General features: G+C 59.5%; 51 protein-coding genes, 1 other RNA gene and 3 pseudogenes (1 of these 55 cut by a window edge). 24 read left to right on the top strand and 31 right to left on the bottom strand.

Translation table 11 applies throughout. From position 1 onward, the window contains the following. Positions 1-61: 61 nt before the first annotated feature. The 4 genes from rho to I9H07_RS22365 all read left to right on the top strand — a co-directional run bounded on the left by rho (position 62) and on the right by I9H07_RS22365 (position 4,760). Positions 62-1,321 carry a transcription termination factor Rho gene (gene rho, locus I9H07_RS22380; RefSeq protein WP_007248148.1) on the top strand — a complete coding sequence of 420 codons (1,260 nt, stop codon included), beginning with the start codon at positions 62-64 and terminating at the stop codon, positions 1,319-1,321. A 128-nt stretch (positions 1,322-1,449) separates the two neighbouring features. Then, on the top strand, positions 1,450-2,916 hold the full coding sequence (ubiD, locus tag I9H07_RS22375) for a 4-hydroxy-3-polyprenylbenzoate decarboxylase (RefSeq protein ID WP_058391549.1): 1,467 nt from the start codon (positions 1,450-1,452) through the stop codon (positions 2,914-2,916). Further along, positions 2,916-3,884 (top strand): CDP-6-deoxy-delta-3,4-glucoseen reductase, encoded by a 969-nt coding sequence (locus I9H07_RS22370; RefSeq protein WP_024674573.1) that lies wholly within the window; start codon positions 2,916-2,918, stop codon positions 3,882-3,884. The genes ubiD and I9H07_RS22370 overlap by 1 nt, the downstream gene beginning before the upstream one ends. A gap of 207 nt (positions 3,885-4,091) precedes the next feature. After that, on the top strand, positions 4,092-4,760 hold the full coding sequence (locus I9H07_RS22365; protein WP_024674572.1) for a gamma-glutamylcyclotransferase: 669 nt from the start codon (positions 4,092-4,094) through the stop codon (positions 4,758-4,760). Between the two features lies 1 nt (position 4,761). On the opposite strand, the gene glpT is transcribed toward I9H07_RS22365, so the two are convergent. After that, a complete protein-coding gene (glpT, locus tag I9H07_RS22360) occupies positions 4,762-6,135 on the bottom strand; it encodes a glycerol-3-phosphate transporter (RefSeq protein ID WP_236425120.1) in 1,374 nt (457 codons plus the stop codon). 196 nt (positions 6,136-6,331) lie between these two features. On the opposite strand from glpT, the pseudogene I9H07_RS22355 reads away from it, so the two are divergent. After that, a pseudogene (locus tag I9H07_RS22355) lies at positions 6,332-6,551 on the top strand (energy transducer TonB); the annotation flags it as partial. A gap of 97 nt (positions 6,552-6,648) precedes the next feature. Here I9H07_RS22355 and I9H07_RS24955 read toward each other — a convergent pair. From I9H07_RS24955 to I9H07_RS22335, 4 genes and pseudogenes are all read right to left on the bottom strand, one after another. Further along, positions 6,649-7,441: pseudogene (locus I9H07_RS24955) on the bottom strand (hypothetical protein). Positions 7,442-7,478: 37 nt separating this feature from the next. Further along, positions 7,479-7,760, bottom strand: coding sequence for a bacteriocin immunity protein (locus I9H07_RS22345; protein WP_236426300.1), 282 nt, complete (start codon positions 7,758-7,760; stop codon positions 7,479-7,481). Beyond that, positions 7,757-9,691, bottom strand: coding sequence for an S-type pyocin domain-containing protein (locus tag I9H07_RS22340; protein ID WP_419204185.1), 1,935 nt, complete (start codon positions 9,689-9,691; stop codon positions 7,757-7,759). Before I9H07_RS22340 ends, I9H07_RS22345 begins: the two co-directional genes overlap by 4 nt. 112 nt (positions 9,692-9,803) lie before the next feature. Beyond that, entirely contained in the window at positions 9,804-10,787 is a 984-nt protein-coding gene (locus I9H07_RS22335) for an NADPH:quinone oxidoreductase family protein (protein WP_236423705.1), read from the bottom strand. A gap of 130 nt (positions 10,788-10,917) precedes the next feature. Between I9H07_RS22335 and I9H07_RS22330 the strand changes: the two genes are divergently transcribed. Further along, positions 10,918-11,328, top strand: a complete 411-nt coding sequence (locus I9H07_RS22330; protein ID WP_024674565.1) for a flagellar basal body-associated protein FliL — start codon at positions 10,918-10,920, stop codon at positions 11,326-11,328. 6 nt (positions 11,329-11,334) lie between these two features. On the opposite strand, the gene I9H07_RS22325 is transcribed toward I9H07_RS22330, so the two are convergent. After that, complete coding sequence (locus I9H07_RS22325) at positions 11,335-11,784, bottom strand: EVE domain-containing protein (RefSeq protein WP_024674564.1); 450 nt, start codon at positions 11,782-11,784, stop codon at positions 11,335-11,337. Positions 11,785-12,121: 337 nt separating this feature from the next. Between I9H07_RS22325 and I9H07_RS22320 the strand changes: the two genes are divergently transcribed. Continuing rightward, a complete protein-coding gene (locus tag I9H07_RS22320) occupies positions 12,122-12,274 on the top strand; it encodes a hypothetical protein (protein WP_032606463.1) in 153 nt (50 codons plus the stop codon). A 62-nt stretch (positions 12,275-12,336) separates the two neighbouring features. Here I9H07_RS22320 and I9H07_RS22315 read toward each other — a convergent pair whose 3' ends face one another. The 4 genes from I9H07_RS22315 to I9H07_RS22300 form a co-directional block, all read right to left on the bottom strand. Then, entirely contained in the window at positions 12,337-12,966 is a 630-nt protein-coding gene (locus tag I9H07_RS22315) for a 5-formyltetrahydrofolate cyclo-ligase (RefSeq protein ID WP_236423703.1), read from the bottom strand. 90 nt (positions 12,967-13,056) lie between these two features. Then, positions 13,057-13,235: non-coding RNA, 6S RNA (gene ssrS, locus I9H07_RS22310), on the bottom strand. A gap of 30 nt (positions 13,236-13,265) precedes the next feature. Continuing rightward, complete coding sequence (locus I9H07_RS22305; RefSeq protein ID WP_024674562.1) at positions 13,266-13,595, bottom strand: cell division protein ZapA; 330 nt, start codon at positions 13,593-13,595, stop codon at positions 13,266-13,268. Next, positions 13,592-13,801: a TIGR02449 family protein gene (locus tag I9H07_RS22300; protein WP_024645160.1), complete on the bottom strand. Its 210-nt coding sequence runs from the start codon at positions 13,799-13,801 to the stop codon at positions 13,592-13,594. Before I9H07_RS22300 ends, I9H07_RS22305 begins: the two co-directional genes overlap by 4 nt. Positions 13,802-13,948: 147 nt before the next feature. Here I9H07_RS22300 and I9H07_RS22295 point away from each other — a divergent pair, with 147 nt between their 5' ends. The 4 genes from I9H07_RS22295 (at position 13,949) to I9H07_RS22280 (ending at position 18,380) form a co-directional block, all read left to right on the top strand. Next, a complete protein-coding gene (locus I9H07_RS22295) occupies positions 13,949-14,503 on the top strand; it encodes a YecA family protein (RefSeq protein WP_058824893.1) in 555 nt (184 codons plus the stop codon). A gap of 77 nt (positions 14,504-14,580) precedes the next feature. Then, positions 14,581-15,915 (top strand): Xaa-Pro aminopeptidase, encoded by a 1,335-nt coding sequence (pepP, locus tag I9H07_RS22290; RefSeq protein WP_236423702.1) that lies wholly within the window; start codon positions 14,581-14,583, stop codon positions 15,913-15,915. After that, entirely contained in the window at positions 15,912-17,099 is a 1,188-nt protein-coding gene (gene ubiH, locus I9H07_RS22285) for a 2-octaprenyl-6-methoxyphenyl hydroxylase (RefSeq protein WP_236423700.1), read from the top strand. Before pepP ends, ubiH begins: the two co-directional genes overlap by 4 nt. A gap of 51 nt (positions 17,100-17,150) precedes the next feature. Next, positions 17,151-18,380, top strand: coding sequence for a 2-octaprenyl-3-methyl-6-methoxy-1,4-benzoquinol hydroxylase (locus I9H07_RS22280; RefSeq protein ID WP_058824896.1), 1,230 nt, complete (start codon positions 17,151-17,153; stop codon positions 18,378-18,380). A 214-nt stretch (positions 18,381-18,594) separates the two neighbouring features. On the opposite strand, the gene I9H07_RS22275 is transcribed toward I9H07_RS22280, so the two are convergent. Continuing rightward, the gene (locus tag I9H07_RS22275) at positions 18,595-19,587 is read right to left on the bottom strand and encodes an AraC family transcriptional regulator (protein WP_024673318.1); all 993 of its coding nucleotides are present in this window, start codon (positions 19,585-19,587) and stop codon (positions 18,595-18,597) included. Between the two features lie 654 nt (positions 19,588-20,241). Between I9H07_RS22275 and I9H07_RS22270 the strand changes: the two genes are divergently transcribed. From I9H07_RS22270 to I9H07_RS22255, 4 genes are all read left to right on the top strand, one after another. Beyond that, positions 20,242-21,525: an MFS transporter gene (locus I9H07_RS22270; protein ID WP_058391563.1), complete on the top strand. Its 1,284-nt coding sequence runs from the start codon at positions 20,242-20,244 to the stop codon at positions 21,523-21,525. Between the two features lie 213 nt (positions 21,526-21,738). Beyond that, the gene (locus tag I9H07_RS22265; protein ID WP_024673316.1) at positions 21,739-22,320 is read left to right on the top strand and encodes an alpha/beta hydrolase; all 582 of its coding nucleotides are present in this window, start codon (positions 21,739-21,741) and stop codon (positions 22,318-22,320) included. Between the two features lie 82 nt (positions 22,321-22,402). After that, positions 22,403-23,353 carry a sigma 54-interacting transcriptional regulator gene (locus tag I9H07_RS22260; protein ID WP_024673315.1) on the top strand — a complete coding sequence of 317 codons (951 nt, stop codon included), beginning with the start codon at positions 22,403-22,405 and terminating at the stop codon, positions 23,351-23,353. A gap of 170 nt (positions 23,354-23,523) precedes the next feature. After that, entirely contained in the window at positions 23,524-24,306 is a 783-nt protein-coding gene (locus I9H07_RS22255) for a MetQ/NlpA family ABC transporter substrate-binding protein (protein WP_236423699.1), read from the top strand. 265 nt (positions 24,307-24,571) lie between these two features. Here I9H07_RS22255 and I9H07_RS22250 read toward each other — a convergent pair whose 3' ends face one another. Further along, positions 24,572-27,670, bottom strand: a complete 3,099-nt coding sequence (locus tag I9H07_RS22250) for an autotransporter domain-containing protein (protein ID WP_236423697.1) — start codon at positions 27,668-27,670, stop codon at positions 24,572-24,574. 219 nt (positions 27,671-27,889) lie between these two features. On the opposite strand from I9H07_RS22250, the gene I9H07_RS22245 reads away from it, so the two are divergent. From I9H07_RS22245 to I9H07_RS22215, 7 genes are all read left to right on the top strand, one after another. Then, entirely contained in the window at positions 27,890-28,786 is an 897-nt protein-coding gene (locus I9H07_RS22245; protein WP_058391559.1) for a TauD/TfdA dioxygenase family protein, read from the top strand. Between the two features lie 16 nt (positions 28,787-28,802). Continuing rightward, entirely contained in the window at positions 28,803-29,681 is an 879-nt protein-coding gene (locus I9H07_RS22240; protein WP_058824331.1) for an ABC transporter ATP-binding protein, read from the top strand. 91 nt (positions 29,682-29,772) lie between these two features. After that, entirely contained in the window at positions 29,773-30,639 is an 867-nt protein-coding gene (locus tag I9H07_RS22235; protein ID WP_005737007.1) for an ABC transporter permease, read from the top strand. A gap of 37 nt (positions 30,640-30,676) precedes the next feature. Further along, positions 30,677-31,696, top strand: coding sequence for an ABC transporter substrate-binding protein (locus tag I9H07_RS22230; RefSeq protein ID WP_058824329.1), 1,020 nt, complete (start codon positions 30,677-30,679; stop codon positions 31,694-31,696). A gap of 597 nt (positions 31,697-32,293) precedes the next feature. After that, positions 32,294-33,406: an efflux RND transporter periplasmic adaptor subunit gene (locus I9H07_RS22225; protein ID WP_024672456.1), complete on the top strand. Its 1,113-nt coding sequence runs from the start codon at positions 32,294-32,296 to the stop codon at positions 33,404-33,406. Next, positions 33,403-34,488, top strand: coding sequence for an efflux RND transporter periplasmic adaptor subunit (locus tag I9H07_RS22220; protein ID WP_236423695.1), 1,086 nt, complete (start codon positions 33,403-33,405; stop codon positions 34,486-34,488). Before I9H07_RS22225 ends, I9H07_RS22220 begins: the two co-directional genes overlap by 4 nt. Next, complete coding sequence (locus I9H07_RS22215) at positions 34,485-37,586, top strand: efflux RND transporter permease subunit (RefSeq protein ID WP_236423693.1); 3,102 nt, start codon at positions 34,485-34,487, stop codon at positions 37,584-37,586. Before I9H07_RS22220 ends, I9H07_RS22215 begins: the two co-directional genes overlap by 4 nt. Positions 37,587-37,638: 52 nt before the next feature. On the opposite strand, the gene I9H07_RS22210 is transcribed toward I9H07_RS22215, so the two are convergent. From I9H07_RS22210 to I9H07_RS22150, 13 genes and pseudogenes are all read right to left on the bottom strand, one after another. Continuing rightward, positions 37,639-38,136, bottom strand: coding sequence for a hypothetical protein (locus tag I9H07_RS22210; protein WP_236423691.1), 498 nt, complete (start codon positions 38,134-38,136; stop codon positions 37,639-37,641). Positions 38,137-38,273: 137 nt separating this feature from the next. After that, positions 38,274-38,899 (bottom strand): annotated as a pseudogene (locus I9H07_RS22205) (class I SAM-dependent methyltransferase). 56 nt (positions 38,900-38,955) lie between these two features. Then, positions 38,956-39,600 (bottom strand): methionine ABC transporter permease, encoded by a 645-nt coding sequence (locus tag I9H07_RS22200; RefSeq protein ID WP_058390718.1) that lies wholly within the window; start codon positions 39,598-39,600, stop codon positions 38,956-38,958. Continuing rightward, a complete protein-coding gene (locus tag I9H07_RS22195; RefSeq protein WP_236423689.1) occupies positions 39,590-40,714 on the bottom strand; it encodes a methionine ABC transporter ATP-binding protein in 1,125 nt (374 codons plus the stop codon). Before I9H07_RS22195 ends, I9H07_RS22200 begins: the two co-directional genes overlap by 11 nt. After that, on the bottom strand, positions 40,711-41,499 hold the full coding sequence (locus I9H07_RS22190; protein ID WP_024672463.1) for a MetQ/NlpA family ABC transporter substrate-binding protein: 789 nt from the start codon (positions 41,497-41,499) through the stop codon (positions 40,711-40,713). Before I9H07_RS22190 ends, I9H07_RS22195 begins: the two co-directional genes overlap by 4 nt. A 92-nt stretch (positions 41,500-41,591) precedes the next feature. Beyond that, positions 41,592-42,947, bottom strand: a complete 1,356-nt coding sequence (locus I9H07_RS22185; protein WP_236423687.1) for an LLM class flavin-dependent oxidoreductase — start codon at positions 42,945-42,947, stop codon at positions 41,592-41,594. Continuing rightward, positions 42,947-44,152, bottom strand: a complete 1,206-nt coding sequence (locus tag I9H07_RS22180; RefSeq protein ID WP_236423686.1) for an SfnB family sulfur acquisition oxidoreductase — start codon at positions 44,150-44,152, stop codon at positions 42,947-42,949. Before I9H07_RS22180 ends, I9H07_RS22185 begins: the two co-directional genes overlap by 1 nt. A gap of 25 nt (positions 44,153-44,177) precedes the next feature. Further along, positions 44,178-45,500: an SfnB family sulfur acquisition oxidoreductase gene (locus I9H07_RS22175; RefSeq protein WP_268946421.1), complete on the bottom strand. Its 1,323-nt coding sequence runs from the start codon at positions 45,498-45,500 to the stop codon at positions 44,178-44,180. 176 nt (positions 45,501-45,676) lie between these two features. Beyond that, positions 45,677-46,405, bottom strand: coding sequence for a hypothetical protein (locus tag I9H07_RS22170; RefSeq protein WP_024675463.1), 729 nt, complete (start codon positions 46,403-46,405; stop codon positions 45,677-45,679). A gap of 557 nt (positions 46,406-46,962) precedes the next feature. Continuing rightward, entirely contained in the window at positions 46,963-47,706 is a 744-nt protein-coding gene (tcyN, locus tag I9H07_RS22165; protein ID WP_024675464.1) for an L-cystine ABC transporter ATP-binding protein TcyN, read from the bottom strand. A gap of 3 nt (positions 47,707-47,709) precedes the next feature. Then, the gene (tcyL, locus tag I9H07_RS22160; protein WP_024644992.1) at positions 47,710-48,378 is read right to left on the bottom strand and encodes a cystine ABC transporter permease; all 669 of its coding nucleotides are present in this window, start codon (positions 48,376-48,378) and stop codon (positions 47,710-47,712) included. Continuing rightward, the gene (gene tcyJ / locus I9H07_RS22155) at positions 48,375-49,172 is read right to left on the bottom strand and encodes a cystine ABC transporter substrate-binding protein (RefSeq protein ID WP_236423684.1); all 798 of its coding nucleotides are present in this window, start codon (positions 49,170-49,172) and stop codon (positions 48,375-48,377) included. Before tcyJ ends, tcyL begins: the two co-directional genes overlap by 4 nt. 195 nt (positions 49,173-49,367) lie before the next feature. Continuing rightward, positions 49,368-50,366, bottom strand: a complete 999-nt coding sequence (locus I9H07_RS22150) for a D-cysteine desulfhydrase (protein ID WP_024675466.1) — start codon at positions 50,364-50,366, stop codon at positions 49,368-49,370. A gap of 197 nt (positions 50,367-50,563) precedes the next feature. Between I9H07_RS22150 and epsC the strand changes: the two genes are divergently transcribed. Then, positions 50,564-51,517: a serine O-acetyltransferase EpsC gene (gene epsC, locus I9H07_RS22145; protein ID WP_024675467.1), complete on the top strand. Its 954-nt coding sequence runs from the start codon at positions 50,564-50,566 to the stop codon at positions 51,515-51,517. Between the two features lie 12 nt (positions 51,518-51,529). Here epsC and I9H07_RS22140 read toward each other — a convergent pair whose 3' ends face one another. From I9H07_RS22140 to hutC, 6 genes are all read right to left on the bottom strand, one after another. Then, complete coding sequence (locus I9H07_RS22140; protein ID WP_236423682.1) at positions 51,530-52,237, bottom strand: anti-sigma factor; 708 nt, start codon at positions 52,235-52,237, stop codon at positions 51,530-51,532. Next, positions 52,234-52,800, bottom strand: coding sequence for a sigma-70 family RNA polymerase sigma factor (locus tag I9H07_RS22135; RefSeq protein WP_058390725.1), 567 nt, complete (start codon positions 52,798-52,800; stop codon positions 52,234-52,236). Before I9H07_RS22135 ends, I9H07_RS22140 begins: the two co-directional genes overlap by 4 nt. Before the next feature lie 104 nt (positions 52,801-52,904). Then, a complete protein-coding gene (locus I9H07_RS22130) occupies positions 52,905-53,438 on the bottom strand; it encodes a DUF3455 domain-containing protein (RefSeq protein ID WP_024675470.1) in 534 nt (177 codons plus the stop codon). Between the two features lie 105 nt (positions 53,439-53,543). Next, entirely contained in the window at positions 53,544-54,719 is a 1,176-nt protein-coding gene (gene nhaA, locus I9H07_RS22125) for a Na+/H+ antiporter NhaA (RefSeq protein ID WP_236423680.1), read from the bottom strand. A gap of 50 nt (positions 54,720-54,769) precedes the next feature. Next, positions 54,770-55,366 (bottom strand): HutD/Ves family protein, encoded by a 597-nt coding sequence (locus tag I9H07_RS22120; RefSeq protein ID WP_236423679.1) that lies wholly within the window; start codon positions 55,364-55,366, stop codon positions 54,770-54,772. Continuing rightward, the gene (gene hutC, locus I9H07_RS22115) at positions 55,363-56,073 is read right to left on the bottom strand and encodes a histidine utilization repressor (RefSeq protein WP_162839085.1); all 711 of its coding nucleotides are present in this window, start codon (positions 56,071-56,073) and stop codon (positions 55,363-55,365) included. The genes I9H07_RS22120 and hutC overlap by 4 nt, the downstream gene beginning before the upstream one ends. A 187-nt stretch (positions 56,074-56,260) precedes the next feature. Between hutC and I9H07_RS22110 the strand changes: the two genes are divergently transcribed. Then, positions 56,261-56,351 carry the beginning of a formimidoylglutamate deiminase gene (locus I9H07_RS22110; RefSeq protein WP_058824318.1) on the top strand. The gene runs 1,274 nt beyond the window's last position, so the window shows 91 of its 1,365 coding nt (coding positions 1-91); the start codon lies at positions 56,261-56,263; its stop codon lies off the right edge, out of view.

Below are 56,351 nucleotides of genomic sequence, written 5' to 3'. Positions count from 1 at the left end.
GCGGCCTCATTAAGCCAAAAGCTTAATTTCCCCCTCCATACATGATTACGTCATTCCCCATATGAACCTGACTGAACTCAAGCAAAAGCCGATTACCGAATTGCTCGAAATGGCCGAACAGGCCGGCATAGAAAATATGGCCCGCTCGCGCAAGCAGGACGTCATTTTCTCCCTGCTGAAACGGCACTCGAAAAGTGGCGAGGAAATATCCGGTGATGGCGTGCTGGAGATTCTCCAGGACGGCTTCGGTTTCCTGCGCTCTGCAGATGCGTCCTACCTGGCCGGCCCTGATGACATCTACGTCTCCCCCAGCCAGATCCGCCGTTTCAACCTGCGTACCGGCGACACCATCGTTGGCAAGATCCGTCCACCGAAAGAAGGTGAGCGTTATTTCGCTCTGCTCAAGGTCGACACGATCAACTACGACCGTCCGGAAAACGCCAAGAACAAGATTCTGTTCGAAAACCTGACGCCGCTGTTCCCGACGATCCGCATGAAGATGGAAGCCGGTAACGGTTCCACCGAAGACCTGACCGGTCGTGTGATCGATCTGTGCGCACCGATCGGTAAAGGTCAGCGTGGTCTGATCGTTGCTCCGCCGAAGGCGGGCAAGACCATCATGCTGCAGAACATCGCGTCGAACATCACGCGTAACAATCCGGAAGTGCATCTGATCGTTCTGCTGATCGACGAGCGTCCGGAAGAAGTAACCGAAATGCAGCGCACCGTGCGCGGCGAAGTGGTTGCCTCGACGTTCGACGAACCGCCAACCCGTCACGTACAGGTTGCCGAAATGGTGATCGAGAAGGCCAAGCGCCTTGTCGAGCACAAGAAAGACGTCGTGATCCTGCTCGACTCCATCACCCGTCTGGCTCGCGCCTACAACACCGTCATCCCGAGCTCCGGCAAGGTACTGACCGGTGGTGTCGATGCTCACGCCCTCGAGAAGCCAAAGCGTTTCTTCGGTGCTGCGCGAAACATCGAAGAAGGCGGCTCGCTGACCATCATCGCCACCGCACTGGTTGAAACCGGTTCGAAGATGGATGAAGTCATCTACGAAGAGTTCAAGGGTACCGGCAACATGGAGCTGCCTCTGGATCGCAAGATCGCAGAAAAGCGTGTGTTCCCGGCCATCAACATCAACCGCTCCGGCACACGCCGTGAAGAGCTGTTGACCGCTGATGACGAGTTGCAGCGCATGTGGATCCTGCGCAAGCTGCTGCACCCGATGGACGAAGTCGCCGCTATCGAGTTCCTGATCGACAAGCTCAAGCAGACCAAGACCAACGACGAGTTCTTCCTGTCCATGAAACGCAAGTAACAGGCAGGCTGGCTCAAAAAATGGTGTCCTTCGGGGCACCATTTTTTTTGCCTGCGTGCCGCGGATTAGCTGCCTTGAAGGGCCGGAGCAGGTAGGATGTGCATCTATTTGGATAAATGGCCGGGTTAATGAAATTCAAAGATCTAAGGGATTTCGTGCAGCAGCTTGAGCAGCGCGGAGAGTTGAAACGCATCCAGATGCCGATCTCACCTGTGCTGGAAATGACTGAAATCTGTGACCGTACCTTGCGCGCCAAAGGCCCGGCCCTGCTGTTCGAAAAACCGGTCGGCTTTGATATTCCGGTGCTCGGCAACCTGTTTGGCACGCCCGAGCGCGTGGCCATGGGCATGGGCGCCGAAGCGGTCAGTGAGCTGCGCGAAATCGGCAAGTTGCTGGCGTTCCTCAAAGAGCCCGAGCCACCCAAGGGGCTGAAAGACGCGTGGTCCAAACTGCCGATCTTCCGCAAGGTCATCGCCATGGCGCCCAAGGTCGTCAAGGACGCGCCGTGTCAGGAGATCGTCATCGAAGGCGATGACGTAGACCTCGGCATGCTGCCCGTACAGACCTGCTGGCCGGGCGATGTCGCGCCGCTGATCACCTGGGGCCTGACGGTGACCAAAGGCCCGAACAAGGAGCGCCAGAACCTCGGCATCTATCGCCAGCAGGTGATCGGCCGCAACAAGATCATCATGCGCTGGCTCAGCCATCGAGGCGGCGCGCTGGACTTCCGTGACTGGTGCGCCAAACATCCCGGCGAGCCGTATCCGGTTGCTGTGGCGCTGGGTGCTGACCCGGCAACCATTCTGGGTGCAGTGACCCCGGTGCCGGACAGCCTCTCCGAATACGCGTTCGCCGGGCTGCTGCGCGGTTCGCGCACCGAGCTGATCAAATGCCGTGGCAGCAACCTGCAAGTGCCTGCCAGCGCCGAGATCGTGCTGGAGGGTGTGATCCATCCGGGCGAAATAGCCAATGAAGGGCCTTACGGCGACCACACCGGCTATTACAACGAAGTCGACAGCTTTCCGGTGCTGACCGTCGAGCGGATCACCCATCGCATCAAGCCCATCTACCACAGCACCTACACCGGCCGGCCGCCGGATGAGCCGGCGATTCTGGGCGTCGCGCTCAACGAAGTGTTTGTGCCGATCCTGCAAAAGCAGTTTCCGGAAATCGTCGATTTCTACTTGCCGCCCGAGGGATGTTCGTACCGCATGGCGGTGGTGACCATCAAGAAACAGTACCCCGGTCATGCCAAGCGCGTGATGCTGGGTGTCTGGTCGTTCCTGCGCCAGTTCATGTACACCAAGTTCGTGATCGTGACCGACGACGACATTAATGCGCGTGACTGGAACGACGTGATCTGGGCCATCACCACGCGCATGGACCCCAAGCGCGACACGGTGATGATCGACAACACGCCCATCGATTACCTGGACTTTGCTTCTCCGGTCTCGGGGCTGGGATCAAAAATGGGTCTGGATGCCACTAACAAATGGCCAGGCGAGACCACGCGTGAATGGGGCAGGGCGATCGTCAAGGACGAAGCCACTACCCGCCGGGTGGACGAGATCTGGACGCAGTTGGGAATAGATTGATGCGCGTAACCTTGCAGCCGTCAGGTGCGGTGCTGGAAACCCTGCCGGGCGAGCGGATTCTCGATGCCGCACAGCGCCTCGGCTACGATTGTCCGCAGAGCTGTCGCAACGGCAATTGCCATGTCTGCTCGGCGTTGCTGGTCGAGGGCCGGGTGATGCAGTCGGGGCAGGAGCTTGATCATGGCGAGATTCACACCTGCGTGGCCGAGCCGCTCGAAGAGTGCGTCGTGCTGTGGGACGGCGTGCTGGCCAAAGGCGAGTTGCCGGTACGCAGTTTTGCCTGCCAGGTGAGCGAGTGCGTCGAGGTGGGGGGCGATGTCTGGCGAGTTGGTCTGCGCGCGCCAGCCGGCAAGGCACCGCGCTATCACGCCGGACAGTACCTGATGATCGAGCGTGAGAATGGCGAGAAATCGGCATTTTCCATCGCTTCGGCTCCGCACACCGGCCGCGAGCTGGAACTGCATGTGCTGGTTCGCGAAGACAGTGCACGCAGCCTGATCGAACAGTTGCAGCGCAACAAAATGGCGCGGGTCGAGTTGCCGTTTGGCGATACCCATCTGGCCGACCTGCCGGACGGCCCGCTGGTGCTGATCGCCGCAGGCACCGGCATGGCGCAGATGAACAGCCTGATCGAGCATTGCCGCGCCAAGGGCTTCAAGTACCCGGTGCATCTGTATTGGGGCGTGCGCAAGCCTGACGATTTTTATCAGGTCAGGCATTGGGATGAATGGGCGAAACTGCCCAACCTGTTCCTGCACAAGGTGGTCAGCGATGTGTGCGGCTGGGAAGGGCGTTGCGGCCTGCTGCATGAAGCCGTCTGCGAAGACATCAAGGATTTGTCGGCGGTACACGTCTACGCCAGCGGCTCGCCGGCGATGATTTACGGAACGCTGGACGCCCTTGTCAGCGCCGGCATGGACGCTCATCAGATGCGTGCGGATGTGTTCGCCTACGCCCCGCGTCCATGACTCCGGACTGACGGCAAGGCAAATGGAGTGTAAATTGCTTCAACTGCTTAGAGTTTTCGGCGATGTCATTGGCTCGCCGGACGTTTTTTGGCAACACAGGCCTGTGGCCTGCAGAGAGAACCGAACCACGACACCCTGATGCCGCTCACCCACGAGCGAGTCAGCGGGGCTCGGTAAAGACTGACAGTCAACCTGTCAGGGAGGCAAATGGACAATCCAGTCAACGAGTTGGCCGCGGCGGTGCACGACGGCCTCGGCCTGACGTATCCGCCCGTTATCGATATGGGCCCGCAGCTTACCCGCGAGCAACTGCTCGCATCCATGGGCGCCACCATGCGTCGTCACAAGGGCGGCCCGGTCTGGCTGTTCGCCTACGGCTCACTGATCTGGCGGCCCGAGTGCACCGCCGTAGAGAGCCAGCGCGCGCGCGTGCACGGTTATCACCGCGGGCTTTACCTGTGGTCCCACGAACATCGCGGTACGCCGGAAGTCCCCGGTCTGGTATTTGGCCTGGATCGCGGCGGCTCCTGCACCGGTTTCGCCTACCGTCTGCCGGATGAATGCCTGGAAAAGTCGCTGCTGGCGCTGTGGGAGCGCGAAATGCCGTACCCCTCGTATCGCCCGCACTGGCTCAACTGCCGTCTTGAGGACGGCAGAAAAGTGCAGGCGTTGGGTTTTGTCCTGGAGCGGCATCTGCCCAGCTATGCGGGCAACCTGCCAGACAGCGTGCTCAGCCATGTGCTGGCCACCGCCAGCGGGCGTTATGGCACCACCCGCGAGTACGTGGAGCAAACCGCCAAGGCCCTGCGTAGCCACGCCATGCCAGACCTGAATCTGGAGGCGCGGCTCAAGCGCTGCAAGTCAGCAACCGCCTGACTCAGGCCTTGGGAGGGTGGGAGGCGTCACCAGTGGTGTCTCTGGAACTGCTGGCGACCTGTTTGTGCCGTAGCGTCGGCGCCAGAAACGCCATCGCCAGAATGCACGCGCCGATCAGCAGCACGAAGCCGCCATCCCAGCCGAAGTGGTCAACCGTGTAGCCCATCGCCGCACTGGCTGCGACCGAACCGCCCAGATAACCGAACAGACCGGTGAAACCTGCTGCCGTACCCGCAGCCTTCTTCGGCGCGAGTTCCAGCGCCTGCAAGCCGATCAGCATCACCGGGCCGTAGATCAGGAAGCCGATGGACACCAGTGCGATCATGTCGACGGTCGGGTTGCCTTCAGGGTTCAGCCAGTACACCAGCGTGGCGATGGTCACCAGAAACATGAACACCATGCCGGTCAGGCCGCGATTGCCCTTGAAGATCTTGTCCGACATCCAGCCGCACAGCAGCGTGCCCGGAATGCCCGCCCACTCGTACAGAAAGTAAGCCCACGAGGTTTTATCAACCGAAAAGTGCTTGGCCTCTTTCAGGTACGTCGGCGCCCAGTCCAGCACGCCATAGCGCAGCAGGTAGACGAACACGTTGGCCATGGCGATGTACCAGAGGAACTTGTTGCGCAGCACATACTTGACGAAGATTTCCCTGGCGCTGAATTCTTCTTCGTGACTTGCGTCGTAGCCTTCCGGGTAATCGTTCTTGTAGTGCTCGATAGGCGGCAGGCCCACGGATTGCGGCGTGTCGCGCATCATGACGAACGCAAATACCGCCACCAGCAGCGCTACTGCAGCCGGTACGTAGAACGCCGCATGCCAGTCGTTGGTCCAGCCCATGCCGAGCAGGAACAGCGGACCGATCAGGCCGCCGCCGACGTTGTGCGCCACGTTCCACACCGACACCACGCCGCCGCGCTCTTTCTGCGACCACCAGTGGACCATCGTCCGCCCGCTCGGCGGCCAGCCCATGCCCTGCGCCCAGCCGTTGATGAACAGCAGCACAAACATGATCGTGACGCTGGAGGTTGCCCAGTGCGCAAAACCGAAGACAAACATGATCCCCGCAGAGACCAGCAGGCCGAACGGCAGGAAGTAACGCGGGTTGGAGCGGTCCGAAACGATGCCCATGAGGAATTTCGACAGACCATAGGCAATCGCGATGGCCGACATCGCCACGCCCAGCTGGCCCCGCGTGTAGCCCTCGTCGATCAGGTAAGGCATTGCCAGCGAGAAATTCTTGCGCAGCAGGTAGTAACCGGCATAACCGATAAAGATACCGGCGAAGATCTGCCAGCGCAGGCGACGATAAGTGCTGTCGACTTTTTCTTCGGGAAGGGGTGTCTGGTGCCTGGCGGGACGGAAAAAACCAAACATGGAGATGCTCCTGATTATTATTTTTTTGCGAATGCGAATATTACATTTTCATTACAGAAAAAAGCAGTGCCTCTCGGCTGATTTTTCGTAGGAAAACGGGACGAATTGTTGTTCTTTTATGAACATTGAGCATTTTCATTTGAGGCAATCCCCCTGCTTTGAGCAAGCTTCAGTTTTCGCAAGCAAAACCACTGTGGGTGCCAGGTGGCGGAAGAACGCCAAGCCGGATGTGTTCACGCGAACAGAGCTGTACCTGTCGAGCGGCCCGCTCATAGAGCAGTTTCTCAGCCTGGACGAACGTCAGGCTCTGGTTATTGAACTGCTGGAGGCGGTGCCGGGCATCGTCGCCCAATGCCAAAAAAAACCATGCGCAGGACGTGGATTATTTGCCGGAGAATGTCAGGAAGGCGCTGTAGTGGTCTGGTCTGTTTATAACGCTCGCGTCAGCATCACTTGATGCACAGCGCCTGGACCAAAGCATCATTGCCTTGGTCCAGGCTTTGTCGGGAGAACTCAGTGAGTGGCGCTCATATGTTGAATTGCTTCAAGCTGACTCATGTCGAGCGCTCCGTGAGCGGTGATCGCATTCGAAAAGTCTGTGATCGCGATTTCGATGGAGTCTTTCAATACCTTGATCGCGCCTTCAACGTCGCGTAAGGCGTCCGGCCCAAATGTCACGTGTACTGCCTGGCGAGACTCCGCTTCGCGCACGCGGGCTTCTTCTGCCAAGCGCTGCGCCAAGGCACGCTCTGCTTCTTCTATCTGACGCTGAGCCAATTGCAGCGCGGCTTCCTGAGCTCGCTGCTGCGCAGCTTGTTCTTGCGCAATTCTTCTCGCTGTTTCTTCAGCTTCGGCTTTTGCGCGCGCTGCCTCTTCGGCTTGGCGTTGTGCGGCTTCCTGGGCAAGGCGCTCAGCGTGTTGACGCTCTTGTTCTTTTAATCGAGCATGCAGTGATTCGAGGCTGATCTTGAACTCACTCAAAAATCGAATGCTCTGCATATGAAAATCAGCATCGATAGTCATTGAGAAAAAATCAGTTTGAACGCTCCCCGGCATGCTGCGGAGCAACGCCCTGTTCTCCATGTCATGCTTTGACGATCTCGTGTCACCCCACATGAATGTTATATTGTCAATATGATCTTGGCGCAGGGGGGGCACGCTTACTAGCCATTAGATGGTTGGCAGCGTTTATATGGCGTTCTACTATATATGCCTGCGGTTGTCCGTCAGTATTTCCAACATGATGAGAAACTTCTGCATGTAGAAAATTAGGAAGTTGATTAAGCTGATGGTTTAGTTCGTCCATGGACAGTTTTCCTTCTTTTATTTAAGTTTATAGTCGACTATGAGGCAACAGATGTCTTGAAGCCGGGCTTGCCATTTTTAGCTCGCCATTCTTTAATCTCTTTCATGACCCCAGCGGCGCTATCTTCTCGGCCTTCGGGTGGATAATATAATAGGTCCGACTTCTCTGGATGTTCGGTGACATCTGTGATGTGATCGACAAGGCTATTAACGTATTCTTCAGCATTTTCTTTAGTCTCGCTTACGCCAGCAAAAAGCTCATTCAGGATTTCCATGAATTCAGCTTCGGTATAATCGCTTAATTTAGACTTTAGTGTCATTGGTCTTTCCTGTGAGTTTGAATATGTTCTTTAGGTGTCATGATTATAAGGTTGTCCAGATCATAAACTGATCCCCCGTCACTAACCCAATGTTTGTGATGGATTTCATATTTCACGCGTTTGCCTACGTGATCTGCTAACGGTGCGCGAGGTGCACGTTTGTTTGATAGCTCTTCAAGGTTCAGCTCTCCAATATGACGGCTGAGTTCCGGATCTTTGGATACTTCCAGCCAGATCGCTTCCCTTAACTTGTCAAAACTTGCGAATGGTCGCCCACTCAGCTTTTCCGCAATACTGGAAGGAATCGGTGCTGGTTGGCTTGCCGTCGATCCTCTCAACCAGGTCGCTGTTACCGCCTCACCATACCCACTCGCAACCCCCGGAATGGACCTTGGGTCCTTGAACAGCAGGTAGGTGTTCGGCAGCCCGGAATCAATCGGTGAGATGAGAATGTAGTCATCGGGATCATCTCGATCAATCGCTGGGTAAGCTTCAAGCTCCGGTACAAAAGGGGTTACCGCGTTGCCTGGATCTACCGGCAGCGCTGGCGGTCCCGCCGGTGAGCTGGTCGAACCGTCTGCCGGTCGAGCTATTGGCGTCCATATCAGTGCCGGTGTGGACTCACCGTCGCGGATAAATTCGTAGGAATTGTTCGCTGCGTTGTAGGTGAACGTTCTTACGCGCACCTTGGTGCCAACGTTCACACCATCCGCAGCCATCCAGCGCACAGCGCCGCTCGTTCCGGCTTCGTTCGACACCAGTCGATGAGGGACGTCGAGCGTGCCTTTGACACTGGCAACGTATTCCAGGTCGATATGCGGCGGCAGGTTGAGCTGCGACAGGGGAGTGGCGATGACGGCGGGAGGCAATTCTGCATCGCCCAGCGGTTGTGGATACATCGCTAACAGCGTGACCAGATTGCTGCCCAGCGTTCTGGTCGCCATCCTGATGAGCTGATCTTTCGCGATGTTGGTCGCAACGCTTCTGATGCCCGGCGCTGCGGTGGTCGTTGCTGCGGGGGCAATAATTGACCACAGCTTTTCGATGCCAGCGGCCTGCCGGGATGATGTCTGCTGTGCATCTTGACTCGCCGCCTTGCTGGCCAGCGACAGCTCGGCATGACGAATGGACAGCGCTGCTGATTTTTCATTTAGCAACGCAATAGATTCGGCGAGAAGCTTTGCATCGTATGCCTTGGATAACGAGTCTACCCACGCTTGATGGGCATGCTGTATGAGTGCGGGATCACCTTGAGTTTGGTGCTCAAGATAGTTCCGGTAATCCTGCTGTGTAGAGTCGGGGCTGTTTTGGGCCGACCGCTCAACAGAGACCTGCCTGTCCAATTGTTCTTTCTTACCTGAAATCAGATAATTGATGCGTGCTTTTTCATGAAGTACTAAATCCAGAAGCTGTTGTTCACTCGGATGCTCGAAGTTCAGGTCGAAACCAGATTCGACTTCTTTTTGAATAGTATTCTGTAGCGCTTCAGAGGCGCTTGAGTAGAGTGACGCTAATCCCGACTGTGCCAGCGGATAATTGTCAGACAGTGTTTCAATAGAACGACGATGCGCTTCACCTTTCTCAGCTTGAGCTTGAGCTTGAGCTTGAGCTTGAGCTTGTGCATGTGATGCTACACGGGCTCGCTCAGTTAATTCTGCCTGAGCTCTTGCTTGTGCCGCAGCCTGCTCGGCAGCCTGAAGTTCTGCAAGTGCCTGAGCCTCGGAACGTGCTCGTGCTCGTGCTCGTGCCTGTGCTGCTTGCTGTTGTGCGCGTGCCTGTAGACGCCTGCGTCTCCGTTTGCTACTGGACGCGCCGGTATTAGTAAAGCCACTTCCAAAGAAGCCAGTGTTTTGAGGTTTGGACGAGCTTCCGTGACTTATGTTTACAGTCCCGCTTGTCCGGTCATGTAATATGTTTGTTTGCCGCTTTATTCATGTGGCCATACAGTTCTCCTTGTCTGTATGGCTATGTTGTTTTAGTCCTCAAGCGCTAATGACATATATATGTATTGAGATGCTAGATTTTTTGGATCATTGGAATTTTTCAGGTCTGTCTCACTACGACCACCACTTTCCCCACAGCCCTGCGCCCACCCAACAAATCAATCGCCTCCCCAGCTCGCTCCAGCGGATAAACCGTCGACACCAGCGGCTTCAACTTCCCCTCTTCAAACCACGCAAACAACTGCTTGAAGTTCGCCGCATTGTCCTGTGGTTGTCTCTGGGCAAACGAGCCCCAGAATACGCCGACCACCGAGGCACCTTTGAGCAGGGCGAGGTTGACGGGCAGGTCGGGGATGCGGCCGCTGGCGAAGCCGACGACCAGCAGGCGGCCGTTCCAGGCGATGGCGCGAATGGCCTGGTCGAAGAGGTCGCCGCCGACCGGGTCGTAGATCACGTCGGCGCCGTTGCCGTTGGTGAGGCGCTTGATTTCGTCCTTGAGGCTGGTTTCGCTGTAGTTGATGAGTTCGTCTGCGCCAGCATTTTTGGCCACTTCAAGTTTTTCGGCGCTGCTGGCCGCAGCGATGACGCGGGCGCCCATGGCTTTGCCGATTTCGACGGCGGCCAGGCCGACGCCACCGGATGCGCCGAGCACCAGCAGGGTTTCGCCGGGTTGCAGGTTGGCGCGCTGTTTGAGCGCGTGCATGGAGGTGCCGTAGGTCATGCTGAAGGCAGCGGCGGTGGTGAAGTCCATGCGTTCCGGGATCGACAGCACGTTGTAGTGGGGGACGGCGACCTGTTCGGCGAAGCTGCCCCAGCCGGTGAGGGCCATGACCCGGTCGCCGGGTTTTAAGTGGCTGACTTTTTCGCCTACGGCCGCTATCACGCCTGCCGCCTCGCCGCCCGGTGAGAACGGGAAGGGCGGTTTGAACTGGTATTTGCCTTCGATGATGAGCGTGTCGGGAAAGTTGACCCCGGCTGCGCGGACGTCGAGCAGGATTTCGTTGTGTTTGATCTTCGGGCCGGGGACGTCTTCAAGCACTAACGTAGTGGCAGGACCAAAGGCTTTGCAGAGCAGGGCTTTCATCGGGCTATTCCTTTTCCGGTTATGGCCGATAAAGTCAGTTAAGTGGGTCATCGGGTCAACAAGCATGGCCCTGCCTGATAAGCACACATAAGCTGTAAGCTACGTGGCAAACCGTATTAAGGAGTGGACTGTGAAAGCGTGGATTCTGATGGTATTGCTGGCCTTGTCGTTGCCCGTCATGGCGCAGGAAGAAGCCAAGGAAGAAGGTGGCCCTCCGAAGGCGTCGTATGTTTCGCTGACGCCTCCGTTCGTGGGCAATTACGCACTGGATGGCGGCCCGAAACTCCGCGTCTACAAAGCGGATATTGCATTGCGCGTAACCGGTGCCGATGCCGAAGCTGCGGTCAAACGCCATGACGCACTGATTCGCAATCAACTGGTCGCGCTGTTTACCCAGCAGACGGTCGATTCGATGAGCAGTGCTGAAGCAAAAGAAAATATTCGTCAGGAAGCGCTCAAGCAGGTTCAGCGCGTCATGAACGACGAAGAAGGCAAGCCGATGGTCGAAGACTTGCTGTTCAACAACTTCATCGTCCAGTAAAGCGGATCAGCGCAGTGCCAGGATTGCCGACCACTGTTCGGCGGTCACTGGCATGACGGACAGCCGGCTGCCTTTCTGCACCAGCGGCAGTTGTTCCAGCGTGCTTTGCTGTTTCAGATAACCCAGCCCCAATACCTTCTTGAAGATAGCCACGAACTCCACGTCGATGGCACTCCACGGGTTTTTATCCGCACTGGCCTTGGCGTCGTGGTAGTGGCTTTCCGGGTCCAGGGCCGTCGGGTCCGGATAAGCCGCCCTGGCGATTTTGCCAATCCCGGCGATGCCCGGTTCAGGGCAACTGGAATGATAGAAAAAGAATTCATCCCCCACCGCCATGTCTCTCAGGAAGTTACGCGCCTGATAGTTGCGCACGCCGTCCCAGCGGGCTTTGCCCAGTCGTTGCAGGTCGCTGATCGAGAATTCGTCAGGCTCGGACTTCATCAGCCAGTAGGCCATTGCACTTGCTCCAAAGACGTAGGCTCTGTACGAAAAGTGGCTGCGCTCGGTGATGCTGCGTTAAAAACAGGCTCAGAATGCTCATTTACAACACGTAGACTCCGCTTCCTCGCCTGTTTTTGCCTTGCCTGACCTTCGCTCGCCGACTTTTCGTACAGAGCCTAAAGTTTGCCGTAGGGCGAAAAGTTGTATGACAAACCGACAGTCGGCCTGCGCCACTATTTGCGTACTGGTTCACGTTACCGCAAAATGCCGCCCTTTAAAGTTCCACGATACTGCTCGGTTTTTCAAATGGCCGCGGCGGGCATCGTATTGATTTGCCTAAGGAGGGCAGTCATTGAAGCGCAAGCCTGATTTACTCTGGATTCTGGTTATTCTGTTTGGCTTGGGTGTCGTGACAACCGGTTATGCGCAGAGTTTGTGGACCAGCAAGGAAGATGCCCCTGTCGAAATCACCCAGCAGCAACAGAAAGTCCCCGGCAGGCATTAAGCCCTGCTTCTGCTCTGATCGTTGAATACTTCCAGCGATCAGAGTGTGCTCTTCTGTTCTGGTCAGTCAGATACCTTCACGCAGATACTTTCACACCCATACCATTGCTTATCCGATAGTGCGCCTTGCATCGGCACATCCCAGCTGGCTTGCGCCAGTTTGTCCACCTTCTGACACTCATGCGCCAGCCCCAGTAAAACGGGCTTGCGCCAGGTTTTTCTGCGCGCCAGGTAAGCCAGGCTGCGGTCATAGAAACCACCGCCCATGCCCAGGCGACCGCCCTGGTCATCGAACCCGACCAGCGGCATCAGGACCAGATCGAGGGCCCAGATGTTGCGCTGTTTCGCACGGTTGATGCGCGGCTCGGGGATACGAAAGCGATTGGGGATGAATTTCTCGCCGGGACGCACGCGCTGGAACACCATGCGTGTGCGCGGCCATGCATTGAGAACTGGCAGGTAGGTCGCCTTGCCGCGCCGCTGCGCTTCGCGCAATAGCAGGCGTGGGTCGATCTCGCCGTCCATCGGCAGGTACAGCGAAACATGTTTTGCGCGTCGAAACAGCGGGTGCTGGGCCAATTGACGATAAATGTCGCGTGCAGCCTGACGCTGCTGGCGCGGACTCAGCGACCTGCGCGCATTGCGCAGTTGGCGACGAAGTTGCGGGCGTGTGAGCGATTGAGCGCTGATCATGAGAGAGAGGTCATGCAGGCTGATCCGAGAGGTTGAAACCAGAGCTGGATCGTCATTGCCAGACAAGTCGTCTGGCAATGTATTGAATTAGGACTCCCCGACGAACCGCTGTCGGTGTAGCCCTTGAACCCGAAAGTTCAAGGTGGAGATTGCAGGAGGTTTTAAGGCTTTCCGTCGAGCGGACATGCACACCAACCCCAACGTGCAACCCCCGTGGTTGTGCGTATCGGCTCAGGGACATGACCGACTGGCAAGCACTCCAGGGAGCGGCGCAAGTATACAGAAATGCCCCGCAATAATCAGCCCCGAGTTGAATCCGGTGTGCCGGGGGTGTCTGTCGCCAGCACCAGATCGACCTTGTCGAGCAGATCACGCACCTGTTCGCGAGTCGAACCGCTGGCCTGCACGTCAGGCACATGCTCCTTGTGCAGCAGGTCGTGAGTAATGTTCAGGGCGGCCATCACGGCAATGCGATCAGCCCCGATAACTTTGCCGCTGCTGCGGATTTCACGCATCTTGCCATCCAGGTAGCGGGCAGCGCTGACCAGGTTGGTGCGCTCTTCCTGAGGGCAAATGATCGAATATTCCTTGTCGAGGATCTGAACGGTAACGCTGTTGCCATTGCTCATGATTCTTGCTCCAGGGCCTTGAGGCGCGAAATCATTGACTCGACCTTCTGCCGGGCGATTTCGTTTTTTTCAATGAGTTGGGCGCGTTCCTCGCGCCAGGACTTTTCCTGAGCTAATAGGAGTGCTTTTTCGCCTTTAAGTTGCTCGGCATACTTCAGGAGCAGCTCTACACGTTTCATCAGCGCTTGCAGGTCGGTGTCTTCCATTGTTTTCCACTGAGTACTTTCTGATGAATGGCAGGGGCAGCGATGCTCTTGCTCAAGCTCGAACCGCCGTCCGGGTGATCTTGTCGCGCGGATAGTCTAGGATACAAGGCCTTCATTCTAGACATTGCGCCGTTTGGCGACCAGCACATGCCCATTCAGAATTCTCCGTACAAAGCATTCGCCGCCCTGCTCAATAGTGGCGGTCACCAGGTATCACCCGCCGAGCTGCATGGTTTGCTGCTTGGCCGCAGTTGCGCCGGTGCCGGTTTCGACAACGAAGGCTGGTTCGCCGACGCCTCGGTGCTGCTGGAAACCGAGCCGCAGGATAACATTCGCGCAGCGCTTGTCGGCCTGCAAGAGATGGTCAAAGGCGAACTCACTGGCGACGACATGACGGTCGTGCTGTTGCTGCCGGGCGACGACGAGCCGCTGACCGAGCGTGCCGCTGCACTGGGCCAGTGGTGCCAGGGTTTCCTGTCAGGTTTTGGTCTGGCGATTGGCGACAAGACGCTCGGCGCTGAAGCCAAAGCCGTTCTCGAGGATCTGGCTGCCATTGCTCAGGTTCAGGATGCGCTGGAAGAGTCCGAAGACGGCGAGACCGATTACATGGAAGTCATGGAGTACATGCGCGTAGCGCCGTTGCTGCTCTTCACCGAGTTCAACGAGCCGTCCGCGCCGGAACCCAAGCCTTCCCTGCACTGACCGATAGCGGTTACTGCGACACCGGTCCTGGCTGACCCAGCCCAGGCCGGCAGACTCCATCAGGACTCAAGCTGCCAATGATTCAGATCCCGAAGTCCGAATACGCCCGCCGCCGCAAGGCGCTGATGGCTCAGATGGAGCCCGACAGCATCGCGATCCTGCCCGCCGCTGCGGTGGCTATTCGTAACCGGGATGTCGAGCACGTTTATCGCCAGGACAGCGACTTTCAGTACCTGAGCGGCTTTCCGGAACCGGAAGCGGTGGTGGTGCTGATTCCAGGGCGCGAGTATGGCGAGTACGTCCTTTTCTGCCGCGAGCGCAATCCCGAGCGCGAGCTATGGGATGGCTTGCGTGCCGGGCAGGAAGGTGCGATTCGCGATTTTGGCGCGGACGACGCCTTCCCGATCAGCGACATCGACGACATCCTGCCGGGCCTGATCGAAGGGCGCGACCGAGTATATTCGGCGATGGGCAGCAACCCTGAGTTCGACCGGCACCTGATGGACTGGATCAATGTGATTCGCTCCAAGGCGCACCTCGGCGCGCAGCCGCCGAAAGAGTTCGTGGCACTGGATCACCTGCTGCACGACATGCGCCTGTACAAGTCAGCGGCAGAAATCAAAGTCATGCGCGGCGCGGCGGAGATATCCGCGCGTGCCCATGTGCGTGCGATGCAGGCCTGTCGCGCCGGCCTGCATGAGTTCAGTCTGGAAGCCGAACTGGATTATGAGTTCCGCAGAGGCGGGTCGAAGATGCCTGCCTACGGCTCGATCGTCGCCTCGGGCCGTAATGCGTGCATCCTGCATTACCAGCAGAATGACGCAGTGCTCAAGGATGGCGATCTGGTACTGATCGATGCGGGCTGTGAAATCGACTGCTATGCCAGCGACATCACCCGCACCTTTCCGGTCAATGGCAGGTTCTCACCCGAGCAGAAAGCCATTTATGAGCTGGTGCTCAAATCGCAGTACGCGGCTTTTGAGGCCATCGGCCCGGACAAGCACTGGAACCAGGCGCACGAAGCGACGGTCCAGGTTATTACCGCCGGGCTGGTCGAGCTTGGTCTGCTGCAAGGCGATGTCGATCAGTTGATCCAGGCCGAAGCCTACAAGGCTTTTTACATGCACCGCGCCGGACACTGGCTGGGCATGGACGTCCACGACGTCGGCGAATACAAGGTCGGCGGCGAGTGGCGAGTACTGGAGATCGGCATGACGCTGACCGTTGAACCCGGGATTTACATATCCCCCGACAATCTGGATGTCGCGAAGAAATGGCGAGGTATTGGTGTGCGAATCGAGGATGACGTGGTGGTAACCAGGCGCGGCTGTGAAATCCTCTCCGGCGGCGTGCCCAAGACTGTCGCCGAGATCGAGGCGCTGATGGCTGACGCACAGGTGCAAACCGCATGAGCCGTTTCACTATCGCAATCGTGGGTGGGGGGCTGGTAGGCGCAAGTCTCGCGCTCGCGCTACAGGCCGGTGCCAAGGCGCGGGGCTGGAAAATCGTGCTGATCGAGCCTTTTGCACCGGGCGAAACCTGGCAGCCCAGTTACGACGCACGCTCCTCGGCGTTGTCGTTTGGCGCGCGGCGGATCTATGAGCGGCTCGGCGTCTGGCAGCAGATCGCGCGCCGCGCCGAGCCGATCTTGCAGATTCAGGTTTCGGACCGTGGTCGCTTCGGCGCGACCCGTCTTTCCGCGATTGAAGAGGGCGTTCCGGCGCTCGGCTATGTCGTGGAAAACGCCTGGATCGGCCAGGCGCTCTGGGCCGGTCTGGATCGGGACGTGGTCAGTTGGCGCGTGCCGGCAGAGGTCAAACACATGCAGCCGCTGCCGGATGGCTATCGCCTGACGTTGAATGATGAAACCGAACTGGAGTGTGATCTGGCCATACTCGCCGACGGCGGTCGTTCCAGCTTGCGTGAACAGCTGGGTATCGGCGTGCGCCAGCGGCCTTACGACCAGAGCGCGCTGATCGCCAATATCACGCCAAGCGAAGCCCATTGCGGGCAGGCGTTCGAGCGTTTTACCGATGATGGCCCGATGGCCTTGCTGCCACTGCCAGACAACCGCTGCGCGCTGGTCTGGACCCGTCCGGGCAATGACACCCAGCGGCTCGCCGAGCTCGATGACCGCAGTTTTCTTGAAGAGCTGCAAAGCGTGTTTGGCTATCGCCTGGGCACGTTGCGTCAGGTCGGAGCGCGCCATGTGTATCCGCTGGCGCTGGTCGAAGCCGAGGAGCAGGTGCGCTCGCATCTGGTGATCCTGGGCAATGCCGCGCACAGTCTGCATCCGATTGCCGGTCAGGGCTTCAACCTGTCGCTGCGTGACGCCGATGCGTTGGCCGAGACGCTGCTCGACAGTGATGCACCACTGGGTGATCTGTCGACCTTGCAGCGCTACCGCGAGCGTCAGTTGCTGGATCAGCAGTTGACCGTCGGTTTCTCCGACAAGGTGACACGCCTGTTCGGCAGCACCCAGTCGGCAGTGGCCACGGGGCGTAATCTGGGGCTGCTGGGCCTTGATCTGTTGCCGGTCGCTAAACGCTGGTTTGCCCGTCAGGCGATGGGGCTGGGGACGCGAACCGATGTGTGACGCACGTACTTTAAACAACGGGCTTCGGCCGCAAGCGAGAACGGTTTGAGCATGGAAACACGCGCGGATGTGCTGATTGTCGGAGCCGGAATGGTCGGCAGCGCCCTTGCCCTGGCCTTGCAGGGCAGTGGCCTGGAGGTGCTGGTGGTCGACGGTGGGCCGCTGAGCGTCAAACCCTTCGACCCGCAGTCGGATTTCGAGCCGCGAGTCAGTGCGCTGTCGGCCGCCAGCCAACGCATTCTGCAACGCCTGGGCGCGTGGGAAGGCATCGCTGCCCGGCGCATCAGTCCGTATGCGCACATGCATGTCTGGGATGGCAGCGGCACCGGGGAGATCCACTTTTCGGCCTCCAGTGTGCACGCCAATGTGTTGGGCCATATTGTCGAAAATCGTGTGGTGCAGGACGCGCTCCTCGACCGCCTGCATGACAGCGACATCGGCTTGCTGGCCAATTCGCGGCTTGAGCAGATGCGCCATTCAGGTGATGACTGGCTGCTGACCCTGGCGGACGGCCGCTTGCTGCGTGCGCCGCTGGTGATTGCGGCTGATGGTGCGAACTCGGCGGTGCGTCGTCTGACGGAAACACCGACACGTGAGTGGGATTATCAGCACCACGCGATTATCACCAGCGTACGCACGGCCGAGTCGCACAAGAAAACCGCCTGGCAACGCTTCACCGATGACGGTCCGCTGGCGTTTCTGCCGCTGGACCGTGAGGGTGAACACTGGTGCTCCATCGTCTGGTCGGTTACGCCGACTGAAGCCGAGCGTTTGATGCTGCTGGACGACGAGCTGTTCTGTCGCGAGCTGGAAAGCGCACTGGAGGGTCGACTCGGCCAGATCCTGACTGCCGACGCCCGCCTTTGCGTGCCGCTGCGTCAGCGCCATGCCAAGCGTTACGTTGCCAAGGGGCTGGCGCTGATTGGCGATGCCGCGCACACCATTCACCCGCTGGCCGGGCAGGGCGTGAACCTCGGTTTTCTCGATGCCGCTGTGCTGGCCGAGGTGCTGACCCACGCTGCCCAGCGCGGTGAGCGCTGGTCGGATGCGCGCGTGCTGGGTCGCTACGAGCGACGTCGCATGCCGCACAACCTGACGTTGATGGCGGCGATGGAAGGTTTCGAACGCCTGTTCCAGGCCAATCCGCTGCCACTGCGCTGGCTGCGCAATGCCGGTCTGAAAGTGGTCAACCAGCTACCGGAAGCCAAAGCCCTGTTCGTCCGCGAAGCGTTGGGGCTGTCCGGTGATTTACCGGAGCTGGCGCGGATTGATGCTCGTTAGAGCATTGATCTACAGCCCAGCGGTATTACGCCTGCTCAAGACCGACGAGGAGCGTCGCACGATAGTTGAGGTTATCGTTCCTCACGCTCCAGCGTGGGAATGCCGTGGGTGACGCTCTGCGTCACAAGTCTGCGCTGCACCGCACGTTGAAGATCGGACGCAGAGCGTCCAGAACGGCATGCCGGCTTCAGAGCATTGGCACGATGGGTGTTTTTCACCGCGCCAACCCGTTCCGATATTGCTCCGGCGTCAATCCGGTCCAGCGTTTGAAGGCGCGGCTCAGGCTGTCGGTATCGCCGAAACCCAGCAACCAGGCCACCTCGCTCAATGAGGTTTGCGGCTCGCTCATGTGCAGCAGTGCCAGGTTCTGGCGGCATTGATTGAGCAGCAGGTCATAACAACACCCTTCATCTGCCAAGTGCCGCTCCAGGCTGCGGGGGCTCAGATGCAGGGCTTCGGCGATGCTTTCTGCAGTGGGCTCGCCATCCGGCAGCAGGGTTTCGATGGCCGAGCGCACGCGTTGCTCCCAGATCAGCGAAGGCAGCGGATCGCCGCTGGCGTTGTGCTCGGTCAACTGAATCTGGCCTTCGTCCAGGTGGCCGTCGAAATCATCAGCGCCAAATTCCAGCATGTTCTCCGCTGCCGAAAAATTCAGCGATGAACGAAACATATCCTGCCAGGGCTGCGGGTTATCCGGAGCGGGCCGTTGCAGATGCACGGCCAAGGGTGCGTAGCCTCTGCCCAGCCGGTTGCGGCAGGTGCGCACGTAAATGGCGGCGAATGCGTCCAGCAACTCATGGATGGGTGACGGACACGATTTCGGCGCGCTGAAACGAAACTCGTAACGCTCACCGGCTGCTCTGAAATCCAGTTCCAGCGAGTCCTCTGCCACCGAGTGGTAACGCACGATGCGCTCGAACACCTCGCGCAATGAGCCGCTGGCAACCAGCGTGTAGCCCAGCGCGTGAAACGTGGTCGGGCTGACAAACCGCGATACACGCAGCCCCAAGGTTGGATCGAGGCTGGTTTGAAGGGCCAGCTCCCAGAGCAGGGCAGTGGTAGCTGCCGGGAATTGCGCCGCCGGATCATCGAGCAGGCACGGGTCGATGCCTGCGCTTTGGCACAGCGCATTGCTGTCTGCGCCGAGCGCATCGAGTTGCTTGCGCAGGGCGCGCGTCCAGCTGGCGAGACTACTTGGCTCAGGCATATGAGCACCCTTCCTGGAATGGGTTGTCGTTCAGCGTCGGCGTTCTGCCGACAGGGCGTCAAAAGACATTCCCTTGCCTGACGCGCCCTCAGAGAATGAAAGCATTTGTGACAATTGTGCAAGCCCTCTGATGCAATTCCTGATTCTTCGCAGGTTGCGGTCGTTCAGGCTGCGAGGCTTTTACTTGTCGATCCAAAAAAAGAGGCCTGAAAAGTAAGGCTGCCGACGTGCGGCTTTGCTGAGTCGTCGTATAACAGGTCGAGCCAAGTCAGGCGGCCGGCCGGTCGTCGATGAAGCCCACATGCACGCGCTATCAGCCTTTTCGGCATTTGACACTGCTATCTCAAATGACTATAAATGCGCTATGTTGTACGACGACATACGGCTATTAAAAAATTACAACCATAAAAATAATTCAAAGAGTGACAAGCTCATGAGTAACCTCCTCATCCGCGCCTGCAAAGAGCCAGGATCGTCTCGTAAATCGGCCTTCAGGCACGAACAGCAGCGAAATACATCGATAGATTGCTGTCGAGAACTCGAAATCTAAAGTTACATAAATCAGCCGCCTCACGGTTCTGGCCGCGGGACGCTCATCGCCAATCTAAAAATAAACAGGGTGAAGAGATGAAAGTAAAAGGCATCCGCTGGTGGATGGTCGGGCTGGTCACGGCCGGCCTGGTGGTCAACTACCTCGCACGCAACACGCTGTCCGTCGCAGCGCCCACGCTCATGAGCGAGTTGAGCATTTCTACCGAGCAGTACGCGCATATCGTCGTTGCCTGGCAGGTGTGCTACGCGATCATGCAACCGGTGGCGGGCTACATCATTGATGCCATTGGCACCAAGATGGGTTTCGCGATTTTCGCCATCGCCTGGTCAGCTGCCTGCGCCGCTGCAGCGTTTGCAACAGGCTGGCAAAGCCTGGCGATCTTCCGCGGCATGCTCGGCCTGACCGAAGCGGCGGGCCTGCCAGCGGGCGTCAAGGCGACCACCGAATGGTTTCCGGCCAAGGAGCGTTCGGTGGCGATTGGCTGGTTCAACATCGGCTCGTCATTTGGCGCATTGCTCGCTCCGCCACTGGTGGTCTGGGCTATTCTGCAAAGCGGCTGGGAGCTGGCGTTTCTGATTGTCGGTGGCCTGGGCATTGTGTGGAGCGGGCTGTGGCTGCTGCTGTACAAGCATCCGCGTGACCAGAAGCGTCTGGGCGATGAAGAACGCGACTACATTCTCAGCGGTCAGGAATCCCGCCTCAAGGATGCGCCTGCGCAAAGAGGCAGCTGGAAGCGACTGTTCAAAAACCGCAATTTCTACGCGATTGCGTCGGCGCGCATTCTTTCCGAACCTGCCTGGCAAACCTTCAATGCCTGGATTCCGCTGTACTTGATGACCGAACGTCACATGAACATCAAGGAAGTGGCGATGTTCGCCTGGCTGCCGTTTCTGGCAGCGGACATCGGCTGTGTGCTGGGTGGCTACCTCAGCCCGCTGTTCCACAAGTACTGCAAGGTTTCGCTGTTCACTTCACGCAAGATGGTCATGCTGTTTGGCTGCTCATGCATGATCGGACCGGCCTGCATCGGTCTGGTCGAAAGCCCTTACACCGCAATCGCATTGTTGTGTGTGGGTGGTTTCGCTCACCAGACCCTGTCGGGCGCGCTGTACTCGATCACTTCGGACTCGTTCGGTAAAAACGAAGTCGCCACGGCCACCGGCATGGGCGGGATGTTCGGCTTTTTCGGTGCGGCAGCGTTCACCATGGTGTTTGGCGTGATGGTCACTAAAATCGGCTATAGCCCGCTGTTCGTGGTGCTGGCGATTTTCGATCTGATCGCTGCGATTGTGGTGTGGAATGTCGCCCGCGAAGTCCCGCAAACAGAAGAACCGGTGATGCTGAAAGCGGGTGAGCCGGGCATCCGTCCTGTTCCAGCGACATGAGGGGCGTCGCATACCTGTCATGAAACGCAGTTAGTCTTTGCCCTGAAAGTGATTTTGTTAAGGGCCACTCCTCGAAGGCAGGGGGTGGCCCTTTTTTTCGTTTGTGATTACATATTCGTTTTGGGAATTAATAAATAGCTTCTTATTCCTTAGCGAATATAACTTCACTCCCTATACTCGTCTCATGAACGCATACAGGCAGGAGGCGAATTCATGCATAACGAGTCGATCCGGTATCTGATCGTGCCAGGCTGGCAAGGGTCTCCTGACGATCATTGGCAGACCCACTGGCAGAACAGCCTGCCTAACAGCGTCCGCGTGGAGCAGGCCGACTGGCTCAAGCCCCGCCGTGAAGACTGGGTGGGCGAGTTGCAGCGCACCATTGCCGAGCACGACACGCCAGTGATCCTGATCGCTCACAGCCTGGGGTGCGTGACGGTTGCGCATTGGGCTCAGTTGGCTCCGCTGGAAACCCTGCGTCAGGTACAGGGTGCCTTGCTGGTTGCGCCTGCCGATGTGGAACGTCCGAATTGCCCGCCTGCGTTGCGTAATTTCGCCCCGATCCCTACCGACCTGTTGCCGTTTCCGACACAGATCGTCAGCTCTGATAACGACCCGGCGGTCAGCTCTCAGCGTGCCATGGAGATGGCACGTCACTGGGGTGCCGAATTGGGGTTTCTCAGCCAGGCCGGGCACATCAACGTCAAATCCGGTCACCAACGCTGGGAGCAGGGGTTCGCTTACCTGTACCGGCTGCAAAGCCGTCTGGAGCAGCACGCACGTCGTCGCGCATGACCGGGCTATCTGTTTATCGGGCCCGCAGGGTCCTGTCTTTTTAACGCTTGAGCCGTCGCAAGGGCTCAGGCGGGAGTGTGTCATGAGCCTTCAAGAAACTTTCGGTCAGCCGCTGCTGACCTTTCCCGATGCGGAAAAAAGCCCCCTCAGCATTCGCGCCAAGGCACTCGTGTTCATTGATCCGCGTTCACGCCGGTTGCGTGAGGAAATGGAGCAATTGGCACCCCGTTCGCTGCCGGTACTGATCCGTGGCGAGTCCGGGACTGGTAAGGAGTTGCTGGCACGGCACATCCATCGCGGCAGTGATCGCTCGGGTTTGTTCGTGTCAGTGAACTGCGGGGCCATCAGTCCGACTTACGCTGACGCAGAATTGTTCGGTTATGCCGCCGGGGCGCACAGTGGAACGGTCAGCAGCCGCGCAGGCTGGTTCGGTTCAGCGAATGGCGGCACCTTGTATCTGGATGAGATCGGTGATTTGCCGCTGCCGATTCAGGTCAAGCTGCTGGCTGCGCTGGAAAATCACGAAGTCACCCGGGTCGGCGCGCATCAGCCCAGCCCGGTCGACGTGCGTCTGGTCGCCGCCACCAGCATCGATCTGGCGCAGGCAGTGGCGGCCGGGAAATTCCACGAGCGGCTTTATCATTACCTGAGTGAAGGGCGACTTGACCTGCCCGCGCTGCGCGAGCAACCAGGCAATATCCTGCCGCTGGCTGAATATTTCGTTGGCATCTACAGCCAGCGCTTGAACCTGCCGGTGCAACTGATCAGCGAATCCGCGCAACGCACACTCGAAGCGCACAGCTGGCCGGGCAATACCCGCGAACTGGAAAACGTCATTCACTTTGCGCTGCTGGTCAGCAGTGGCGACGAGATTCAGGCCGAACACATCAACCTGCCGGACATCGCCAGCCCCCTGACCTTGATCGAGCGTCAGGCAAAGCTGTTGATCAATAGCGGCGATCGCGAACAGCTTGGCGCGCTGCGACAATTGCTGGACACCGTGACGGCGCAGCTGGCGCGAAGCCCTGCGTAAGGGGCTGAGACAAAAAGATATAAGTACTCGATTAAAAAGTATTTTATTGGCATATAAAAACTAGGTAATGTCAGCATGATGTCGCGGAGCTCAAGCAGTCTGCGGCACATCATTGAATAATAAGGCGTCATTGTCTGATGACGCTCCCGGATTTTCCCTAAGGACACCGCATGAAAAAGACGTTTCTGATGACCGCTCTGGCGGCTGCGTTCTCGATTGGCCTGGCTCACGCAGGCGAAAAGCTGGTGGTCGGCGCGACGCCTGTGCCCCATGCGGAAATCCTTGAACTGATCAAGCCAACCCTGGCCAAGGAAGGCGTGGACCTGGAGATCAAGGTCTTCACTGACTATGTACAGCCCAACGTCCAGTTGAATGAAAAGCGTCTGGACGCTAACTACTTCCAGACCAAGCCTTACCTGGATGGCTTCAACAAAGGCAAGGGCACCAATCTGGTGACCGGCGTTGGCGTACACGTCGAACCGTTCGGCGGCTATTCCAAGAAGTACAAGAGCGTAAAAGAACTGCCTGAAGGCGCAACCATCGCCATTCCAAACGAGGGCAGCAACGCAGGTCGTGCGCTGATCCTGCTGGACAAGAATGGTCTGATCACGCTCAAGGACAAGACCAACGCCTTGGCCACGCCGAAAGACATTGCTGCCAACCCGCATAACTTCAAATTCCGCGAACTGGAATCGGCCGTTCTGCCCCGCGCTTTGAGCCAGGTTGACCTCGCGCTGATCAACACCAACTACGCGCTGGAAGCCAAGCTCAATCCGAAGAAAGACGCGCTGATCATCGAAGGCCCGGATTCGCCGTACGTGAACTTCCTCGTCACCCGCGAAGACAACGCCCACACCGACGCCATCGAGAAACTCTCGAAAGCGCTGACCAGCCAGCAAGTCAAAGACTTCATCAACAAGAAGTACGAAGGCGCGGTACTGCCAGCGTTCTGATTGCTGGATTGACGAGCATCCCTATGCGTTTGCGCAGGGATGCTCGCGTAGCACGAGAGTCGTACGTCGATGATCGTTCCTCACGCTCCAGCGTGGGAATGCCTGTCGTGACGCTCCGCGTCACAGGTCTGCGCCACACCACAGATTCAGGATCGGACGCAGAGCGTCCAGAACGGCATACGACGCGGAGCGTCGTACGATAATCGGGGGTCATGGGAACGCCGTTCTTGACGCTGCGCGTCACACCTGCGCCGTTATCCCGGCCTTAAAACGCCAGTGTCACCCGCGCATTCAACGTCTGATCCGACGCGTCGCTGCTCACCTGCCCGTTGTAGCTCACTCCGACGCTCAGTGTATCGCTCAACCCCAGATCAACCCCTGCACCAATGACGGCTGCGCTGCGTGCAATCGGTGCGCCGGACAGTTCGAAGGTGTCGCCGCCGCTGAAGGCTGCGCGGCTTTCTGGTGTCACGTCGCCGTAGGCACGACGCCAGCCCAGTGTCGCGTTGGGTTTGATCGCGACGCTGCCGGCATTCAGGCGAGTGGCGGCGCGCAGGCCGAGGGTGCTGAAGGTGATGTTGTTGTCCTGAGACTTGTTCTCCAGCCTGATCGCGTTGCTGTTCTCATCGAAGGAGTCGGTGTCCAGTCGCACATGCGCGAGGTTGGCGAAGGGTTCAAGCTGCGCGTTGCCCAGCTCGATGGCGTAACCCAGTTCGCCAAACACCTGATTGGTCGCCGCTTTGTAATCTTCCTTGAAATGCTCGGAAGAGCCCGGTAGATCCAGCGTGCGCTTGGCCGTCAGCTCGTGCCAGGTGTGCACCGCGCCGAGACGCAGGCCAAGCTGACCCCACTTGGCGCCGGCGTAGACGCCCAGATGGTAGTTGTCGCTATCAGTGGAGCCGGACGCATGGCGCAGGTCGAAGCTGCTGTTGCTGAAACCGGCCAGCGCACCCACGCGCCAGGTGTCGTCGAGTGGCACGTCAGCGCCGAACAGCAAGCCGCTGGTGTGAGTGTCGAGGCCCGACACATCACGGGTGCTGTCGGTCTTGCCGGTCGCGCCGATGGCCTGAGTCCAGACCACGCCACGCGAAGCATCGCCAGCCAGGGTTTGGGTCGAGCTGCCGAATGCCTGGGCTGACTGCGCCTGCTGCAAACGATCGTTCATGGCGTTGCGCACCAGGCGGCTGTCTTCGATCAGCGCGGACTGCGTCGACGCATGCAGCTCATTGGACAGCGCCTTGAACGTGGCCTGTGCGGTCGACGCGTCGTCCTGCACCACCTGACGCCAGAGCGCATTGCCTGCACCTGCGCTGTCCAGCCCTTGCGCGACGGCTCGGGCATTGCGGGTAGTCGCCAGGCTGGCGAAGGTTTGGGCGTTACGGTCCAGCGTCAGCCCGACATCGGTCGCGGTGTAGTTCAGCGTTGGGGTGAGGAACGCGAAGTTGGTTTGCACGGCGGCAAACGCACCGCTGACGCCCCCGGCTGCCGAGAGGATCGAGTAACGGCTCGCAGCCAGCCAATTGCCGCCTTCGACCAATGACAGCGTGCTGTTATTGATGGTCGCACGACCGCTGGCGACGATAAGATCGGCATTGCCGTTGGCATCCGATTCCACCTGGTAGACCGAGCCCTGAGCAAGGTTGACGTCACCATTGACGTTCAGTTGCCCGACCGAATTACCGGGTGCAACCACGCCGCCCTGAGCGACGTTGATGCCGCCGACGCTGCCGTTGCCGCCCAGCGTTGCGCCCTGCTGCACGCTGACGATGGAGTTACCTAGGTTGCCATTCACAGCCAGTCGACCCGCCTGCACAGTCGTTGCGCCGGACAGGCTGTTGTTGCCGGTCAGGTTCAGCGAACCGACGCCACGTTTGATCAGCGCACCGTTGCCCGCCAGCGTGTTGGCGAGGGTGTCGTTGGTCGACTGATCGACCACCAGCGTCGCGTTGTCGGTGATCGTCCCGCTGCCGAACGCCTGAGCGTGGCCAGTCAAAACGCCACCGTTGATCACGGTGCCGCCCGAGTAGGTGTTGTTGCCGGTCAGCATCAGATTGCCGCTGCCGTTCTTGATCAGCGCGCCGCTGCCGCTGATGTCGTTGCGCCAGGCGTCGATGGCGTTATAGCCGCCGAGGCTGGCGTCCATGTTGACCGTGACGTTGGTGTTGAACGCCGCATAACCATCGCCCGCTGCGTACAGGTTCAGGCGGCCATAGCCGCCTGACTGATCGATCACCGCATAGCCGGACGAAATCTCGGTAGTCGCCAGAATCTCGCGGCGCTGACTGGCGTCCAGGTACGGGAAGCGGGTTTCCAGCAACACTTCGGCGTTGGTCGGCACCACGGCGGCCAGGTTGGTCGGGCCGACCGGATCGAAGCCGTAGGTCATGCGCGAGGTGTACAGCGCCTTGTCCAGAGCGTGCTGGGAGGTGCGGTCGGTGGCCGGGTCGATGGCCGCCATGCAGTTGTTGACGTCACCGCCGCACTGCGCCGTGAAATAACTCAGCGCCTGTGCGCGCGCATCGGCGCGCAGTTGGGCGTTGGCCGGGTTGGACAGGTTGTCGATGGCGAAATAGGTCGCCGTGATGCGCCCGCCCATCACGTCGAATGGCGAGTGCATGCCGGCTTCGATGCGGTTATCGCCGATTTCCGAGGCGCGCAGCATCAACTCGCTGAAACGCTCGGGAATTGCATAGGCCAGCGCGTAGGAAGACAGGTACGCAGCGTTGGTATGGCCGCTGGGGAAGCCCGAGTCAGTGGCGGGCGTGGTGCTTTCGGCCGGGCGCAGGGAGGGCGCGACGACGAAGGCCAGGCTTTGACCGTCCAGGCTCTGACGCCATGGGCGTGGGTACAAATAGTGGGATTTGGCAGGCGTGGTGGACGCATCGTTGCGCACCGCGCCGACCAGATCGACCACCTTGCCCAGCGCCGAGGACGAACTGCCTGCGCCATTGCCTTTGTCGTCGTATTTGACGGTTTTGTTGCTGTCGTCGAATTGCGTGATGGTCGTGAAGGCTCCCGCGCCAGCCTTATAGGCAGCGCTCAACGAACCCAGGCCGCTGATGGCGCTGTAGCTCTGGTCACGTCGGTCATCGAAATACGCGGCAGTTTCCTGCGCCAGCGTGCGCGAGTTGGCGCGGTCGACCACGATTTGCAGGTTGCGCCGCAGCAGGCTCTGACCCAGTGCTGTCGGCGTACCGGTATCCCAGGTCGCGCCGGTCGTCCACAGCGTGTCGAACCCGGAAAGCAGATCGACACCGTTGATTCTGTCGTCACCCGCGCGGCTGGCTGCCTGAACTGATACGGCAAGCAGCGAAAGTATCAATGAAGACACCATGACATGGGCAACCGGTTTACTGGATCGCATAGCGTGCGCCTTCACTCGATTTGGATAAGGCGCCGACCCTAGCAAGCAGGTCTTACACTTGGATGTAACTGCTGTGACACATTTGTGGTTGCTAACGGTAGTTAACAGATCGATGAAATATTCAGCGCTATCGATATTCCCCAACGGTATTTAAATTCTGTTTCTTATACCTATACAGTTCCTTCTTTCAGTCTTACCTGTTCTGGAGTCGGAGTTCTCATGCCAGCAGCCTCCCTCGCTTCATCGTCCACTCACATCGCTTCGCAATCGTTTGATGTGCGTCCATTCACCGATAAGGTGGGCGCTGAAATCGTTGGGCTGGATCTGTCCAGGCCGTTGAACGATGCCGACTTCGCTCGGGTGCATCAGGCGCATCTGGATCACCATGTCGTGGTGTTTCGCGATCAACAGATCACCCCGCAACAGCAGGTCGATTTCAGCCGCCGCTTCGGTGTGTTGCAGATCCATGTGCTCAAGCAGTTTCTGCTGGCCGGTCATCCGGAAATCCTGATCGTTTCCAATATCGTCGAAAACGATAAGCCCGTGGGCCTGGGCGATGCCGGTAAATACTGGCATTCGGACCTGTCTTACAAAGAGCTGCCGAGCCTGGGCTCGATGCTGTACGCCCAGGAATTGCCGAGTGAAGGCGGTGATACGCTGTTTGCCGACATGCATCAGGCGTGGGATACGTTGCCGCAACACCTGCGCGATGCGGTGGAAGGGCGCTCTGCGGTGCACAGTTACACCGCGCGCTACGCCGAGGGTCATAACGCCGCCAACTGGCGTCCGACCCTGACCGCCGAGCAACTGGCTCAGGTGGTCGAAGTCAGCCACCCGATTGTGCGCACCCATCCTGAAACAGGTCGCAAGGCGCTGTTTGTCAGCGAGGGTTTCACCACGCGCATTCTCGGTCTGCCAGAAGACGAAAGTCGCCAGATTCTCAACGAGCTGTATGCCCACAGCGTGAAGCCCGAGCACATCTACCGGCATCAATGGCAGCCCAACGACATGGTGTTCTGGGATAACCGCTCCCTGATCCATCTGGCTGCCGGTTGCCCGGCCCATCTGCGACGCAAACTGCATCGCACGACCATTCAAGGCACTGCGCCGTTTTGATTCAGGAGAGTCGTTCATGAATGCTGTCGCGCAAGGCCACACGGCCAGCACGAACGCCCCACCGCAACCGGCTGTTCAGCACGCTGAAGCGCTGTTGCAAGTCCGCGGCGTCAGCCTTGAATACCGCACGCCGGAACGTGTGGTGCGGGCCACGCATCAGGTCAGTTTCGAGGTCGATCCGTCTGATCGCTTCGTCCTGCTGGGCCCGTCCGGCTGCGGCAAGTCGACCTTGCTGAAAGCGGTGGCCGGGTTCATTCAGCCCAGCGAGGGCGAGATTCGCCTGGCAGGTAATCAGGTCACCGAACCGGGTCCGGACCGCATCGTGGTGTTTCAGGAATTCGACCAGTTGCCGCCGTGGAAAACCGTGATCGAGAACGTCATGTTTCCGCTGCTGGCGTCACGCACGTTGAAGCGTCCCGAAGCGCTGGAGCGCGCACGTTATTACCTGGAAAAGGTTGGCCTCAGCGCCTTTGCCGACGCGTATCCGCACACCTTGTCCGGTGGCATGAAAGCCCGCGTGGCGATTGCCCGAGCCTTGGCCATGCAGCCGAAAATCCTGCTGATGGATGAGCCATTCGCCGCGCTGGATGCACTGACCCGCCGCAAGATGCAGGAAGAACTGCTCGAGCTATGGGACGAGGTGCGCTTCACGCTGCTGTTCGTCACGCACTCTATCGAGGAAGCGCTGGTGGTGGGCAATCGCATTTTGCTGCTGTCGCCGCATCCGGGGCGTGTAAGGGCGGAAATCAACAGCCACCAGTACGACCTGAAAAGCCTTGGCGGCGTCGGCTTTCAGCAAACGGCGCAACGCATTCATCGTCTGTTGTTCGACGAAGGCGAAACCGGCCCGGTGGAGCAGGATCTGAATTTTCAGGACATCCGGATCGCTTACTAGGTGACTGCTTTGATCGTTCCCACGCTCCGCGTGGTAATGCCTTTCAGGACGCTCCGCGTCCTATCTACACGATTACCGGGAAACCCGAATCATGAGCCTCGCACCTCCCGCTCGCGAAGAATACGAAGTCACGCTGGAGCCTTTCACGCAGGAAGACCTGGCCCGCGATCTGCCGCTGGCGCAGCGCATCTGGCAACTGAGCTGGGTGCGCAAAAGCGTCATCATGATCGCCCTGGCGGTGATCTGGGAACTGGCCGCGCGTCTGCAGAACAACGACCTGCTGTTGCCGAGCTTTCTGCAAACGGCCGCCGCTTTTTATGACGGGCTGATTTCCGGTGAGTTGCCGGGCAAGGTGTGGATCTCCCTGACCGTGCTGATTCAGGGTTACCTGATCGGCATCGTGCTGGCATTCGCCCTGACCACGCTGGCAGTGTCCACCCAACTGGGCCGCGACCTGCTCAGCACCTTGACGGCCATGTTCAACCCGCTGCCGGCCATTGCCCTGCTGCCGCTGGCGCTTTTGTGGTTCGGGCTGGGGCAGAACAGCCTGATCTTCGTGCTGGTGCATTCGGTGCTGTGGGCGCTGGCACTCAATACCTATGCGGGCTTTCTGGGTGTCTCGGAAACCCAGCGCATGGCCGGGCGCAACTATGGTCTAAAAGGCCTGCGCTTTGTCTGGCACATCCTGATCCCTGCTGCGCTGCCATCGATTCTCGCCGGTCTGAAAATCGGCTGGGCGTTTGCCTGGCGCACGCTGATCGCCGCTGAGCTGGTGTTTGGCGCGTCGTCCGGCAAGGGCGGTCTGGGCTGGTACATCTTCCAGAACCGTAACGAACTGTATACCGACAAGGTCTTTGCCGGTCTGGCAGCGGTGATCCTCATCGGCCTGCTGGTCGAGAACCTGCTGTTTGCCAACATCGAGCGCCTGACCGTCAAACGCTGGGGCATGCAGCGTTGAAACGCCGTCTTTTTTGAATCATCAGGATGAGAACCCCATGAAAACTGCATTTCAACGCCCGGCACTGACTGTGTTGGCGGCGACACTTGGCCTGTTTGGCGCGCTGCTCAGCGGCGGCGCTCAGGCTGAAGGCAAGATCAGCATCGCTCAGCAGTTCGGCATCGGCTATCTGATCCTCGACGTGGTGCGCGATCAGAAGTTGATCGAAAAACACGGCAAGGAGCAGGGCCTGGACATCAAGGTCGACTGGAACAGCATCTCCGGCGCCACGGCGATGAACGAGGCGCTGCTGGCCGGCGCTCTGGACGTGGTCTCGGCAGGCGTGCCGCCGATGCTGACCGTCTGGGACCGCACCAAGGGCAAGCAGAACGTCAAGGCCATCGCTTCGCTGGGCTCGATGCCCAACTATTTGCTGACCAATAACCCCAACGTGAAGACCCTCAAGGACTTCACCGATAAGGACCGCATCGCCGTACCGGCTGCGGGCGTGGGCTTCCAGTCGCGCACCTTGCAGATCGAGACTGCCAAGCTGTTCGGCAATGACAACTACAAGAAATTCGACAACATCTCGGTCAGCCTGGCGCACCCGGATGCGACCGCTGCGCTGTTGGCCGGCGGCTCGGAAATCAACTCGCACTTCTCTAGCCCGCCGTTCCAGTATCAGGCGCTGGAAAACCCCAACGTGCACAAGGTGCTCAGTTCCTATGACGTACTGGGTGGTCAGGCGACGTTCAACGTGCTCTACACCACCGAAAAATTCCACGACGAAAACCCCAAGACTTACAAGGCGTTCTACGACGCACTGGCCGAAGCCGAGAAGATTATCAAGGCCGACAAGCCGGCTGCCGCGCAGACCTACATTCGCGTCGAGCAATCGAAACTACCGTTGCCGCTGGTAGAGAAAATCGTCTCCGACCCGGAAATCGATTTCACCATCACCCCGCAGCGCACCTTCATCTACGCCGAGAAGCTGCATGAACTGGGTGTGCTGAAAAACAAGGCCGCGAGCTGGAAGGATTATTTCTTCGAAGAAGCGCAGGGCACCGAGGGCAGTTGATCTTTTCAGTGTGCAGGTGACGCGGAGCGTCACGAAGGGTATTCCTACGCAGAGCGTGAGGAACGATAGGGGATCTCAGGAATACCATCGTACCCATGCTCCGCGTGGGTATGCCTGTCTGGACGCTCTGCGTCCGATCCTGAATGTGTGACGCGGAGCGTCACGAAGGGTATTCCCACGCAGAGCGTGAGGAACGATAGGGGATCTCAGGAATACCATCGTACCCATGCTCCGCGTGGGTATGCCTGTCTGGACGCTCTGCGTCCGATCCTGAATGTGTGACGCGGAGCGTCACGATGGGCATTCCTACGCAGAGCGTGAGGAACGATAGGGGATCTCAGGAGCTTCATCGTACCCATGCTACGCGTGGGTATGCCTGTCTGGACGCTCTGCGTCCGATCCTGAATGCCGGCTCATGCTCAGGCTGGTTATCGGCGTTCATACGACGGCAAACTCCCTCCATCCTTATCGCATCCGGGCATTCATGAACGCGTTATGACCGCCCCAATGAACCCTCCCTCTCGCACACAGTCGCATAGTCACGCTATTCTCTCGCCCTGATCACGCCCGCACCCGGCAGCCGCACAAGGAGTCTGCATGCCCGTTCGTATTTCAAGACTGGTTACGTTCGGTCTGGCCGCTGCCTTGGCGGCGCTGGCGGGCTGTGGCGAGGAAAAACCGGCTGAGCCCGAGCTGCCTCGGGTCTATGTTCAAACGGTCAAAAGTACCGACTTCGCTGCCAGCGTTGCCCTGACCGGTGATGTTCAGGCGCGGGTGCAGACCCGTCTTTCATTCCGGGTCAATGGCAAGATCATTCAGCGCAATGTGGATGTGGGTGACCGGGTGACTGCTCGGCAAGTGCTGGCCCGGCTCGACCCCAAGGATCTGCAGATCAATGTCGACTCGGCTGCGGCCGCTGTGGCTGCCGAACAGGCCCGCGTGAGCCAGTCCCGCGCTGCGTTCGGCCGTCAGCAAAAGCTGCTGCCCAAAGGTTATACCAGTCGCAGCGAATATGACTCTGCACAGGCCGCCTTGCGCGGCAGCGAAAGTTCATTGAAGGCAGTGCAGGCGCAACTGGCCAATGCCCGTGAACAGCTGGGTTATACCGCACTGGTCGCTGACGCACCGGGTGTAATCACCGCGCGTCAGGCTGAGGTCGGGCAAGTGGTGCAGGCCACGATGCCGATTTTCGATCTGGCGCGCGACGGCGATCGCGATGCCGTGTTCAATGTTTACGAGTCCCTGTTCGTCAAGCCTCCGACTGATCAGGCCGTGCAGGTCACGTTGCTCGATAACCCGAATATCAGGGTCAGCGGCAAAGTGCGCGAAGTCACCCCGGCGGTGTCGGCGCAAACCGGCACCTTGCAGGTCAAGATCGCTCTGGACCCGCTGCCTGAAGGCATGGACCTGGGCTCGGTGGTCAGTGTGGCGCTGAATGCACCGGCCAATGCCAGTGTCGAGTTGCCATGGGCGGCGCTGACCAAGGACCTCGGCGAGCAGTTGGGCAAGCCTGCCGTGTGGGTGGTGGACGAGCAGGGCAAGGTCAATCTGCGCAAAGTCACCGTCACCCGTTACCTGACCGAAAAAGTCATCATCGGCGACGGGCTCAAAGGTGGAGAGAAAGTCGTGGTGGCAGGCGGACAGTTGTTACACCCGGACATGCAGGTCGAAATCGCCGAGCAACCGCAGAACGCGAAGGTGCAACCATGAAGCGTCGGTCATGCCTGCCGCTGGGCGGCCTTCTGTTGAGCGGCTTGCTATTGAGTGGCTGCGGCAAGGATGAAGCACCTCCCGAGCCGGTACGCCCGGTCGTCTTCGTCGAAGCCCGACCCGAGTCGAATCAGGATTTCGGGCGTTTTGCCGGCAATATCCAGGCGCGTTATCAGAGTGTGCTGGGCTTTCGTGTCGCGGGGCGTATTGCCCGACGCGACGTTGATGTAGGCGCTGAAGTCAAGAAGGGCGATTTGCTGGCAACCCTCGATCCGACCGATCAGCAGAACGCTGTGCGTGCCCGGCAGGGCGACCTGGCCAATGTTCAGGCGCAGTTCATCAACGCCCAGGCCAATGCTCGCCGCCAGCAGGAGTTGTTCGACCGCGGCGTCGGTGCCCAGGCGCAACTGGACATCGCACTGACCGATCTGAAGACCGCCAGCTCCTCGCAGGAGCAGGCCAAAGCCGCGGCTCAACAGGCCCGCGATCAATTGAGTTACAGCGAGCTGCGCAGTGATCACGACGCCGTGGTCACCGAATGGAAAGTCGAAGCCGGACAGGTGGTGACAGCCGGTCAGGAAGTCGTGACCCTGGCGCGGCCGGACATCAAGGAAGCGGTGATCGACCTGCCCGATACACTGGCCGATCAAGTGCCTGCCGGCGTGGTATTCACCGTGGCCAGCCAGTTGAATCCGGAAGTGAACACCACCGCCACCATTCGCGAAATAGAACCCCAGGCTGACCGCACTACACGTACTCGCCGTGCGCGTCTGTCGCTGGCGCAAACGCCACCGGCGTTCCGGCTGGGCACGGCCATCAGCGTGACACTCAGCTCGACCATCACGCCGCGCATGCGTCTGCCGATCAATGCCTTGCAGGAAGTCGATGGCAAGCACCAGATATGGATCGTCGACCCGCAAAGCCAAACGGTCAGCCCCCGAACCGTGAATATTACCAGTCGTGACAGCAACAGCTTTTTGCTGGCGGACGGCGTCAAAGCGGGTGAGAAAGTGGTGAGCGCGGGCGTCAACAGCCTCAAGCCGGGCCAGAAAGTCAAAGTCGATGAGGAAAGCCCGCGATGAAAGGGAATTTCAATTTATCCGAGTGGGCCATCAAGCATCAGTCGTTCGTCTGGTACCTGATGTTCGTCGCGCTGTTGATGGGCGTGTTTTCCTACATGAAGCTGGGGCGCGAGGAAGATCCGTCCTTCACCATCAAGACCATGATCATCCAGACCCGCTGGCCGGGCGCGACGGTGGACGAGACTCTGGAGCAGGTCACCGACCGCATCGAGAAAAAGCTCGAAGAGCTGGACTCGCTGGACTATGTGAAGAGCTATACCCGCCCGGGCGAGTCCACCGTCTTCGTGTACCTGCGTGACACCACCAGCGCCAAGGCGATACCGGAAATCTGGTATCAGGTGCGCAAGAAGGTCGATGACATCCGTGGCCAGTTTCCGCAGGGGCTGCAAGGTCCGTCGTTCAACGACGAGTTCGGCGATGTGTACGGCTCGATCTATGCGTTTACCGCAGACGGTTTCTCGATGCGTCAGTTGCGTGACTACGTCGAGAAGGTTCGCGCCGACATTCGCGAAGTGCCCGGCCTGGGCAAGGTCGAGATGATCGGTCAGCAGGACGAAGTGGTGTACCTGAACTTCTCGACACGCAAACTCGCGGCGTTGGGCATTGATCAGAGTCAGGTGGTGCAAAGCCTGCAATCGCAGAACGCGGTGACGCCTGCCGGGGTGATCGAATCCGGGCCGGAGCGGATCTCGGTACGCACCTCCGGCCAGTTCGCTTCCGAGAAGGATCTGGCTGCAGTCAATCTGCGCATCAATGACCGTTTTTACCGTCTCAGCGACATTGCTGACATAACCCGTGGCTACACCGATCCGCCCAAGCCGCTGTTCCGTTTCGATGGCAAACCGGCGATCGGTCTGGCCATCGCGATGCAAAAGGGCGGCAATATCCAGTCGTTCGGCAAGGCGCTGCATGAGCGTATGGACGCTACAACGGCGGAGCTGCCAGTCGGCATCGGCGTGCACAAGGTGTCGGATCAGGCCGAGGTGGTGAACAAGGCCGTGGGTGGCTTCACCAGCGCGTTGTTCGAGGCGGTGATTATCGTGCTGTTGGTCAGCTTCGTCAGCCTCGGGTTTCGCGCAGGGTTGGTGGTCGCGTGTTCGATTCCGCTGGTGCTGGCGATGGTGTTTGTGTTCATGGAATACAGCGGCATCACCATGCAACGGATTTCCCTCGGCGCGCTGATCATCGCCCTCGGCCTGCTGGTGGATGACGCCATGATTACCGTGGAAATGATGGTCACACGGCTGGAAATGGGGGAAACCAAGGAGCAGGCCGCGACTTACGCCTACACCTCGACAGCGTTCCCGATGCTCACCGGTACGCTGGTGACCGTGGCCGGCTTTGTGCCGATCGGTCTGAACAACAGCTCGGCGGGGGAGTACACCTTCACGCTGTTCGCCGTGATTGCCGTGGCGATGCTGGTGTCGTGGGTGGTTGCCGTGCTGTTCGCGCCGGTGATCGGCGTGCACATTCTGAGCGCCAACATCAAGCCGAAATCCGAAGAGCCGGGCCGCATAGGCCGGGCATTCAACGGCAGCATGCTCTGGGCCATGCGTCATCGCTGGCTGGCGATTGCCATCACGGTAGGGTTGTTCGCCGCGTCGCTGTTCTCCATGCAGTTTGTGCAGAACCAGTTCTTCCCGTCCTCGGATCGCCCGGAAATTCTTGTCGACCTGAACCTGCCGCAGAACGCTTCGATCAACGAAACACGCAAAGTGGTGGATCGTTTTGAAGCGAGCCTCAAGGACGATCCGGATATTGAGCGCTGGAGCACCTACATCGGCCAGGGCGCGTTACGTTTCTACCTGCCACTCGATCAGCAACTGGAAAATCCGTTCTACGCCCAGCTGGTCATTGTCAGCAAAGGCCTGGAAGAGCGTGGCGCGTTGACTGCCCGTCTGCAAAAACGCCTGCGTGATGACTTCGTCGGCATCGGGTCGTATGTGCAGGCGCTGGAAATGGGTCCGCCGGTGGGGCGTCCGTTGCAGTATCGCGTCAGCGGCGAGAACATCGACAAGGTGCGTCAGCACGCCATCGAACTGGCCACGCTGCTCGATCAAAACCCGCATGTGGGCGAAGTGATCTACGACTGGAACGAGCCGGGCAAGGTCCTGCGCATCGACATCAATCAGGACAAGGCCCGGCAGCTGGGCCTGTCGTCCGAAGACGTCGCCAAGCTGATGAACAGTGTGGTCAGCGGTTCTACCGTGACCCAGGTGCGTGATGATATCTATCTGATCAATGTGATCGGGCGTGCCGAAGATGCCGAGCGCGGCACACCGGAAACCCTGCAGAACCTGCAAATCGTGACGCCGACCGGTACTTCCATCCCGCTGCTGGCGTTCGCCACCGTCGGTTACGAGCTGGAGCAGCCATTGGTCTGGCGCCGCGACCGCAAGCCGACCATCACGGTGAAAGGCGCTGTCCGCGACGCGATTCAGCCGACTGATCTGGTCAAGCAGCTGCAACCGGAAATCGACAAGTTTTCCGCAGGCCTGCCGGTCGGCTACAAGGTTGCCACTGGTGGTACGGTCGAAGAAAGCAGCAAGGCGCAGGGGCCGATTGCCAGCGTTGCACCGTTGATGCTGTTCCTCATGGCGACGTTCCTGATGATTCAGTTGCACAGCATTCAGAAGATGTTCCTGGTGGCCAGTGTCGCGCCCCTCGGCCTGATAGGCGTGGTGCTGGCGCTGATCCCGACGGGCACGCCGTTGGGGTTCGTGGCGATTCTCGGGGTACTGGCGCTGATCGGCATCATCATCCGCAACTCGGTGATTCTGGTGACCCAGATCGATGCCTATGAAAAAAGCGGCTACCTGCCTTGGGACGCCGTGGTCGAAGCCACCGAGCATCGCCGTCGGCCGATTCTGTTGACGGCGGCAGCGGCCAGCCTGGGCATGATTCCAATCGCCCGTGAAGTGTTCTGGGGGCCGATGGCCTACGCCATGATCGGCGGCATCATCATCGCCACGCTGCTGACCTTGCTGTTCCTGCCAGCGTTGTACGTGGCCTGGTACCGCATCAAGGAACCGACCGACGAACAACGTCGCGAAGCGGAAGACAAGGACGAGGGCGAACACGCACAGCCGGCGCATTGAGGCCTGCGTGCCCCGCCGGCTGTACCACGGGGCAGGGCTGCTGAAACGGCGATCAGTCGGTCTTGTCTGCGTCTTTGGCGTCGATCATGGACAGGCTGAGGTTGGCGAACCGTACAGGGCCGTACGGTGAAGCCTTTATCGCGTCTGAAAACGAGGGTAGGGATGCTTTTGACGCAGCCGATACGTTCAGGAAGAATCTCTCAAGCTGTTCTCCGAACAGGATATTGCCTGAAACGCGCTTCCATTGCTGGGTTGCGAGGCCGATGACCGGGGACAGATTCATTGCGCCTTCCTTATTGTAGCCACCTACGGTTACAACAAAGAGCACCTCATCTATGCGCGGGTCTGCGCTGAGCACATCGAATTCGATATGCAGGCTTTGGGCACGCAGTTCTTCGATGGATTGGCTGATTGCCACTCCAATGTCCAGTTTGATGCTTTGACCTCCCTCGTCCCCCTTGGGCTTGAAGTGTGGTTCAAAGCCCCCCGGTGTTACCCAGTGGTCAAGATCGTTGCTGAAGTTGCCGTTTTGCACGTATTCGGTCGCCATGATCATTTCCTTTGATCGGTTCGAATGGATTCCATTGCCAGCCGACTGCGCAGACGGTCGGGAGTCCATCCTAAGGCGCGTGAGTGTTTGCCGATACTGTCAGAAGTACCAGTACACCGACTGCACAGCGCCGTACATCACAGCCGCCGCCAGACACTCGCCAACCAGGGCTGCTGCTCTCTCGGCAATCCGGCGGGACGGTAGTAGTGCTCCAGTTCGACAAAGCCGGCTTCGGTCAGCAATTGACGCCATGTTTCCAGGTCGTGGTATGCGCCGTAGCGTTCGCCGTTCCAGCCTTCCTGGTTCTGACCGCGCGGGTTGGAGCTGAACAGCACGCCGCCCGGTTTGAGCGTGGCGTGCAGTTGACGCAGGACGCGTGGCAGCTCTTGTTTGGGGATGTGGAACAACACCGCGTTGGCAAAGAGGCCATCGAAGCGGCCTTGCGGCAGGTCGAGTTCGAGAAAGTTTTGTTGCAGCACTTCACAACCGGTTTCGGCACGGCCATCTCGGCAAAACGTTCGGAGCCGTCGAGCCCGACCGCCACATGGCCCATCGCGGTAAACGTTTTCAGGTCGCGGCCCGGCCCGCAGCCAAAGTCCAGAATCTGCCAGGGTGCCGGCCCTTCGATATGCCGCAGCAGGGCGTCGATATTCTGGCTGACGTCGTGGTCGCGGGTGCCTTCGCGGAAGTCGTCGGCCACGCTGTTGTAATGGCCTAGGGTGGCGGAGGTGATCTGCGCAAGGGTCTGTGTGTCGAGTTTCATCAAGGGCGGTCCGGTAAAGGAAGACCGCCAATATACCCTCGCTGCGTTGCGGCCGCTCAGCGCCTGTCGAAGCTGCGCGCCAGTCGGTCACCGCCCAGTTGTACCAGCGCTACGACCGCCACCAGCAAGACGATCACCGTCAACATCACCTGCGTGTCAAAGCGCTGATAACCATAGCGATAGGCAATGTCGCCCAACCCGCCTGCACCGATGGCTCCGGCCATGGCCGATGAGTTGATCATGGTCACCAACGTGATGGTGAAGCCGCCGACGATACCGGGGCGAGCTTCCGGCAGCAGCACATGCCAGATGATGTGCCAGCGACGACAGCCCATCGCTTGCGCCGCTTCGACCAGACCGTGATCCACCTCGCGCAGGCTGACTTCGGCGATCCGCGCAAAGAACGGCGTGGCGGCAATGGTCAGCGGTACGACGGCGGCCCACACGCCATACGTGGTGCCGACGATCATCCGGGTGAACGGAATCAGCGCGACCATCAGGATCAGAAACGGAATTGAGCGAAACAGGTTCACGAAACCGCCCAGCACCCGGTTGATCCCCGGTGCCTGGTAGATGCCGCCTTTGGAACTGGTCACCAGAATCACTGCCAGCGGGATGCCCAGCAGCAGTGCGATCAATGACGACACTCCGACCATCAGAAAGGTGTCGAGGGTGCCTTGCAACAAGCGATCAAACCACATAACCCAATACCTCCACGCGTGGCGCCAGTGTGCGGGCGCGAGCCAGCAGCTCGTCCCGACTGTACGGCGAGCCGGCAATCGACAGAATCAGATGCCCGATGGCCCGCTCCTGAATCCGCTCGACACCGCCCTGCAGCAATTGCACCTTGCCGCCAAGCGCCGCAAACAGCGCGGCCAGATCCGGCCCTTCGTTGCTCACGCCGGTGAAATGCACATCCAGCAAAATGGCCGCATCCGGTCGCTCAGGCTGATCGCTCAGACGCTCGGCCCATTCTTTCGGCAGCCCGAGTTGCAGGGGCGCGAGCAGGGTTTTGCTGACCTCGTGTTGCGGGTCGCCGAACACCTGCCAGACCGGCCCCTGCTCGACGATCCGGCCCTGTTCCAGCACCACCACGCGATGGCAGATATCGCGAATGACCGCCATTTCGTGAGTGATCAACACGATGGTCAGGCCCAGGCGCTGGTTGATCTCGCGCAGCAGACCGAGGATCGACTGGGTGGTCTCCGGGTCCAGCGCTGAAGTCGCCTCATCGCACAGCAGAATCGCCGGGTCGTGAACCAGTGCGCGGGCGATGCCGACACGCTGCTTCTGCCCGCCGGACAACTGCGCCGGATACGCTGTGTGCTTGTCCCGCAAACCCACCAGTTCCAGCAACTGTATGACCTTGCGCGCGCGTTGTTCCTTGGGCACGCCGGCGACCTTGAGCGGCAGTTCGACGTTCTGCCAGACGGTCTTCGCCGACATCAGATTGAAGTGCTGGAAGATCATGCCGATGCGTCGGCGCAGCGCCACCAGCTTGTCTTCAGTGAACTCACCGATGTCCACCTGATCGATCAGCACCCGACCGCTACTGGGTTGCTCGAGGCGGTTGATGGTGCGAATCAGCGAGGATTTGCCCGCGCCGCTGCGGCCGATGATGCCGAAGATTTCGCCACGCTGAACGGCCAGGTCGATACCGCTCAGGGCTTCGACGGGGCCCTGCTTGCCGGGGTAGGTCTTGCCCAGATTGATGAAGCGCACATGGGCACGGTTCAACTCCGGGTGCAGCTCGGCCTGTTGCGCCAACTGACCTGCGCCAGCGATATCAATGTGCCGTTGCGCGGTGGCGGTCATTCTTTCCACCCCACCTGGTAGAGCTTGCCATTGACCTTGTCCAGCGCGGCGCGGACCACGGGCGAATGCTGGTAGATGTCGACGAATCTGGCCAGGCGTGGATCGTCCTTGTGATCAGGCTTGATCACGAACTGAATCACGTACTCCGGGTGATCCATGCCGTCGAACAGAATCGCCGAGTCGGCAGGGAAGGTCTTGGCCAGGCGGATGTAGGCGGGGTAGCCCTGCACCAGATCGGCATCGTCGTAGGCTCGCACCAATTGCACGGCTTCGACCTGAATGAGCTTGAGTTTTTTCGGGTTGGCCGTGATGTCTTCCTCGGTGGCCTTGTAGCCCACACCTTCCTTGAGGGTGATCAGCCCGGCCTTGGCCAGCAGTTGCAGGCCGCGCCCGCTGTTAATCGGGTCATTGGCGATAGCCACAGTGGCTCCGCTCGGCAGCTCGTCGAAGCTTTTGTACTTTTTCGAGTACAGCCCGACGTTGTTGATGATGCCTGGCGCGTAAGGCACCAGCCCGAAACCGGCGGCCTCGTTGGCGTTGGTCAGGAATGGAATGTGCTGAAAGTAGTTCACGTCGATATCACCCGCAGCAAGGCTGACGTTGGGCGCGATCCAGTCGGTGAACTCGACCAGCTCAACCTTCAGGCCCTGCTTGCCGGCTTCTTCGACCGCGGCTTCCAGCGGTATGGCGAAGGCTGCCGTGGTGCCGACCTTCAAGGGCGCATCGGCGGCGTGAACGGTCAGGGTCAACAGGCCGAGGGCCAGTGCAGCGAGGGTTTTGCTCATAATGCGGTCCTTTGATTCTCGTTCCCACGCTCTGCGTGGTAATACCGTTCTGGACGCTCTGCGTCCGCTCTTGATTCTGCGGTGCCTGAGCGTCAGGCTCTGAAAGCAGCGCCCGCATGCCGCTCCGGCAAACGATCCGTACCCTCCGGAAACAGTTTTTTGCGCAGGCTGCCGTCTTCGTAAGAGGTCTTGTACGACCCACGGCGTTGCAGCTCCGGGATCACCAGATCGATAAAGTCCTCATAACTTTCCGGCGTGACGATGCGAGTCAGGTTGAAGCCGTCCAGACCGGTTTCCTCGATCCAGGATTCCAGCTCATCAGCGACCTGTTCAGCGGAGCCGATCAACGTGATGTAGCGGCCACCGAGTGCGTGCTGATCAAGCAGTTTCCGGCGCGTCCAGTCGTTGTTTTTCAGGTTTTTGGTCGCCGATTGAATGGCGTTGTTTTTCACGTACTGAATGGGTTCGTCCAGTTCGTACTCGGCGAAATCGATACCGGTGGATGCCGCAAAGTGCGCCACGCCCGCTTCGGCGCTGGCATGGCGGCGGTATTCGGCGTGTTTCTCGCGAGCCAGCGCTTCTGTGGTCGCGACAATCACGTTGAGGCCCATGAACACCTTGATGTCATCCGCGTTGCGCCCGGCCTGCACTGCGCTGGCGCGAACCTTGTCCACCTGCTCGCGGGTTGCTGCCTTGTTCTGCCCGCTGATGAATACGCACTCGGCGTTCTGTCCGGCAAACTGCAGGCCGCGCTCTGAACTGCCAGCCTGAAACAGTACCGGCGTGCGTTGCGGCGACGGTTCGCAGAGGTGATAACCCTCGACCTGATAGAACTCGCCCTTGTGCCGGACCTTGTGGACTTTGCCCGGCTGGGCGTAAACGCGCTGCTCGCGGTCGTTGATCACGGCATCGTTTTCCCAGCTGCCTTCCCAGAGCTTGTACAGCACCTCCAGGTATTCATCGGCCTGATCGTAACGGCGATCGTGTTCGTTCTGCTCACTCAGGCCCATGGCCCGCGCCGCGCTGTCGAGATAACCGGTGACAATGTTCCAGCCCACCCGGCCACGGCTCAGATGGTCGAGCGTCGACATGCGCCGGGCGAACAGATAAGGCGCGTCATAGGTCAGGTTGGCGGTCAGACCGAACCCCAGGTGCCGGGTCACACCGGCCATGGCGGAAACCAGCAGCAGCGGATCATTGACCGGCAACTGGATCGCTTCTTTGAGGGTGACGTCCAGCGAGTTCTGATAGACGTCATACACGCCCACGATGTCGGCAATGAACAGGCCGTCGAACAGCCCGCGTTCCAGCAGTTTCGCCAGGTCAGTCCAGTATTCCAGGCTGTTGAATTGCGTCGAGGTGTCACGCGGGTGGGTCCACAGACCATGATTGATATGGCCGATGCAGTTCATGTTGAACGCATTGAGCAGGATCTTTTTGCGCGCCATCAGATTGTCCCCCGCAACGGAGGATGGGTGTCATTCAGGTAGTAATTGCCGATGGCGTGAAACTTCCAGCGCACCGGGTCGTGCAGCGTGTGCACGCGAGCATTGCGCCAGTGACGATCGAGTCCGTGTTCAGCGAGGGTGGCCTGGCTGCCCGCCAGTTCGAACAGCGTGCTGCCCGCTGCCAGAGAGATTTCTGTACTGATGGCGCGGGCTTCGGCAACGGCGATGGAGGCCGCAGCCACATTATCGGCGCTGCTGTCGGCCTGGGCGACGTCGAGAAACTCACCGGCGCGTTCCAGCAGCGCTTCGGCAGCGTGCAGGCGAATACCGAGCCTGCCGAAGCTGTGCAGCGTCAGCGGGTCATCCACGGCTTTCTCGATGCCTGAATCGATCCATGGCCGGGTGCGGGTGCGGACGAAGATCAGACCGTCCTCAAACGCTGCGCGGGCGATGCCGGTGTCGATGGCCGCATGGAGAATCTGCGCGAGCGGGCCCACGGTGGTCGGGCGCTCGAAAGCGCTCTGGAACGGCACCACCTCTTCAGCGCTGACGTATACGTTGTCGAAGACCACCGAGCCGCTGCCAGTGGTGCGCTGGCCGAAGCCGCTCCAGTCATCGATAACCTCCAGCCCTTCGCTGTCGTGCGGCACGAACACCAGTTGCTGCACGCCAGCGTCGTCAATTACCGACGTAGGAATGCGCTGTGCGTACAGCGCGCCGGTCGCATAGAACTTGCGGCCGTTGATGCGATAACCGTCACCGTCCCGTGTCAGGCGAGTGGTGCGGTCGTGCGCGGTTTTGGTCCCCAGTTCAGCCAGCGCGTTACCGAAGCGCCGACCGGCGAGCGCTTCGGCATACAGCCGCGCCTGCTGCTGCGGGCTGCCGTTCACGCGCAGCACTTCAAGGGCGTAAAAATGGTTTTGCGGAATTTGCCCCAGCGAGCCGTCGGCTTCTGAAATCAGCTGGATAACCCTGGCCAGCGTTACGTTTGAAACACCTGCGCCGCCAAAGGCTTTGGGCACGCTGATGCCCCATAAACCGGATTGGCTGAACAGGTCGAGTTCGGCATGAGGCAGGCGGCGCTCGCGGTCGCGCAGGGCGCTTTCGGCCTTGAAATGCAGCGCCAGCTCGCTCGCCACATGCAGGGCCTGAGCATCACTGGTAATCAGCGCTGCGTGGTCGCGCGCGTGTGGGTTGAAACTCATGAAAAGTGTGCTCCAGTGGTCTGGTTCAGATCCAGGAATGGCGAGCGGGCAGGGTGCCGTTCAAATGCCAGGTGCCGACCGCGTGGTATTTCCAGCGCACCGGGTCATGCAAGGTGTGGACGCGGGCGTTACGCCAGTGGCGGTCGAGGTTGAACTCGGCCAGGGTCGCGCGGCTGCCTGCCAGTTCGAACAGCTTTTCGCTGGCCAGCAGGGATATTTCGGTGGTCAACACCTTGGCGCGCGCCACAGCGATTGACGCGCGGGCTGCAGATTGTTCGTCAATGGGTGCCGCGTTTATCTCGTCCAGCTCCTGACCCGCTTTTCGCAACAGGGCTTCGGCAGCGTGCAGTTCGAGCTTCAGCTTGCCGATGTCGGCGATCACATACAGGTCGTCGCTGGCGCGCTCGACGTTGGCATCAATCCACGGCCGGGATTTCTCGCGAACGAAGGCAATCGCATCATCGATGGCGCCGCGTGCAATGCCCGCATCGATCGCCGCCTGAATCAGTTGCGACACAGCGCCCTGAATGTTCGGCGTCAGCGCCAGGCGCCAGTTATCCACTACCTGCCCGGCGTCCACAGGCACGTTGTCGAGCAATACGGTGCCGCTCGCGGTGGTGCGCTGCCCGAAGCCTGACCAGTCGTCGACAATGCGCAGCCCCGGTGTGCCGCGTTTGACGAAAGCCATGATCTGCCGGCCCTGGTCATCCAGTGCCTTGACCGCAACCCAGTGCGCAAACAGTGCGCCGGTGGAGTAGAACTTCTGGCCGTTGATGATCAGGCGGTCGCCGTCGGCGGTGATTCGCGCCTTGAGTTCCAGGGTATTTCTGGTGCCGCGTTCAGGTCCGGCATTGCCGATCCGCCAGCCGTCCAGCACGCTTTGGAACAACGTTCGTTTCTGCTGCTCGGTGGCACTGCTTTGCAACAGGTGCAGAATGCCGAACTGGTTTTGCGGGATCTGGCCCAGCGCCGGGTCGGCAGCGGAGATGATCCTGAAGACGTCTGCCACCGTGACGAATGACACCTGGGGGCCGCCATAGGCACGCGGGATGGAAATACTGCCCAGACCGCTACGGGTGAAGTGTTCGATTTCAGCCCATGGCAACGCACGTTGCTGATCACGATTGGCGGCGTTGAGCCGCGCTGCTGCTGCCAGTTGATGTGCGGCTGCAATGGCCTCGGCATCGTTTTGCAACACCGTGGCCGGTAACAGTCGGGGAGCAACGTCTGGCTCTTGTGAAGCCGTGACGGTGTGGGCCGTTACGTTAGCGGGGTCAGACTCGCGTCGCTCACCGGCAATCGATGCAGCCCTGGGCTTATCCACAGGGGTGGTTGTGAAAGGGACCATCGGAACCTCGTAGAAATAGACCGCAGTGAATGCGGCTGGGAAAATCACGATGTCCGGTGGTCCGGTGTATATACCCTAAGCGTGTATCAACGTTTTTAAAACGTGCTTTTTGGAATAAGCATAGACGGCATTCACCCTCCGTCGATTCAGCGCCTGGTTTTACGTAACGGATGTATTCAGAAGCTCGCGTCGCCCAGCGGCTGGATTCTTATTTCCCGTGGGGGCGCCCACAGCGAGTTGTTTCCGACCCGATCGATAATGCAGTAAGTCGCTTCCAGTTGCTGTTCGCCGCCGCCTTCCATGATCAGTGCCGGGGGTATGACCAGATCGACAGGCTCACCCACGTCTTCGGCAGTCAGCGGCGGCAGGTCCATGCGCACATCACCCCAGCGCACAGTGATCTCGTCATGGGCGGCCATGTTCAGGTAGGGCTCGATAGCCATTGGCAAACCTCCATCCAGATGCCTTCGGGACAATCCGCAGCGTACTACCGAAGGCGCTACGTGCAGCGGTGCCAGGCCCTGATTTTCTTCTGTATTGACGCTGACCAGTCCGCCGCCAGGTGCATTCAACTTGACCCATAGTTTGCGGCATGGCGAGGTCACAGGTATCCCGCCAATCTTCATGATCCGATAGTAAGTTCGCGCCTTACCATTTTGAAGAAAGCTTTCTGGCACGCGTAGGACAATAGCGTTGCGGATGTCGGATGCCGTTAATATTTTTGACGCCACGTAACAGCCGTCCCAGAAGAGTTCAATAAGGTCGCCTTCGTCCATATCGCGGTACGGCTCGATATGAACCATGAGGTTGGATGCGTTACGTACGCCAATGCCATGCCGGCTAGCCTGCGGTATGGAAGGGGGCAGCAGTTCAGATGAGGCGCTTTTGCAGGTTTTTTGACTCATGTCCAGGTGCTCCTGATAATCAATAGTTCAAGTAAAGAATCGTAATAAGTTGCCATGTTAAATAAAATAAAGCCCGATTAAGGCATCGAGATAAGTACCTTAAATGTCCAAGTCATGGCAAACATTACAAACTGTTAGAGTTTTAATCTTGAAGTTTTAGCGGTGTGTAAAATGAGTAGTTAGAGTGAGCTAATGTGCTTTGCGTACGCTTGTCAATGTACAAGGTCGGCTTAATGTCGGTTTACTGAAAAAACGGATACTTCCTACACATTATATTTAGAACTGTTTACCCACAGACAAACTGCTGTCCTACTACAAAGCGTCATGAGTGACGAGCCTTCGCTTACAGCGGAAAGGCCGGAACAGGCTACAATCCGGCGGGTGTGTCAACTTCCGGGCACGGGTCATCCGCACGTCATGGCACCCATGCCGTCGATGAGTTTTCTGAAAATTTCGTAGGAATTCAGCAAGGATCCTGAACGATCAAACCTTTCTGAAGCGTAAGAAAAAAGCAGCGCCGATGAATCGGGGCTGCTTTTTGTGAGGGGAATGCGGGATCAGGTTCGAGTGCGTTCCAGAAACTGCCGGGTACGTTCTTCCTGTGGATTGGCAAACAGGGCTTTGGCTTCGCCTTGTTCCACGATCACACCTTTGTCGATAAAGATCACCCGGTTGGCGACCTCTCGAGCAAAGCTCATCTCGTGGGTGACGATCACCAGCGTGCGGTTTTCTTCTGCCAGCGCGCGGATGGTGGTCAACACTTCGCCGACCAGTTCCGGGTCCAGCGCCGAGGTGGGTTCGTCGAACAGAATGACTTGCGGCTCCATCGCCAGCGCCCGGGCAATCGCCACACGCTGCTGCTGCCCGCCGGAAAGGCGACGCGGATAGGCGTCTTCTTTGCCGGTCAGGCCGACCTTGGCCAGTAACTGCCGACCCAGCGCCTCTGCGGCTTCGCGAGCGACTTTCTTGACCACCAGCGGGCCTTCGATCACGTTCTCCAGCGCAGTGCGATGCGGAAACAGGTTGAAATTCTGAAACACGAACCCGACCTGCTGCCGCAACTGACGAATCAGGCCTTGCTGCTGATTGATCGATCGCGTGCCGTCGATCTCGATGTCTCCCACCTTGATCCTGCCGCTGGTGGGTGTTTCCAGCAGGTTCAGGCAGCGCAACAAGGTGGTCTTGCCCGAGCCGCTGGGGCCGATGATGGCGACGACTTCGCCGGCCTCAATGCGCAGATCGATGCCCTTGAGCACCTGATTGCCTTTGAATTCCTTGGTGAGTTTTTCAACCACGATCATGCGTCAGGACTCCAGATCATGCCGGTTGACCCTCGCTTCGAGCCTGTTTTGCAGGTACGAAAGCGCAGTGGCAAGGATCCAGTAGATCAGTGCGGCGGCCAGGTACATGGTGAAAATTTCGAAGGTGCGTGCGGTGATCAACTGCGCCTGGCGGAACAGCTCGGGCACCTGGATGGTGGCTGCCAGCGCGGTATCCTTGACCAGCGAAATGAAGCTGTTGCCCAGCGGTGGCAACGCGGTGCGGGCTGCCTGCGGGAGGATCGCCCGGCGCATGGTCTGCCAGCGGGTCATACCGATGCTGGCGGCCGCTTCCCACTGGCCGCGCTCGATGGAACCTATGGCGGCGCGGAGGATTTCGCAGGCGTAAGCGGCCATGTTCAGCGAAAAGCCGATCAATGCTGCGGTCAGCGGATCAAGCTCGATGCCCAGTTCCGGCAGGCCGTAATAGATCAGGAACAGCTGCACCAGCAACGGCGTGCCGCGAAAGAACGACACGTAGATCCGCGCCAGCCAGTTCACTGGCTTGAAACGCGACAGCCGCATCAGCGCCAGGCCGAAGCCCAGCACCAACCCGAAGAACATACCGCCCAGGCTGAGGAATACCGTGTAATACGCGCCCTTGAGCAGAAAGGGCGCAGAGTCCAGCGCGAGCTGCAGGCTCTCTTCGATCATTTGGTGACGTCAGCGTTGAAGTACTTCTTCGACAGCTTTTCCAGCGTGCCATCGGCTCGCAGCTTGTCGAGGGCCTGGTTGATTGCTGACTGCAGTTCCGGCTCACCTTTGCGCAAGGCAATGCCGGACTCCTGACGGGAGAACGCATCGCCAGCGGGCGCCAGCTTGCCTTTGGTCTTGGCTGCGATTTCCAGAGCTGCCAGTCGGTCAACGAGGATCGCGTCGATACGGCCTACGCTCAGGTCCTGGATTTTGGTGGGATCATCTTCGTAAGTTCTGACGACCGCACCCGGTACGTTTGCCTTGAGCCATTGCTCGTAGTTAGTGCCCAGACCCACGCCGACTTTCTTGCCAGTCAGGTCCTGAGCCGTCTTGATGGTGTCTGCGTTTTTCTTCAGCGCCAGTGCCTGAATACCGGAAACGGTGTAGGGCTCGGAGAAGTCATACTTTTTCTTGCGCTCGTCAGAGATCGTGACCTGGTTGATCACCACGTCGAGTCGCTTGGAGTCCAGTGCCGCCAGAATGCCGTCCCACTTGGACGGTTGCACCTTGGCTCTCACGCCCAGCTCCTTGGCCAGCGCTTCAGAGAGCTCGACTTCAAAGCCGGTCAGCTTGCCGCTTTCGTCCACGAAGCTGAACGGCGGATAAGTGCCCTCGAGGCCCACGTTCAGTGTGCCGCTATCCTTGATTTTCTGCAGTTGCTCGCCAGCCATGGCTTGTCCAGCAATACCGGAACCGAGCATCAAACCCAGTGCCGAGAAGAGAAACGTGCGACGAATAGCGGAAATGTTCATGCGAGCCCCTGTTGGTATGGAGGTGTCTGATCATTTCTGACCGGACCGAAGCGACTTGGTGCTGACTGATCAGCTTTTTTTTCAAGCAGTTACGGCAATTGACGCACGCTGCCGGGCGCGACTATATCGCCATCTGCTTATGAAGAAAAATAACTAAAAAAGCAATTTTTGCCCGACTTTGGCATAACAGAACGGTCAGTGACTGAATGCGTCCGGGTAGGCAAACAGTGCAGGCGCGCCACCGGTGTGCAGGAAAATCAACGGACCGTCATTGAAGCGCTGACGCCCGATGCCATCCAGCAAGCCGGACATGGCTTTGCCCGTGTAAACCGGGTCGAGCAACAGGCCTTCATGGCTCGCCACCAGTTTTATCGCAGACAGCGTGCCGGCGTTCGGCTCGCCATAGCGTGGGGCGAAATATTCGTCCCACAACTCGACTTTGAAGCTCTCCGGCAGCGCAACGTTCAACAGTTCTGCGGTGCGCTCGGCCAGGCCTTGCACCTTGGGCAACTGGGCTTCTTCACTGCGCGACACCGTTACGCCGACGACCGGCAGTTGCGGCAGTTCATGGGCCAGCGCCAACGCCAGCCCGCTGTGCGTGCCAGCGCTGCCGGACGCCAGAACGACGGCAGCGAAATCGATGCCGGTCTGCTTGATCTGCTCGGCCAGTTCCAGCCCGGCGCGCACGTAGCCCAAGGCGCCGATCGGGCTGGAGCCACCAATCGGTACCAGATAAGGAGTTTTGCCACTGGAGCGCAGACGTGCAGCGAGTGCGTGCAGTTGCTCGTCGGCGTTGTCGAGGTTTTCGACCAGCTCTACCCGGGCATCGAACAGCTCCAGCAGCAGGCGGTTGCCGTTGTGCAGGTAGTTGGGGTCTTCGGTGCCGATGGGGTTTTCCAGCAGCGCCACGCAACCCATGCCCAGCCGCGCAGCCAGCGCAGCGGTCTGGCGCACATGGTTGGACTGGATCGCACCGGCAGTAATCAGTGTGTCGGCACCCTGGGCCAGCGCGTCGGCGGCCAGGTATTCAAGCTTGCGGACCTTGTTGCCGCCCAGCGCCAGAGTCGTGGTGTCATCGCGCTTGATGTAGATATCGCGGTCTGCCCAGGCCGACAGGCGTTCGAGTTTCTCCAGAGCCGTCGGCGCGCTGATCAGGTCCAGGCGATTGAAGCGAGCGAGCTGATGTTTGATCATGGTGATAAATAGGCCGTGTAAAGAGTCACCGGACTATAGGCAGACGTTTCCTGCACGGCAACTTCTCTGTGTGTATAACCTGATCAGCCTGCTCCTACATAAATTGTTGTTCTTTGCGCTTGAATGTTTGCCGTAGAGTGAGGACATCAACGGCCGTCACTGTCGGTCGACACCCTTTGTATCAAGGAGAGATCAGCGTGAGCGATATTCCAGAAGCCTCCGCCGACGGCCGTTCCAGCCATTGGCAGTTGCAGCGGATCGTCAGCCAGTTGCGCGCCGCGCGTGAAGACTGGCGGGCGCGCAACCGGCGCGTCAGTGGTGAGCACGGCGGGCGCGAGCTGCCATCGCGTGCTGCCATGGGCGATATTCTCGAGGCTCTGAGCGGCGCGCTGTTTCCGATGCGGCTGGGGCCGGTAGACCTTCGCGAAGAGAGCGAGGACTTTTATGTCGGCCACACTCTGGATGTAGCACTCAACGCGCTGCTGGCCCAGGCCCGGCTTGAATTGCGCTATGTGGCCCACCAGCAGGGTGCGGACCTCAAGGGCATCGACGCACAGGCGCTTGAGCTGATTCAGGATTTCGCCACCGCATTGCCGGGCATTCGTCTGTTGCTGGACAGCGACGTACTGGCCGCCTACCACGGCGATCCGGCGGCGCGCAGTGTCGATGAAGTGCTGCTCTGCTACCCAGGCATTCTGGCGGTGATCCATCATCGTCTGGCGCACCACCTGTATCGGGCCGGTTTACCGCTGCTGGCGCGCATCAGCTCGGAAATTGCCCACTCGGCGACCGGCATCGATATTCACCCCGGCGCGCAGATCGGCAAGAGCTTCTTTATCGACCACGGGACGGGCGTGGTGATTGGCGAGACGGCGATCATCGGCGAGCGAGTGCGTATCTATCAGGCCGTGACGCTTGGCGCCAAGCGTTTCCCCTCGGACGAGGACGGTCAGTTGCAGAAGGGTCATGCACGGCATCCGATCGTCGAAGACGACGTGGTGATCTATGCCGGAGCGACCATTCTGGGCCGCATCACCATTGGCAAGGGCTCGACCATCGGCGGGAATGTCTGGCTGACGCGCAGCGTACCGGCAGATTGCAACCTGACTCAGGCCAACCTTTTGCAGCAGGACCACTGCTCCAAAAAGTGATATCGGCCTGCGTCAGATTACTTTCACCGCCCGCCCGATGAACTGAATCGGGCCGGTCGGTTTGCCGATTGGCGAGCCGGTGGATTTTTCCAGGGTCAGCTCGAACAACTGATTGGCTTGTAGCGGTGGCAGTTTGTCCAGCGGGATATTGAGGCTTTGCCCCGGTTTGACCAGGCCGAGCGAAACCGGACCTTGCCAGTCGTCACCCTTGGTCCAGAACTCCAGCGCCTTGTCTGCCGGCACTTCAACCACGCTCAGCGGAATAAGCTGCAGTTCCTGCGAATTGCTGGCCTGCACCACCCAGCCCGGCGACTTGTCCTGCGGCCCGACCAGCACCACCAGGTAGGCAGGCTGCGCAGGTGCGCGGGTCAGCAAGGTCATGCCCAGCACCAGCGATGCGGCCAGTCCGGCCCCGGCCAGCCCACGCCAGACCGACAGATTGTCCCACCAGCGCACGCGCTGCCGTTGTGCCGGTTTAGCGGGCGCGGTCATCTCCAGCAGGTTGCGTTCGATGCGCTCCCACAGGCCGGGCGATGGCGTGACCGGTTCGGCCAGTTCGGTCAGGGGCAACAGGCGCTGCTCCCAGGCGTCGATGGCGGCCTGCAAGTCGGGCTCGCGGGACAGGCGACGCTGTACGTCGAGCCGTTCCTGCGCCGACAGGGTGCCGAGTACATACTCGCCCGCCAGCTCATGAATGTTGTCGTCTAAAGGCCGGTTCATCCCATGCACTCCCGCAAAGCCGTCAGGCTGCGCTTGATCCAGGCTTTGACCGTACCCAATGGCGCGCCGATTTTCTGCGCGATTTCCTGATGCGAATAACCGTCCACGTAAGCGTGAAAAACGCAGTTTCGTCTTACCGGTTCCAGTTGCTCCATGCATGCAGTAATCCGTCCTGGATTGACCCGCCAATCGAAGGCATCCCCGACTTCCTGCCAGCCTTCCAGCGTCGCCTGCTCGTGATGATCTTCGTTGTCATCATCGTCGACACGCACTTCGCGGGCCGTGTTGCGCAACGTGTTGAGCGCCAGGTGCCGGGTCACGCTGAAGATCCAGCCACGTGCCGAGCCGCGTGAGGCGTCGAAGCTGGCCGCGTGGGTCCAGATCTTCAGGAAGGCGTCGTGCACGATGTCCTCGGCCAATGCGCTGTCACGCACCAGGCGCTGGGCAACGCCAAGCAACCGCGCGCTTTCCTGTTGATAAAGACGTTGCAGGGCCTGCTTCTCACCGCGAGCGCAGGCCTGCAACGTAGCTTCATAATCAAAGAGAGATTCGTGCGAAGACAAGATGATCCGCCATCAATGGAAGACTGCTGCCTCGCTGATATCACGAGGCTCCCGCGCAGCAGCATAGCTCACTGCTTGCGCGGTCACCTGCTTAATGGTGGCGATCAGCTCGCGGTCCAGAACAGGTAGTCAGCCTGATACTTGACCACTTCTTTGGCGCCCTTGTTGCTTTCTGCGCAGGCTTTGGCCGGGGCCACGCCGCCTTTCAGGGCTACACGCTGAATGTACGTCACGCCGGTCATCGCACCCTTGCCTTCAGCCGGGTTGGCCTTGACCAGTTGATAAGGCAGGTTGCCAGCGCTCGAAGGGGCCACGGCAACCTGAGTGCCGGTCAGCTTGGAGCCGTCTTTGGCTTCCCAAGTGGCAGGCGGACCGTAGTAGGTGCCGACCTGTTTGCCGCTCTTGTCATTGAGCACGGCTTTGGGGCCGACGAACGCCCATTCCATTTCATTGGGCATGTTGGCTTTGGCGCGGCACTCGTAGGTGATCTCGCCCACTCCGGTGGTCTGCATGCTGACCTTGTTACCGGCCGGCACACGGACGCTTTCGGGAAGGTCGGTCTGAGCCATGGCAACGGACGACAGGCAAGTGAAAGCCAGGGTAGTACCAGCAAGGCAGAGCAAGCGTTTTGCGTTCATGCAGAAATCTCCAGATAGTTAGACCGCGCTCAGCAACTCGAAGTGGCTGCTGACTGTACTACCCGCGAGGAACCGATCTGGATGCAGTGATTTGAAAATATTTTTTCAGCGCCGACTGAAACGGCTGCGCAGCAGCATAATTCCGCCAATGGCTGCCAGGCCCGAGCCGATCAGTACGCCGACCTTCACCTCGTCGATCAGGTGTTGCGCGCCGGGGAACGCCAGGTTGCCGATGAACAGGCTCATGGTGAAACCGATGCCGCACAGGATCGCCACGCCGTACAGCTGCACCCAGTTGCTGCCTTCCGGCAAGGTCGCCAGCCCGGCACGAATCGCCAGAACGGCGGCGAGGAAGACGCCGATCTGCTTGCCGACGAACAGCCCCAGCGCCACACCCAGCGGCACCGGATCGACCAGGTTGCCCAAGGTAATGCCGGACAGCGACACGCCCGCATTGGCAAAGCCGAAGATCGGCACCACCGCGAAGGCCACCCAGTAATGCATCTTTTCTTCGAGAAACAGCAGCGGCGAGCGGGCTTCCTCTTCGGGCTTGCCCAGCGGGATGCACAACGCCAATGCAACACCGGCCAGCGTCGCGTGGACGCCGGACTGCAGGACGAAGAACCACAGCAGTGCGCCGAGCAGCAGATACGGCAGCAGGCGGCGCACGTTCAGACGGTTCAGCGCGATCAACACGGCCAGGGTCGCGAATGCGGCAGCGAGCATCGGCAGGTTCAGACCGGAGCTGTAGAAGAACGCGATGATGGTCACGGCGCCCAGATCGTCGAGGATCGCCAGCGCGGCCAGGAAGACCTTCAGCGAGGTCGGCACCCGATTGCCCAACAGCGACAGCACGCCGAGGGCGAAGGCGATGTCGGTGGCCGCCGGGATCGCCCAGCCACTGATCGTCTGCGGATTGCCCCAATTGATCGCGATGTAGATCAGCGCCGGCACCAGCATGCCGCCCGCCGCAGCAAAGCCGGGCAGGGCACGCTGACCCCAGGTTGCCAGGCCACCGGCCAGCACTTCGCGCTTGATCTCCAGGCCGACCATCAGGAAGAAGATCGCCATCAGCCCGTCGTTGATCCACAGCTCGACCGACAGACCCAGCCAGACGCTGTGCAGAATCGAGAAGTAACCGGCAGAAAGCGGTGAGTTGGCGACGATCAACGCGGCCAGCGCCGCCGCCATCAGGATGATGCCGCCCGCTGATTCAGAGGCGAGAAAGCTGGCGAGAATGGCGATAGCGCGAGGCGTTTCCCGGTGTGGAACTTGAGTCATGGTCGTCCTTGAAACGGAAAGCTGTTTTTGTTGTGGTGCCAGGCATGCGCTTACTGGCCTGTAGCCGCGAGCTCGATCAGGCAGCAACGGCTGACGCGGGGTGCTTGCAGTTCGATCTCCAGCAGGCCGTCGGTGTTATCGACCAGCGCACAATCGTGTGTGCCGAGGACTTCCCACACCTGACCTTTGAAGCTGATTGCCACCTGCTCGGCCATGCTGAACACCACAAAAGTGCTGGCTGAACTGAACAGCCGTTGCGTCTGGCTTACATCGATCCAGTGCAGGCGCGCAGTATAGCGGTGTGGCGCATAGATCAGGTTGAAGTCGCGAATCGGCCCGTCGAGCAGGGTGCAGCTGACCTCGCTGTCGCCACTGAAGGCAAACGGATCGCAAGGTAACAGTGGGCGGCTGGGGAGGCCGTCCACTGTCAGGGTCATGCCCGCACCCTGCAGCACGGTGATGATGCGCTGGTAACCGGCAAACACCGAGAAACCCCCCGAGGTTTCTATGTCGGCAATCGACAGGCGCCAGCCGAAACCGTCCAGGTCCTGACCTGCATCGCGAGCTATTTCCTGGGTGCTGCCGCCGCCGTTCTTCCATGGCATGCTCGGGTAGTCTGCGGCGCGCAGGATGCGGGTCTGACTCATTTGGTAAAGCGTCCTTCCAGGCGATGGCGGGAGCCGGGGTGGATCAGGCGCGCGGCCGTCACCGGCTGGCGACCGGACCAGGTACGACGGCGAATCAGCAGGCAGGGCTCGCCAGCGTCGATCTGCAACAGCCTGCATTCATCGGCTTCAGCGAGAATCGCTTCAACCACATGCTCGCCCTCGGTCAGCGGAGCGACTTGTGACAAATAGGCGTATGGCGTCTGCAGGGTGAAGTCTTGCTTGAGGTAATCCGGTGCGACCTGGGCATTCACGAAACGGTCTTCGATCTGCACCGGAATGTCATTCTCGAAATGCACGATCAGCGAATGAAACACCTTCTGGCCTTCACGCATGTCCAGCGCCAGGGCGCGCTCCGAGCCTGCGGCTTCCTCTTTCAGCACCATGACCTTGCAGGTATGACGATGACCGCGAGCGGCGATCTCGTCAGCGATGTTATGCACTTCGAACAGCGCCGACTGGCTCTTAGGCTCAGCGACAAACGTGCCGACGCCCTGCATGCGCACCAGCAGACCTTCGGCGGTCAGCTCGCGCAGCGCCCGGTTGATGGTCATGCGACTGAAGCCCAGTTGCGTCACCAGCTCGCTTTCCGACGGCACACGATGGTGCGGCGGCCAGGTGCCGTTCTGAATCTGCAGAGCGATCATGTGTTTGACGCGGGCGTACAAGGGTGCGGGACTGTCGCCCATCTGGGCTGCCAGGGGAGAAGCGGCGGGCGGAGTCGACACGGGTGAGTCCTTGTTCGAGAGGGTTCAGATACAGCACAGGGCCAACGCTAACCATTAACCCGGTACACGGCAAGCATGTGGACGGTTTACCCGTCGCTTGAACGTCTGTATATGTATATACAAATTACAGTGATGAGGTGTGAAGTCAATGTCAGCCTTCTTTGCCGAGCGTGCGTTACTCCCCGACGGCTGGGCCAGCAATGTGCGTCTGGAGGTCAGCCAGGAAGGTGTGTTGACCC

Origin of the sequence: Pseudomonas syringae (assembly GCF_023278085.1) — a bacterium.
Taxonomy (GTDB): Bacteria; Pseudomonadota; Gammaproteobacteria; order Pseudomonadales; family Pseudomonadaceae; genus Aquipseudomonas; species Aquipseudomonas syringae_Q.
Note: the sequence above shows the minus strand (reverse complement) of the source record. Positions and strands in the feature narration are given on the sequence as shown.

What these genes read in the sequence shown, in the direction of transcription:
- nhaA (WP_236423680.1), bottom strand. Translation starts at nt 54,719, where the DNA reads ATGACTCAAGTTCCACACCGGGAAACGCCTCGCGCTATCGCCATTCTC.
- I9H07_RS22130 (WP_024675470.1), bottom strand. Translation starts at nt 53,438, where the DNA reads ATGAACGCAAAACGCTTGCTCTGCCTTGCTGGTACTACCCTGGCTTTC.
- ubiH (WP_236423700.1), top strand. Translation starts at nt 15,912, where the DNA reads ATGAGCCGTTTCACTATCGCAATCGTGGGTGGGGGGCTGGTAGGCGCA.
- ubiD (WP_058391549.1), top strand. Translation starts at nt 1,450, where the DNA reads ATGAAATTCAAAGATCTAAGGGATTTCGTGCAGCAGCTTGAGCAGCGC.
- I9H07_RS22190 (WP_024672463.1), bottom strand. Translation starts at nt 41,499, where the DNA reads ATGAGCAAAACCCTCGCTGCACTGGCCCTCGGCCTGTTGACCCTGACC.
- I9H07_RS22150 (WP_024675466.1), bottom strand. Translation starts at nt 50,366, where the DNA reads ATGATCAAACATCAGCTCGCTCGCTTCAATCGCCTGGACCTGATCAGC.
- I9H07_RS22240 (WP_058824331.1), top strand. Translation starts at nt 28,803, where the DNA reads ATGAATGCTGTCGCGCAAGGCCACACGGCCAGCACGAACGCCCCACCG.
- I9H07_RS22345 (WP_236426300.1), bottom strand. Translation starts at nt 7,760, where the DNA reads ATGACACTAAAGTCTAAATTAAGCGATTATACCGAAGCTGAATTCATG.
- I9H07_RS22180 (WP_236423686.1), bottom strand. Translation starts at nt 44,152, where the DNA reads ATGAGTTTCAACCCACACGCGCGCGACCACGCAGCGCTGATTACCAGT.
- I9H07_RS22365 (WP_024674572.1), top strand. Translation starts at nt 4,092, where the DNA reads ATGGACAATCCAGTCAACGAGTTGGCCGCGGCGGTGCACGACGGCCTC.
- I9H07_RS22140 (WP_236423682.1), bottom strand. Translation starts at nt 52,237, where the DNA reads ATGAACCGGCCTTTAGACGACAACATTCATGAGCTGGCGGGCGAGTAT.
- pepP (WP_236423702.1), top strand. Translation starts at nt 14,581, where the DNA reads ATGATTCAGATCCCGAAGTCCGAATACGCCCGCCGCCGCAAGGCGCTG.
- I9H07_RS22325 (WP_024674564.1), bottom strand. Translation starts at nt 11,784, where the DNA reads ATGGCCTACTGGCTGATGAAGTCCGAGCCTGACGAATTCTCGATCAGC.
- tcyJ (WP_236423684.1), bottom strand. Translation starts at nt 49,172, where the DNA reads ATGAACATTTCCGCTATTCGTCGCACGTTTCTCTTCTCGGCACTGGGT.
- glpT (WP_236425120.1), bottom strand. Translation starts at nt 6,135, where the DNA reads ATGTTTGGTTTTTTCCGTCCCGCCAGGCACCAGACACCCCTTCCCGAA.
- hutC (WP_162839085.1), bottom strand. Translation starts at nt 56,073, where the DNA reads ATGGGCGACAGTCCCGCACCCTTGTACGCCCGCGTCAAACACATGATC.
- I9H07_RS22235 (WP_005737007.1), top strand. Translation starts at nt 29,773, where the DNA reads ATGAGCCTCGCACCTCCCGCTCGCGAAGAATACGAAGTCACGCTGGAG.
- I9H07_RS22230 (WP_058824329.1), top strand. Translation starts at nt 30,677, where the DNA reads ATGAAAACTGCATTTCAACGCCCGGCACTGACTGTGTTGGCGGCGACA.
- I9H07_RS22275 (WP_024673318.1), bottom strand. Translation starts at nt 19,587, where the DNA reads ATGCCTGAGCCAAGTAGTCTCGCCAGCTGGACGCGCGCCCTGCGCAAG.
- I9H07_RS22245 (WP_058391559.1), top strand. Translation starts at nt 27,890, where the DNA reads ATGCCAGCAGCCTCCCTCGCTTCATCGTCCACTCACATCGCTTCGCAA.
- I9H07_RS22120 (WP_236423679.1), bottom strand. Translation starts at nt 55,366, where the DNA reads ATGAGTCAGACCCGCATCCTGCGCGCCGCAGACTACCCGAGCATGCCA.
- tcyN (WP_024675464.1), bottom strand. Translation starts at nt 47,706, where the DNA reads ATGATCGTGGTTGAAAAACTCACCAAGGAATTCAAAGGCAATCAGGTG.
- I9H07_RS22255 (WP_236423699.1), top strand. Translation starts at nt 23,524, where the DNA reads ATGAAAAAGACGTTTCTGATGACCGCTCTGGCGGCTGCGTTCTCGATT.
- I9H07_RS22220 (WP_236423695.1), top strand. Translation starts at nt 33,403, where the DNA reads ATGAAGCGTCGGTCATGCCTGCCGCTGGGCGGCCTTCTGTTGAGCGGC.
- I9H07_RS22265 (WP_024673316.1), top strand. Translation starts at nt 21,739, where the DNA reads ATGCATAACGAGTCGATCCGGTATCTGATCGTGCCAGGCTGGCAAGGG.
- I9H07_RS22195 (WP_236423689.1), bottom strand. Translation starts at nt 40,714, where the DNA reads ATGACCGCCACCGCGCAACGGCACATTGATATCGCTGGCGCAGGTCAG.
- I9H07_RS22315 (WP_236423703.1), bottom strand. Translation starts at nt 12,966, where the DNA reads ATGATCAGCGCTCAATCGCTCACACGCCCGCAACTTCGTCGCCAACTG.
- I9H07_RS22305 (WP_024674562.1), bottom strand. Translation starts at nt 13,595, where the DNA reads ATGAGCAATGGCAACAGCGTTACCGTTCAGATCCTCGACAAGGAATAT.
- I9H07_RS22260 (WP_024673315.1), top strand. Translation starts at nt 22,403, where the DNA reads ATGAGCCTTCAAGAAACTTTCGGTCAGCCGCTGCTGACCTTTCCCGAT.
- I9H07_RS22170 (WP_024675463.1), bottom strand. Translation starts at nt 46,405, where the DNA reads ATGAGTCAAAAAACCTGCAAAAGCGCCTCATCTGAACTGCTGCCCCCT.
- I9H07_RS22175 (WP_268946421.1), bottom strand. Translation starts at nt 45,500, where the DNA reads ATGGTCCCTTTCACAACCACCCCTGTGGATAAGCCCAGGGCTGCATCG.
- I9H07_RS22210 (WP_236423691.1), bottom strand. Translation starts at nt 38,136, where the DNA reads ATGGCGACCGAATACGTGCAAAACGGCAACTTCAGCAACGATCTTGAC.
- I9H07_RS22185 (WP_236423687.1), bottom strand. Translation starts at nt 42,947, where the DNA reads ATGGCGCGCAAAAAGATCCTGCTCAATGCGTTCAACATGAACTGCATC.
- I9H07_RS22250 (WP_236423697.1), bottom strand. Translation starts at nt 27,670, where the DNA reads ATGCGATCCAGTAAACCGGTTGCCCATGTCATGGTGTCTTCATTGATA.
- I9H07_RS22300 (WP_024645160.1), bottom strand. Translation starts at nt 13,801, where the DNA reads ATGGAAGACACCGACCTGCAAGCGCTGATGAAACGTGTAGAGCTGCTC.
- I9H07_RS22270 (WP_058391563.1), top strand. Translation starts at nt 20,242, where the DNA reads ATGGTCGGGCTGGTCACGGCCGGCCTGGTGGTCAACTACCTCGCACGC.
- I9H07_RS22215 (WP_236423693.1), top strand. Translation starts at nt 34,485, where the DNA reads ATGAAAGGGAATTTCAATTTATCCGAGTGGGCCATCAAGCATCAGTCG.
- rho (WP_007248148.1), top strand. Translation starts at nt 62, where the DNA reads ATGAACCTGACTGAACTCAAGCAAAAGCCGATTACCGAATTGCTCGAA.
- I9H07_RS22225 (WP_024672456.1), top strand. Translation starts at nt 32,294, where the DNA reads ATGCCCGTTCGTATTTCAAGACTGGTTACGTTCGGTCTGGCCGCTGCC.
- I9H07_RS22200 (WP_058390718.1), bottom strand. Translation starts at nt 39,600, where the DNA reads ATGTGGTTTGATCGCTTGTTGCAAGGCACCCTCGACACCTTTCTGATG.
- I9H07_RS22370 (WP_024674573.1), top strand. Translation starts at nt 2,916, where the DNA reads ATGCGCGTAACCTTGCAGCCGTCAGGTGCGGTGCTGGAAACCCTGCCG.
- I9H07_RS22280 (WP_058824896.1), top strand. Translation starts at nt 17,151, where the DNA reads ATGGAAACACGCGCGGATGTGCTGATTGTCGGAGCCGGAATGGTCGGC.
- tcyL (WP_024644992.1), bottom strand. Translation starts at nt 48,378, where the DNA reads ATGATCGAAGAGAGCCTGCAGCTCGCGCTGGACTCTGCGCCCTTTCTG.
- I9H07_RS22295 (WP_058824893.1), top strand. Translation starts at nt 13,949, where the DNA reads ATGCCCATTCAGAATTCTCCGTACAAAGCATTCGCCGCCCTGCTCAAT.
- I9H07_RS22335 (WP_236423705.1), bottom strand. Translation starts at nt 10,787, where the DNA reads ATGAAAGCCCTGCTCTGCAAAGCCTTTGGTCCTGCCACTACGTTAGTG.